Raw genomic sequence first — 55932 nt, forward strand, 5'->3', positions numbered from 1 at the left:
CCAGCCGCGAATTCATTCGCCTGGGCCGTGCCCGCGGGAGCGAGTGAACTCGCCGCTCGCCGCAACCACTGGTGAAGCCTCGCAAACTGCGCGAGGCTTCACCAGTACCCCGGAACATACGTACGGCGCAGATTCGTCGGCAAAGGCCGACATCGCGTTGTCCCAGCCGCGAATTCATTCGCCTGGGCCGAGCGGGGGAGGGCCCCTCCCCCTACCCCACCAAGGACGCCGCGGACGCTGACGCCACCGGCGACGCGTGCGCCCCCTGCCCCGCATCCATCGTCCCGCCGCGCATCCACGTGCGCGCGGCCATCGCGGCGACCACGGCCCACGCCAGCAGCGAACCCGCGGCGATGCCGTTCGCGGGCGCCAGTTCCAGCACGGAGCGGCCCTGCGCCGTCTGCCAGGCGACGGCCGCGCACGCCGCCAGCCACGCGAACCCCGCCGCGTGAATCCACGGCCGGGCGCGGTGCGCGGCCACGCCGGCCCAGGTCAGCAGAATGGCCACCAGCGGCAGCGCCTGCAGCCCGTGAAAGCCGATGGCGTGCAGGGGAAGGATGCTCCCCTCCGCGCCGGCGCGCGAGCCCTGCACCGCGCTCATCCACATCCCCGCCGCGAACGCGCCAAAGGTGGCCACGGCGCCGTAGCGCAACGCCAGCAGCAGCGGCCCGTCGGCGCCGTCCATCCGCCGGCTGAACACCTTCCACGCCACGATGGCGAAGGTGACGATCATCCCCATCGCCGCCAGGAAGAAGAACCCGCCAAGGATCTGGTCCGTCACCGTCCCCACCTTCGTAAAGCGGGGGTCGATGCCGCGGGCGATCTGCACCGTCTCCATCCCCAGCGCGTACAGCGTCAGCACCGTCATCGACACGCGCCACGCGGCCAGCCCGCCGCGCGAAAAGCGGCCCAGCGGCAACAGCAGGATCAGCGTGAGCAGGTAGATGCCCACGGCCACGTCGAACGCCATCGCCTTACGCAGGTGCCCCTCCGCGCCCACCAGCTCGCCGCCGCGCACGCCGATGGCGACCGCGCACCCCATCCCCAGCACGATCCCCAGCAGCGCCACCGCCGTCAGCATCCGCTCGCGGCGATAGACGGCCAGCGCGCCCGCCGCCGCCGTCCGCACCGCCGCCACGACGCCGCCCGCGACCGGGACGCGCCCCACCGCGGGCTCCGCCTCCGCCGGCTGCGCGTGCGCGGCGCGGCGGCCGCGGCTCCACGCGCGCAGGATGTAGTACAGAAGAAAGCCGACGGGCCCGAACATCAGCGTGCCGAACAGCAGCACCGACTGCACCGGCAGCGGCACGTAGCGGTGCTGCATGTTCTCGCGGTAGATCATCAGCCCCACCACCTGGTCGAAGGCCAGGATGTGGATCCACGCCACCAGCGCCAGGTCGCGGTTGGCCAGCAGCCGCGTTACGCCCTCGGCGTTGCCGAAGTCGGCCATCATCCCCGGCCCCGCCTGCATCAGCAGAGGGACGATGCCCAGCGCGTAGAGGATGGAGAGGATGACGGGGAACACCGCCGTCTCCCCCATCCACCGGGTCACCTTCCAGGTGGGGAGCAGGATGAGCAGCAGCCACGCGAAGATCGCGAAACCGGCCACGTTGAAGAGCACGAGGTACATCGGAACAGCTCCGGGCGCGGGAGGTGGGGGGATGCAGGGAAGGCGGAGCGGCGGAATGGAGGCACGATAGCGCGCGGGCGCCCGTCCATCCAGAACCGCGTTTCCGGCTGCACAGCACTGAACGCACGCAGCCCCGGCCAGGTTTCGGCCGGGGCTGCGCGGGTGCGCGGAACCGCCGCGGGTCAGGAGGAGGTGTCGAACACCAGCAGCTGGTACTCGCCGGCCTCGCGCTCGCCGAACGCGCTGGAGCGGATCAGGTAGGTGCCGTCCTCCGGCACCAGGAACTCGATGGAGCTGTCGGTGGTTCCCAGCGAGTCGTCGTTGTTGGTGATCTCCCGGAACTCGCTCCCCGTCCCGCGGCCCAGGGCCGCGTAGGTGTCGAAGACATCCGACCCCATGGAGATGATCAGCAGCTGCCCGGCACGGGCCTGAAAGCTCCAGGTCTCGTAGTACGAGCCGCTTTCCAGCACGCCGTCCGAGGCGTCCAGCTGACTGGTCGTCACCTGGCCGATGGAGATGGGACGCGGCTGCTGCGCGGCGGCCGGGACCGCCACCATCGACAGGAGCAGCGGGACAAGGCTCAGGATACGCTTCATGGCAGGACGTTGATCGGAAGTGAGAGCCGCGCCGGACGGCGCGGCGGTTGGGCAACCGGCGTGTTACTCGCCCGGCGCGGGGGGTGTTCCCGCCGGAGCTGGCAGCCGGTGGAGCGCGGGCGCCGCGCTCCGGCGATTGGCGTGCACATGATACTCGCCATCGTGCGGAAGCGTAAGGGTGACGCGGCTCTCCGGGCCCCCACCGTTGTCGTCAGTTGCGGCGGTAGATGCGGAACCGGTACGCGCCGCCTTCGCCCGGGTTCAGCGCGGCGGCGTGGATGAAGTAGGTGTCGTCCCACGCGAGCAGCATCGTAAGCTCGCTGTCGGTGCCCGAGCCGCCGTCGTCGTCGAACCCGATTTCCTCCCAGCCCCCGTCGTCGCGCTGGATCAGCACGCGCACGACGGTGTCGAAGTCTTCGGACTCCATCTGGATGGTGATGGTGTCGCCCGCAATGCCTTGGTACGTAAAGACGTCCATCAGCGCGCCGTTCTCCTGGCGCGTGTCGCCTTCCTCCAGCCGCCCCGTCTCGTCCATCGCCAGCGCCCGGGGCATGTTTTCGATGTCCGGGCCCGGCTCCGCGCTCACCACCGAATCCGCGCCCGGTCCCACGGCGACCGTCGTGTCCGCGTCGTAGCCGACGGTGGTTTCCGCCTTTTCCAGGTGCAGCGTATAGCGGCCGGTCTCACCGGGGGCGTACGTGCCGGCGTGGATGACGTACGAGGTCCCGACCTCGGCCCGCACCACCAGTCGCGCGTCGGTTCCACCCGCGCCTTCGTCATCCCAGTCGCAAGGCTCGCAGTTCGTGCCGTCGCGCAGGCCCGCGCGCAGAAAGGCGTCGAAGTCCTCCGACCGCAGGGTGATCACGTAGGTGACGCCTTCCTGCGCGGAAAACCGCCAGGCGTCGTAGTGGTTTCCGTCCGGCGTCGCCAGGTCGCCCGCCGCAAGCTCCCCCGTGACGGTCTCCCCGACGGCGATGGGCCGCTGGGCCGCGGCCGGCGCGGCGGCGAGAAGAAAGAGGACGAGAAGATGAAGGGTGCGGTGCATGGAGGTCCGCTCCGGACGGAGGGATAGAGGTGCGCGGCGGGTGGAATCTGCCAGCGCCGGGAAGTGCGGCACACTGCTACCATTCAGCGTACCACCACGTTCCACCGATCCGCAGACGAAAGCCGCGGCCCCGCAGGTGGGACGCGGCTTCACATGTCCAGATCCCCGCGACCAACAAAGGTTTGTTGGACGCCCCAATCCGACGTTCCTAGCTTGCGTCCCGGGAGGGTCCATTGGATGATGGAGGTGTTCCATGACGTACGTAGCGATCATCATCGCCGCAGTGCTCGGCATCATCGGCGTCGCACTCCCAACGCAGCCCCACGAAGCCAAACGCAGCGGCATCAGGAGAATTCGACCCGGCGGCTGGTTGGTGATCGTCCTGATGATTGGATCGTTGACCATCGGGGTGAAGTCCCAGACGGCCAAGGACCAGCAGGAGAAGAAGCAGCGCACGGAAGACTCCGTCCAGTACGCCACCACCATCAAGGAACTTACCGAACAGCGCTGGCGAGATTCGCTGAAGCTGCTGCAGGATTCCACATGGTCCGGCTTGATGCTGGCGAACCTGCAGCTTCAGCTCACAAACCAGGATTCACTGCTCTCCAGGACGGCCTCTCAGCTTCAGCGGCAAAGCGAGAACCTGCAGATGCTGCGCCGGTCGCTGACGCGCTTCGATCGGCTGGGGTTCAGGATGGTTTTTACGTATCCCCTCGCGGACCCCTTCTATGACAGGTATGTAGGCCAGGTGCGGCACCAGGCTCAACAGGCGCTCACCGACTACGTGATCGCGAACTCCCGCCGGCCCGTTCGCGCGGACGGCAGCGTGGCTTACGTGAACTACGACACCATCTGGTCCGTCTTCGGGCGATGGGACGCAGGGGGTGACTCGGCCATCGTCGATTCGGTGGACATCGGTCCGGAAGCTCCGCTCGCCCTTCACGCGGATCCGCTGAAGCGCGTGGAACTCCAGGATGTTCTGGGCCAAGCGCTGGTCCACCTCGCGTTCTATCGTAATGACCAGACACTGAAGACGCCGGACCTCCGGTTGCGGGTGGCCGCATGGAATCCTGTCACGCGCGAGAAGAGTGTGGGAACGCATTCGCTTGACAGGGCTGATCCGGCGGCGATCCGGCTCCAGATCAACTTCCGGCGAGGCCGGATCGAGCAAACGCTGTATTCGTCCGAGTATGAGCGCAGCGACGGAGGATTGGGAAACGAGATCGTCAGCATCGAGGATCTCGTCGGCAGTACGGTGGTGATCTCGCGTGAAGAGCTGCGGCTCAACGGCAGTCTGGTGGGAGAACACGCGCGGATGGCGGCATTCGAAATCCTGTGGGGACCGGACCGGTCCAATCGGATCATCCTCCACGCGTGCCGCCTTGGGTGGCAGCCGACCCGCGATGGATTCAGACGAGTGGTGTACCGCTTCGAAGGAAACGAGCCCGGCTTGCGCTCGTCTCCGTCTCCGTCCAGCCGGACAGCCTGCCCCGCGGCCTGATGTGACGCAACGGGAAAGCGGCCCCACCGCAAGACACCGCGGTGGGGCCGCTCTCGCAGTACCGCGGATCAGGCCACCATCATCATCGGCTCTTCCAGGTACTGCTTGAGGGTCTGCAGGAACTGCGCGCCGGTCGCGCCGTCGATCACGCGGTGGTCGCAGCTCAGCGTCACGCGCATCCGCTGGCGGATGGCCATGTTCCCCTCGTCGTCCACCACCACCTTGGGCCCCACGGCGCCCACGGCCAGGATGGCGGCTTCCGGCGGGTTGATGATGGCGGTGAACTCCTCGATGCCGAACATCCCCAGGTTGCTGATGCTGAAGGTGCTGCCCGTGAACTCCTCGGGCTTCAGCTTCTTCTCGCGCGCGCGGCCGGCCAGCTCCTTGACCTCCGCGGCGATCTCGGTGACGCCCTTGCGGTCGGCGTCGCGCACCACCGGCGTGATGAGCCCCTCTTCGATGGCCACCGCCACGCCGATGTGCACCTGCTCGTACAGGTGAATGCTGTCGCCCGTCCAGGCCGCGTTCACGAAGGGGTGCTTGCGCAGCGCCATGGCCACGGCCTTGATGACCATGTCGTTGGGGCTGGTCTTGATCCCCTGGTCCTTGAAGCGCTCGTTGATGCGTGCCCGCAGCGCCATCGCCTCGCCCATGTCCACCTCGACCGTGAGGTAGAAGGTGGGAACGGGGCCGATGGACTGGGCCAGCCGCCGCGCGATGGCCTTGCGCATCTGCGACAGCGGGTGCTCGCGGTAGCGCGCGTCCGTGGACGGCTGCACGGGAGCCGGCGCCTGCGCTGCGGGTGCGGCCGGAGCCTCGGCCGCGGGCTGCTGCGCCTGCGGAGCCGCGGCCGCGGGCTGTGCCCCGCCCTGCGCCACCGCCTGCTCGATGTCGCGCTTGACGATGCGGCCGCCAGGCCCGCTGCCCTGCACGCCGCCGATCTGCATCCCCGCCTCCTGCGCCAGCCGGCGCGCCAGCGGCGAGGCCTTCACCCGTCCGTTGTCCGCGCCGGTCGCCGCGCCCTGCTGCGCCTGGGGAGCAGGCTGGGCTTCGGCCGTCGGAGCCTGCGCGGGCTGGGCCGGGGCCGCCGCCGGAGGAGCGGCCGCCGCGGGGGCCTGGGCCGCGTCGCCGCCGCCGGCCGCCGCCTGCTGCGCGGGGGCCTCGGCCGCCGCGGGTGCCTGCGCGGGGGCCGCGTCCGCGCCGCCGGTGAGCGACGAGATGTCCTCGTCGGCCCCGGCGATGACGGCGATGATCGTTCCCACGTTGCTGGTGTCGCCCTCGCCGATCAGGCGCTTGCGCAGCACGCCGGAGCCGCGGGCCACCAGTTCCATGGTGGCCTTGTCGGTCTCCACCTCGGCCAGGACGTCGCCTTCCTTGACGTCGTCGCCCTCGTTCTTGAGCCAGGTGACCAGGCGCCCCTCTTCCATCGTGGGGGAGAGCGCCTCCATGTAGACTTTCGTCGCCATCGTCGTCTTCGTCAGAAGTGCGTGAGTGCGGAAGTGCGTGAGTGCGTGAGTGGGATGGACTCCCGCACTCACGCACTCACGCACTCACGCACTATCTGTAAAGAACCTGGTTCACCTTTTCCACCACCATCTCCACGCTGGGCTTGGCGGCCTTTTCCATGGCCTTGGCGTACGGCATGGGCACGTCGGCCTGCGTCACGCGCAGCACGGGCGCGTCCAGGTGGTCGAACGCCTCTTCCTGGATCATCGCCGCGATGGTCGCGGTGATGCCGCCGAACGCCCAGCCCTCTTCCAGCAGCACCACGCGGTTTGTCTTGGCGACGGTGGCCAGGATGGCGTCGGTGTCCAGCGGGCGCAGGCTGCGCAAGTCCAGCACGTCGGCCTGCACGCCGTTCTTTTCCAGCTGCGCGGCGGCCTGCAGGGCCACGTGGATCATCTTGCCGTGCGTGATGATGCTCACGTCGCCGCCCGCGCGCTTGAGGTCGGCCACGCCCAGCGGGATGATGAAGTCGTCGTCCTCGGGGACTTCGCCCTTCATGTTGTACAGCATCTCGCCCTCGAACACGCACACCGGGTCGTCGTCGCGGATGGCGGCCTTCAGCAGCCCCTTGGCATCCGCCGGGGTGCCGGGGACGACGACCTTGACGCCCGGATAGTGCGCCACCTGGCTTTCCAGCGCCTGCGAGTGCTGCGCGGCCAGCTGCAGCGCGGCGCCAGTGGGGCCGCGGAAGGTGATCGGCATCTTGAACTGCCCGCCGCTCATCGACCGCATCTTGGCCGCCGAGTTGAAGATCTGGTCGAACGCCAGGATGGCGAAGTTCCAGGTCATGAACTCGATCACCGGCCGCACCCCCGTCATCGCCGCGCCGACTCCGAGGCCCGCGAAGCCCAGCTCGGTGATGGGCGTATCGACCACGCGCATGTCGCCGAACTTCTCCAGCAACCCCTTCGACACCTTGTACGCGCCGTTGTAGACGCCCACTTCCTCGCCCATGAGGAAGACGTCCGGGTCGCGCTCCATCTCTTCGGCGAGCGCCTGCCCCAGCGCCTCGCGATACGTGATTACTGCCATCCGTTCATGCCCGGGTTCAGGTGCAGAGTACCTAGTACCGAGTACCTAGTGTTCATTCCAGCGCGCGCCTCACGCGCCCAGCGTCTTCCGCAGACCGATCAGCATGCTCGTGATCTCGTTGCAATCACGCAACACCGCCCGAGCCGTCGTGCTGTCTATGTAGCCAAGCTCCTGTGCCAGATACAGCTGGCTGCGCACTTCGCCCGCCGAGCCTCGCGCGATTGCGAGGAACCGCGCGAACTCCGCCCGGCTGTTGCGGTCGAAGCCTTCGGCGATGTTCGACATCACCGACACGGAAGCGCGCTGGATCTGCGATCGTAGCCCAAAATCCTTCGCGAACGGCCCCGAGTTCGTCACGCGATAAACACTGACGCAAAGCACCTTCGATTTCTGCCAGACGAGAAGTTCCTCGAATCGCGAGACGGGCTTTCGCCCACTAGGTACTCGGTACTCGGAACCAGGCACTTCCCTACCTGCTCCTCCCGTCGAAGTACAGACGTCCGTTGACGTCCTCGTTGGCGTAGATCTCGGTGTACAGCTCGCCCACCCCGGGCTCGGGAGACTTGTCGGCGAAGTCGGCGGACTCTTCCGAGACGCGCTTCACCTCCTCGTCCATCTTCTCCAGCTCTTCCTGGCTCAGGATGTTCTGCCGCGCCAGCAGGTCGGCGAAGATGCGGATGGGATCGTTGCCCTTCTCCTTTTCCACGTCTTCCTTGGACCGGTACACGCCGGAGACCGGGTCGGACATCGAGTGGCCCACGAAGCGGTACGTGCGCGCCTCGATCAGCGTGGGCCCCTCGCCGCGGCGGGCGCGCTCCACGGCTTCCTTGGTCACGCGGTACATGTCGAGCACGTCCATGCCGTCGGCGACGGCGGAGGGCATGGCGTAGGCGGTGGCCTTCTGGTAGATGTCGTACAGCGACGACGCGCGCTCCCAGGCGGTGCCCATCCCGAAGCGGTTGTTCTCCACGATCAGGATCATGGGCACCTTCCACAGCGCCGCCATGTTCAGCGACTCGTGGAACGCGCCCTGGTTGACCGCCGCCTCGCCGCAGTACACCTGGATAACGCGCTCTTCCTTGCGGTACTTGATCTTCCAGGCCACGCCCAGCGCCAGCGGAATCTGGCCGCCCACGATGCCGTGGCCGCCCAGGTAGTTCTTCTCGGCGTCGAACATGTGCATGCTGCCGCCCTTGCCCTTGCTGCACCCGTCGGCGCGGCCGTACAGCTCGGCCATCACCGCGCCGGGGGTAATGCCGCACTGCAGGGCGTGCACGTGCTCGCGGTACGCGGTCATCACGTAGTCGTCGGGCGTCTGCGCGTGGATGGCGCCGATGGCTACGGCCTCCTGGCCAATGTACAGGTGGCAGAAGCCGCCGATCTTGCCCAGCGCGTACGCCTCGGCCACCTTTTCCTCGAAGCGGCGCGCAAGCAGCATGTCGTACATCATCTTGCGCAGCTTCTCGGGCTCCAGCCCCTGCAGCCGCTCCTCGTCGCTCAGCCGCGGCTTGTGCTCGGTCTGGGCCTCGCGGTCCAGCTCGCCGCCCGCCTCGGCCGCCGCCTCGGGCGACCGGTCCTCGGCCTCCGCCACGGCGGCCGTGCCTTCCTGCGTCTTGGTATCAGCCATCACTCTTCTCTTTACCGTTGCCCTCGGGGGGTCCGGCTCGTCAGGCGGAGGGTTGGTCCGCCGTGAAAACTCCCTCGTAAATCTCGGCCATCGAAAGCGAGACGTTCAGCGATTCCAGGCGCACCTCACCAATCAGGCCCAGCGTCTCGTTGTAGTGCCAGAAGTGCTCGCCATGCCGGGTGTAGCGTTCCACTCGCGGCTGGTCCTGAGCGACGAGAAGATAGTCCTGCAGGGCTGGGATCTGGCGGTAGCTGAACCACTTTCGTCCATGGTCGTAATCCGCGGTCGAGCGGGACAGCACCTCCACGAGCACGACCGGGTTTCTCAGCAGGTCCGTCCCACGGATGCGCTCGCGTTGAGGCGCACCGCAGAACACCGCGACATCGGGAAGATACGAATCATCGCTCCCGGGAGCAGCCACAAGCGTTCCCTGCGAAACCACGGAGCAAGCCCTTCCCCGCAGCTGCAAGCCAAGGGAGAACGCAATTTTCTGGCTGATCAGCCCGTGCTCCAGCGACGCTCCCGCCATCGCGACGATCTGGCCGTCCACGAACTCGAGGCGCTCATGCGTCGCCTCGGCGGCGGCGATGAAATCCTCCAGCGAGATCGTCGCGGTCTGCGGATGCGTGGCCATGCGCGTGCCCTTTACAGGCTGCCCAGCTGCACCAGCTTTGGCGCGGGCGGGGTGACCATGGCGGCGCGGATGGCGGCCTCGTTCACGTCGATGGCCAGCTCGCCGTCCACGTCGGCGTCCATGATCTCGGTGATGCTGCCGGGGCCGCCGGCGTCGATGGTGCGCGCCTGCTCCTTTGCGTGGTACGACGAGCGCACCAGCGGCCCGCTTTCCACGTGCCCAAAGCCCAGCTCGCGCTCGCCGATCTCCTTCCAGCGGCGAAACTCGTCGGGGTGCACCCAGCGGTCCAGCGGCACGTGGTGCTCGCTGGGGCGCAGGTACTGGCCCAGGGTAAGGATGTCGACGGACGCCTGGCGCAGGTCATTCATGGACTGGTAGATCTCGTCCTCGGTCTCGCCCATTCCCAGGATGATGGCGCTCTTGGTGAGCTGCGCCGGGTTCATCCGCTTTACCGCGCCCAGGAACGAGATGCTGCGCCAGTACTTCGCCCCGGGGCGCAGCGCCCTGGCCAGCCGCTCCACCGTGTCGACGTTGTGCGCCAGGATCGCCGGGCGCGCCTCGACGACCGTGCGCAGCGCCTCCTCGTTCCCCTTGAAGTCGGGGATCAGCACCTCGACGGTGCAGCCGGGAACGCGCTCGTGGATCTGGCGGATGCACTCGGCGTAGATGGCCGCGCCGCCGTCCCGCAGCTCGTCGCGGTTCACACTGGTGATGACGGCGTGCTCCAGCCCCATCGTCGCGACCGAATCGGCCACGCGGCGCGGCTCGTCCCAGTCAAGCTCGGTGGGGAGGCCGTGGGCCACCGCGCAGTACTTGCAGGCGCGGGTGCACACGTCGCCCAGGATCATGAACGTGGCGGTGCCGCTTTCCCAGCACTCGCCGATGTTGGGGCAGTGCGCCTCTTCGCAGACGGTGTGCAGCCCCTGCGACCGCATCAGCTCCTTGAGCCGCAGGTAGTTGGGGCTGCCGGGGGCGCGCACCTTCAGCCACTCGGGCTTGCGCGCGCGGTGGCTCACCGGCTCGCTGCCGTCCGGACGCGGCAGGTTGACGGTGCCCTTGCTCTTGACGATCCCGTTGTCCTTGCCCGCGGGCGCGTAGCCGCGCTGCGGGGCCCCGGGCGCCTGGATGCTCATATTCCCTCAAGTCTGCGGGGCACGCCGGCCCCGCCGCTGGCTCGTTGTGCGGACGGCGGGGCGAAGCGCGCGTGCGGCTTCAGCCCCGCCTGTTTGCGCGAGCCCGGCCCGGAGCCCGCAATCCGTGGGCCGGGCCGGGGGTCATGCGAGCGCGCAAGTTAGCCCTGAGCACGGCGGACCGCAAACGCCCGCCCCTGCTTCTGAGCCGCACCCACGCCACTCGCGCCGCAACCATGACACCGCACGTCCAGGTTTGATCCCGCTTGGAACAACGAGGGTGAAAAACGAGAAAGCCGCGGCCCTTCCGGGCCGCGGCTTTCCTGTCCGTTCACCGCCGGCCGGTCACCAGCCGCAGTGCTTGTAGTCGTAGGTGCAGTTGACCCACTCGGTCTCGACCTGGCAGTTGCTCCCGTCGCCGCAGGTGTACCAGCCGCTGTTGGGGTTGCTGCCCCCGCACCCGTCGATGCAGGTGTAGTACGCGGAGCAGCCGTCGTCGCCCGCGGCGCTGGGCACGCAGCCGGTATCCGTGTCCCAGCCGTTGGCGCGCACGGTGCCGGCGCCCTTGGCGGTCGCGGCGGTGGAGAACGACTCCACCTGCAGTTCGTCCAGCTTGAGCATGAGCTTCTTCATGGTGCTATCCCTCATGTGCCTGATGGTTCGTGATGTGCCGCGGACGAATCGCATCCTCGTCCGGGCGTTCGGTGGCCGCCGGCGCCGCGCCGGTGACGGCATCCTTAAAATCACGTTTCAGGCCAATCGCCTCCACGCCCACTCCAGCACTGGAGACGTTTATCCAACTATTTCCAAGACAATAATTTAGGATTCCACTTCAGGATTCTGAAACTTTTTTGCGCCGCGCCGGTTCTGTGGCCGGGCAGGTACACGCTGAGGCATCGCCGCCGCGCCTCCGGACAAAGACCGCGGCCCGCGGAGAAGTTCCACGGGCCAGAGTTCGCGGCAACCGAGGAATCCGCCAGGATCCGCCACCCACTCCGACGACCATCAAACCAGTCTCCGGACCGGCCCGCAGTTCCAGGAAAGTAATCCCGACACGCACGACGTGCCGGACGCACGAAACCAGATCCTGAAAAAGAATAGTCGTACAGAGGAACAGAGTCAGACAGAGAAAGCGAGCTGATCCTCATCTTGGCTCCTCTGTCTGACTCTGTTCCTCTGTACCCTTGATGGTGTTGTTTTCCCGTATTCGGTATAACCGCGCCAGGGGCCCGGTTCGCATTTCTCGAATGCTCGCTCATTGATCCACGCGCAGCACGGCGGGGGTCAGCCCCTGCGCCTCCAGCGCGCGCACAGCCAGGCTCACGCGCGCCCACGGCACCGGCTCTGTGCGCGCGGCGACGGCGTCGCGGGTCCACGCCATCCGCTGGTTGTTGATGCCGGCGCGCTCCAGCGTGCGGCCCAGGGTGTCCTGCGCGCCGCGCGAGCGGTCCACACCCACGGCCCACCCGTGCGCGCGCCGGTCCGGGATGGCGGGCGCGGCGGAGGGCGCGGGGAGGCGCTGGCGTTTGGCGGAGCGCACCATGTCGCCCAGCAGCGCGCTTGCCGTCGGCCCGCCGCCCGCGCCGGGACCGCCCAGCGCGATGCGCCCGTTCCACCGGCTGTCGAGCACGACCAGGTTCAGCTCATCGCGCGTGCGGGCCAGGTCCGACGCGGCGGCCACCAGCACCGGCTCCACGCTGGCCGTCACCCCCTCCGCCGTCCGCGCCGCCTCGGCCACGATGCGCACCGCCCCGTCCAGCGCGCGGGCGGTGCGCACCAGGCGCTCCGCGTCGTCGCCCAGGCCGCGGCGGCGGATCTCCAGGCGCGCCGGCGGCACCCCGAACGCCAGCCACGCCAGAATGCGCAGCTTGTCCGCCGCGTCCTCGCCGCTCAGGTCGCGCGAGGGGTCCGCCTCCGCGAAGCCGCGCGCCTGCGCGTCCGCCAGCGCGTCGGGAAACGACCATCCGTCCTCGATGCGGCTCAGGACGTAGTTCGTCGTCCCGTTCAGGATCCCGCGCACGGAGTGGATGCCGGTGAGCGACAGCGGCTCCCGCAGCGCGCGGACGACGGGGATGCCGCCCGCCGCCGCGCTCTCGAAGTCCAGCCGCCCGCCGCTGCGCCGTGCGAGAGCGACGAGCTCCGGCCCGTGCGCCGCCACCAGCGCCTTGTTTGCGGTCACCAGCCGCCGCCCTGCCCCCAGCGCCGTCCGCGCGATGCGCAGCGCCGGGTCCAATCCCCCGATCGCCTCCACCACCACGTCGGCCTCCGCCGCCGCGGCCAGGAACGCGTCCACCTCCGTGGTCAGCAGCGCGCGGTCCAGCTCGTCCGGCCGCGGCCGGCCCGCGTGCGCCACCAGCACGCGCGCCAGCTCGAAGCGCAGGCCGTGGCGCTGGCGGATCTCGTCGCCCGCGTGGTGAAGAATGCGCACCAGCTCGCCGCCCACCGTGCCGCACCCCGCCAGCGCCACGCGCACCGTGCGCACGCCACGCGAAAGGGCGGGCACGTGGATGCGCCCCTCGCCGATCTTCAGTGCAGTGCTCATCGTCCAAATGCTCCCGCCCCGGCCGGCTCGGCGGCCCGGAGCGCATCTTCAAGGATTTCCGTCACCTGCGCGGATTCCAGCAGAAACGCGTCGTGGCCGTGGACGCTCCGGATCTCCCGGTACTCCGCACCCGCCGCCTCCGTCCATTCGCGCACGTCGTCCGCGCCGTACAGCAGGTCGCCGGGGATGCCGACGCCCGTCAGCCGCCCCTCGATCCGCCGGAGCGCCGCCGCCACCCCGCCGCGCCCCGCACCCACGTCGTGCGAATCCATCGCCGCCATCAGCGCCAGGTAGCTGCGCGCGCTGAACCGCGCGCGCAGCTTGCGCCCGTGGTGGTCCAGGTACGACCCCACCTGCCACTCTCCCTCCGCCGTCCGCGCCCGTCCGAACCGCCGCGCCTGCTCGTCCGCCGTGCGGTACGTCATCATCCCCACCATCCGCGCGATCTCCAGCCCCCGCTCCCCCGCGGCCTGGATGGCGCGGCGCTGGACGTGGTTCCACGCGATGGCGTGCGCCGTGTGCGCCGCCGGCGCCGCGAAGACGACGACCGACCGCGCCAGCGCCGGGTTCTGCGCCGCCCACTCCATCGCCACCATCCCCCCCAGCGACCCGCCCGTCACCAGCGCCACCGACGCAATCCCCAGCTCCTCGACCAGCGTCTGGATCAGCCGCGCCTGGTCCCACGTCGTAATCACCGGATGCGCACGATCCTCCTCATCATCCGAAGCGCTCTTCTTTTGCCCGCTATTCCCTATTCCCTGTTCCCTATTCCCTGCCCCTGCCGTTCCCGACCACCCCGTCCCGTAGCACCCGCCCAGCAAATTCGTACACAGCACCGCGTACCGCTCCGTGTCGATCGTCTTTCCCGCCCCGATGGCGTCCGCCCACCAGTCGCCGGCCGCGTCCGCGGAGCCGGTGAGCGCGTGGATGACGAGCACCAGGTTGTCGCGCGCCTCGTTCAGCGCGCCGTCCAGGTGGTACGCCTGCGTCACCCCCCGCAGCACCTCGCCGCTCTCCAGCCGGAAGTCGCCCACGTGCTGGTAGCGCGGCTCCCGCCCGCTCACGCCGCCTCCAGCGCGCGGGTGGTGCGCACCAGCGTTCCGCCGCCACCCGAGAGCGGCGCGCGGTGGTGGTAGACGCGCAGCGGAACCCCGCGCTCCAGCGCCAGCCGCGCGGCGGTGGGATGGACGACCTGCGCCCCGCCCTCCGCCAGCACGACGAGGGCGAGCGGGTCGATCTCGCGGATCGGCCGGGCGTCGGCGTGCAGGCGCGGGTCGCGGTCGTGCACGGCGGAGACGTCGGTGACGATGTGGCACTCCGCCGGCCCCAGCGCCGCCGCGATCGCCACCGCCGAGGTGTCCGATCCGCCGCGCCCCAGCGTGACCGTCTCGCCATCGTCGCGGACAGCCTGGAAGCCGGCGACCACGGGCACGGTGCCGGCGGCGAGAAGGCGGCGCAGCGGCGCTGGATCCACGTCCTCGATCTGCCCGCCGCAGAACCCGCCCTCCGCCCACACCCCCGCCTCGCCGCCGCGCAGGCTGCGGGCGTGGATGCCCAGCCCCGCGAGCGCCGCGGCCAGCAGCGCGGCGGACAATTCCTCGCCCGTGGCCAGCGCGCGGTCCGCCTCGCGCCCGTCCGGCCGCCCGCCGCTCACGGATGCCAGCAGCCGGACGATGCGGTCCGTGGCGCTCCCCATCGCGCTCACCACGACCACTGTCTGCCGGCCGCGGCGCAGGTGGGCGGCCACCCGCCGGGCCGCCCGCCGTATGCGCGCGGGCGAGCCCAGCGACGTGCCGCCGAACTTGATGACCAGCGGCCCGGTGCTCACAGGCCTACCGCCGCGCGCAGGGCCGCGTCCAAGTCGCGGACCAGGTCGTCCACGTCCTCGATCCCCACGGAGAGCCGGATCAGGTCCGCCGTCACCCCCGCCGCCGTGCGGTCCGCCTCTTCCAGCTGCTCGTGCGTGGTGCTCCAGGGGTGGATGATCAGGCTCTTCGCGTCCCCCACGTTGGCCACGAGGGAGAACAGCTTGGACTCGCTGATCACCCGCTTCGCCGCCTCTTCCCCGCCCAGCACGCCAAAGGTCAGCACACCGCCAAAGCCGCCCTCCAGGTATCGCTTGGCCGTCGCGTGGGTGGGATGCGACTCCAGCCCCGGGTAGCTCACCCAGGTCACGGAGGGATGACCCTCCAGGAACTCCGCGATGGCCAGGGCGTTCTCGGTGTGCCGCTGGATGCGCAGGTGCAGCGTCTCGAGCCCCTGCAGGAAGAGGAAGGAGTTGAAGGGGCTGAGCGCCGCGCCTACGTCGCGCAGCAGCAGCACCCGCAGGCGGATGGCGAAGGCGATGCTGCCGAACGTGGGCGCGAAGCTCAGCCCGTGGTACGCCGGCTCCGGGTCCACGTAGAAGTCCTTGAAGCGCGGCTCGTTGGCCCAGTCGAACGTCCCCCCGTCCACGACCACGCCGCCGATGGACGTCCCGTGCCCGCCGATCCACTTGGTCGCCGAGTGGACCACCACGTCCGCGCCGTGCTCGATGGGGCGGAAGAGGAAGGGCGTGGCGAAGGTGTTGTCGACGACCACGGGAACGCCCGCCGCGTGCGCCACGTCCGCGATGGCGCGGAAGTCCGGCACGTCCAGCCGCGGGTTGCCGATGGTCTCCACGTAGACCGCCTTCGTGGTCTCGTCGATGGCGTCGGCGAACGCCCGCGGATCGTTCCCATCCACGAAGCGCGTGGTGATGCCCAGCCGGCCCAGCGTGTACTTGAGCAGGGTGAAGGTGCCGCCGTAGAGGGAGGACGATGCCACGATGCTGTCGCCCGCCTGCGCCAGGTTCAGCAGCGCCAGCGTCTGCGCCGCCTGCCCGCTGGCCACCGCCACCGCCGCCGTGCCCCCCTCCAGCTCCGCGATCCGCCGCTCGAACACGTCCGTCGTCGGATTCATGATCCGCGTGTAGATGTTGCCGAACTCCTTGAGGCCAAACAGGCTGGCCGCGTGCTCCGGCCCGTTGAACACGTACGACGTGGTGGCGTAGATCGGCACCGCGCGGGCGTTGGTGGTGGGATCGGCCACCTCCTGCGCGCTGTGCACGGCGCGGGTGCCCAGGCCCAGCTTTACGGTCGTCTCTTCGATGATGCTCATCTTCCGCTTCTCCGTGTGTGTTTCGATACGAACGAAAAAAGCCCGGCCCTCTCCGTGTGGGAGAGGGCCGGGCGGGGGTCAGATCTGCCGAGTCTTTAGCTCTGGCTTATCTCGCGCTGCCGTGCCGTGTGGATGCACGCGCGCGCCCGTCCGTCTCTCCCGGGGGAGCGACGCACTGACACATGCAGCACATGCAGCACATGCACATGGTGAAGGCGGGGCGGATGTCCATCGTCGTCAGGTCTCGGTTGCTTCGGTTCAATCGGCGCGGCGGCGTGCCGCGCGTGCTCTGTCGTACGTTCGCTCTTCGCGAAAGGTCCGTCAAGCGCGTCGTGCGGACGCGCTCACATCTCCCAGGGCAGCTCCGGCTTGCCGAAGTGCCCGTAGTTGGTGGTCTGGCTGTAGATGGGGCGCAGCAGGTTCAGCCGGTCGATGATAGCGCGCGGGCGGAAGTCGAAGCCCGCCTTGACGAACTCCGCCGCCGCCGCCGCGTCGCCCGTGCCAAAGGTGTCCACCTTGACCGACACCGGCTGCGCCATGCCGATGGCGTACGCCACCTGCACCTCGGCGCGGCGGGCGAGGCCCGCCTTGACGATCTCGCGCGCCACGAAGCGGCAGAAGTACGCGCCGCTGCGGTCCACCTTGCTGGGGTCCTTGCCGCTGAACGCGCCGCCGCCGTGCCGCCCCGCGCCGCCGTACGTGTCGACGATGATCTTGCGCCCCGTCACGCCCGCGTCGGCCGACGGGCCGCCCTGCACGAAGCTGCCGGTGGGGTTGACGAGGATCTTCAGGTCGTCGTGGTACCAGCCGCCCAGCGCCTCGGGAATCACCGTGGTGGCGATGAAGTGGCGGATGGTGTCGCGGTCCACGTCGGCCGAGTGCTGGGTGCTCACCAGCACGTCGGTCACCGCCACCGGCTCGTTGCCCTGGTACGCCACCGACACCTGCGTCTTGCTGTCCGGGCGCAGCCAGCTCACCGTCCCCGCCTTGCGGTGCCCGGCCAGCACGCGTGCCAGGCGGTGCGCCAGCAGGATGGGCAGCGGCATCAGCTCCGGCGTCTCGTCCGTGGCGTAGCCGAACATGATCCCCTGGTCGCCCGCGCCCTGGTCGCCCGACAGGCTGGTGTCGGCGTCCACGCCCTGCGCGATCTCGGCGGCCTGGGCCGAGAGGAAGGAGATGATGTTGACGTCGTCGGCGCGGAAGGGCTGGTCCGCGTCGGTGTAGCCGATCTCGCGGATGGTCTGGCGCACCACCGCCTCGTGGTCGACCGTGGCGTTGCTGGTGATCTCGCCCGCCAGCACCACGTGGCGCTCCTTGACCAGGACCTCGCAGGCCACGCGGCTGGCGGGGTCCTGCGCCAGGTGCGCGTCCAGGATGGCGTCGGCGATGGCGTCGCACACCTTGTCCGGGTGCCCCTCGCTCACGGACTCGGAGGTGAACGTGTAGGTCACCGCCGGCGGCGCCTCGGTCTCGGTCAGGATGGTGCTCATCTGGCTCTCGTGCGGTAAAAGCGTTGGGACCGACAAAAAAGGCCCGCCGTCGGTCAGGACGGCAAGGCCGTGCGACGCTTTAGGCGATTCCCGTTGCTGGTGCGAGCCCGCCAAGCTGTCGGTCAAAGCGCTCGCGCCGCCCGGAGTTGCCCCCGGGCCGGGAAACAGTCATCTCAAAAACGAAAACGGGGCCTCCACAGCATTGTTCCGCTGCGGAGGCCCCGCGAGCGGTTTAGCACATTTATAACGCGGAGCAATCGCTGCAACTCGCCGCGGCACCCCTGCGGGTGCGGCCGAAACGATAACGAAGGATGCCGGAGGACGCAAGTGCGCCGCGGCTCACAACCCGCTCAGGCCGCGGACTTGTCCTTGCGATCGCGCGTACGCGGATCCCAGAGCCGCTCAGGGTGCTGCTTCTGCCTCTCCATGAGGTACTCGACGACCTTCACCGGATCGTTGTCGAACCGGGCCCAGAACTGCCGCCGGATCTCGCGCACTTCTTCGATGACCTCGTCCGCTTCGGTCCATTCTTCGTCGATAGGATCACACATCAGGTCCTCCTGAGCAGGTCCGGGGGCGCCGAAGAAATCTCAGCGACGACCACCCGTGTGCAGTTAATCAGGCGGCGGATTTCCCCTGCTTTCTGCGGATTCGCGGATCAGCCAGCCGGTCGGCGTACTGCTTCTGGACTTCCATGTAGTACTCGACCAGCCTGACCGGATCGTGATCGAACTGCTCGGAGATCTTCCGCCGAATCTCGCGCACCTCTTCGATTGCATCGTCGGCTGCGGTCCAGGGTTCATCTATCCGGTACGTCATCGCGTCCTCCGGAGCCGCTACGAGGTTGAGGTCAGGCGGCCGATTTCCCTTTCCGCCAAGTCTGCGGATCAACCAGCCGGTCACCGTGCCGCTTCTGTGACTCCATGTAGAAGTCGGCAAGCTTTCCCACGTCGTCATCAAACTGCGCGGAGATCCTTCTCCGGATCTCCCGCACTTCCTCGATCACGTCGTCGGCTTCCGTCCAGGGCTCATCCATCGCGTCCTTCATCGAGCCTCCTCAGCAACTTCTCTGGTGTCCCGAGTTCGGAGTGCAGGGATCGCGCATCAGGCAGCGGATTCTCCCTTCTTCCACGTCCGGGGATCGACCAGCCGGTCCGCATGCCGCTTCTGAAGCTCAATGTAGTGCTCTCCGAGCTTTACCGGATCGTTGTCGAACTGAGCCGAGATACGCCGACGGATCTCCCGAACCTCTTCGACAGCCTCGTCCGCCGCAGTCCACGGCGTATCCGCTAAATCCTTCATCGCGTCCTCCTCAGCAGTTCCAGCGGCGTCACGATCTCCGGAACAGACAACTCTAGCAGGCGGTTGATATGGCGGATGTGTGCACGCTTATTTGGGTTTGCCAGATGGTGGCAGTTCCATGTGACAATGAAATCGAATTCGTAGTACGATGCAAGCGCCAGATGATACGCATCGCCATTCGGTCCGGCCGGCATAAGCTTGTTGCGGATGTAAGTGCCTGCAATCTCTATAATCTCGGACGTGATCGGAAGTGCTGGTAGATTGCGGAGCAGTTGCAGCCTGAGTGGCACGAACCTGCTTGTGCCACGCTCGAGTTCCTCAACTACTGCTTCGCTCGTCAGCAACTTGTACCGATCCGCAGCCGATGCCCACCAGGCACGTGTCCAGGTGCGGCGTTCGATGATCGCCGGGTCTGGCCGGAAATCGTAGTAGAAGTTCGGTACCGTGGTCTCGATGTATACGAGTGGTTTCGTCATGCCCGCGAAGCTATCCACGCTTCGAAAAGCCTGGAAAGACCGCGTGCGAACACCGCCACCCGCGGTACAACCCGGCAACGTGGCTGGCGCGATTCGAGTGGAACAGCGATGAGCAGAAGCCGGTCTCCAGCGGTGGCGGCGCATTGCGAGCACACGAAGGTGACGCGTCCGGATCGGCGATTGGCAGGTGAACCGAAACACTCGCCGTCGAAAATGACTTTAGGACCAGCCACACGAGCGCGAGACAACCTTTAGCCGATCCAAAGGCGTCAGAGGCGTGCACCCCGGTGCGTTTGACTGCCGCACCGTCTTTTCAACCACCTCGACCAACGAGTGCCATCATGCGCCTGCTGAAATCCGCCGCCCTGCTCGCCATCCTGTGCATCGCCGCGCCCCCGGCTGTGCGCGCGCAGGAGGCGGCGCCCGCGCCGCTGCCTACGGCGACGCTGCCGCCGGAGATCGAACGGGTGCTGCGCGACTACGAGCGGGGCTGGGCGGCGGGGGACGAGGCGGCGCTGGCGGCGCTGTTCGCCGAAGACGGGTTCGTGCTGCAGAACGGGCGGCCGCCGGTGCGCGGGCGCACGGCCATCCAGCAGGCCTACGCCCAGGGCGGCGGACCGCTGCGGCTGCGGGCGCTGGGGTACGCGGCGGACGACTCCGTCGGCTACATCGTGGGGGCGTACGCCTACGGGGAGGGCGCGGAGATGGGCAAGTTCGTGCTGGCGCTGCGCCGCACGCCGGGCGGGCCGTGGATGATCGCGGCGGACATCGACAACGGGAACCAGATGCCGCGCCGGCCTCCCTCCACGCCGGCGCCCTCGCCGCGGTAGCGCGCGGGGGGCTTGCGGGATCGGGGCGCGGGGGATGGATTGATGCCCTCGCGAACCATGAATCGAGCACCCCGGCCGGGCTGGAGCGGATGGACAGGCAGCTGTTGTACGAAGTGATCGGATACGTGGCGTCGGCGCTGGTGGCCGTGTCGCTGATGATGAGCTCCATCCTGCGCCTGCGGCTCATCAACCTGGCAGGATCCGCGGTGTTCACGGTGTACGGGGTGCTGATCCACGCGTACCCGGTGGCGGCGATGAACGGCTTCATCGTCCTCATCAACATCTACTACCTGTACCAGATGCTGCGCACGCGGGAGTACTTTCACCTGCTGAGCGTGGAGCCGGACTCGCACTACCTGCGGCACTTCCTGGACTTCTACGCGCGCGAGATCCGGCGCTTCATCCCCGGCGCGCGCTTCGAGCCGGCGGCGGGCGACCTGACGGTCTTCGTGCTGCGCGACATGGTGCCGGCGGGGCTGTTCATCGGCCGCGTGGAGGGGGACGGGCGGCTGTGCGTGACGCTGGACTTCGTCATCCCCCAGTACCGCGACTTCAAGATCGGCCGGTACCTGTTCGCGCAGGAGCGCGAGTTCTTCCGGTCACGGGGCATCCAGCAGATCGTGAGCGAGCCGGGAACGCCGCAACACGCCGCGTACCTGCGCCGGATGGGCTTCACCCCCTCCGCCGCGGGGCCGGACGAGCGGTATTCGCTCACCGTCTGACCCATCGGCCCGCACCTTGCCCACGCGGCCACCGTTCCGGCCAGGACCCGCAATCAGGCGAACCTCCGTTGAGCACCGAACACAACCCGCGCCGCGAGTACATCCGCCACACCGCCGACGTGCCCATCCAGGTGCGGACGCTGGAGGGGGACGAGGCCGCGGCCACCGGGCGCAACGTGAGCCACGGCGGCCTGGCGTTCGTCTCGCCGATGTGCCCGGCGGAGGGCGCCACCATCGAGATCGCCATTCCCGACGTGGACCCGCCGTTCAACGCGCAGGCGCGGGTGGCGTGGTGCCGTCCGGAGGAGGGCGCCTTTCTCGTCGGCGTGCAGTTCCTGGACGCCACGGACGCCTTCCGGTCGCGGATGGTGGAGCAGGTGTGCACCATCGAGCGCTACCGCGACGAGGTGCGCGAGCGGGAGGGCCGGGAGTTGACGACGCACGAAGCCGCGGAGGAGTGGATCGGCAAGTACGCCGGCCGCTTTCCCGTGGCGTCGCCCTGAACGGACGGCCATGGCGGGAGAGATGAGACGGGCGGGATGGGCGGCGGCGCTGGTGCTGGCCGCCGGCTGCGGCGGCGGCGAAAAGGCGCCGGGACGCGTGGTGGGCGATGCGTTCATGGCGCAGAACATCGACCAGCAGATCAACCTGACGGCGATGCCCGTGCACCTGCTGCGCGAAGAGGAGACGCTGGATTCCCTGCTGGCGCCGCTGTGCCCCTCGCGCGGCCCGGGCGACACGCCGCCCCCGCCGGAGGCATGGGCGCGCGGCTGGCAGGCGCGCCGCGGCGTCCTTCGCCCGCTGGTGCTGCGCTCCACGATGACGGACGCGCAGGCGCAGTTCGCCATGGACAGCGTGCCGCCCGGCGAGTACCTGCTGTGGGCCGACACCACGCTGGGCGAGCGGCGCTGGACGTGGCTGGCGCCCCTGCGCGTGCGCTCCGGCGACACGCTGCGGCTGAACCTGACCAACGACAACTCCGACGAGAACCCCCTTCGCTGCGGCCGGCGCGAGGACAAGGACTGACGCGACGGATGAACGGCCGGGGTGTTCCAGACCCTGAGAGTCACGCGGGAATCTGACTTCCTGAGGGAGCGCACCACGCGTAACCAGAAGCCGCGCAACCACCTGCGCGCGGCCGAAGGACCTCCTCCCGGCTCGCGGGGGGCAAGCACCTGGCAGAAACCCAGCCCCCCGGTTCTGCCAGCGAGATCCTTCCGTCGGCGCCAAAGTCCATCGTAGGAACAGGTTGCGGAGCGGCGCCTCCCTCAGGAAGTCGGATGTCGATGGTTTGTAGTTGAAGCCCCGTCCGGCGAGCGCAGCGAGCCCGGGACGGGGCTTGTCGCTTTCCCAGCAGCGGGTTCACCCGCTCATCGCGGAGTATCGGACGACCCCGCAAGGGCGAATGAATTCGCTGCAACAACCACGCGAAGCCCGCCTTCGCGGGCTGGCGGGGCGCGGAGCCGGGGCAAGTGCCTGCCACGTGGCCATGTATCGCGGTTCAACCTCCCCCAGGGGTTTTGGGGGAGGTGGGCGAGTAATGCGAGCCCGGAGGGGGCGCCGCCCCTCGCGCCGATCCCATTCGAAGCACCGCGTACCTTCCGCCGCTCACTCTCGCACTCCCGCACTCCCGCACTTTCCTCACTTGTCCCCCGCTCTGGCACGCCCCTTCCAACCATTCCCGGCGGACCCATCATTTCAGAGAGGCGGCGCTTGATGTCGGAGAACGGGGAAACGGGCACGGCCGTGGCGGCCGTGCAGCCGCAGACGCCCACGCAGGACGCCAGCGCGGTGCGCGCGGCGGAGCTGGCGCGGCTGCTGGAATCGCGGCGCGGCGAGCGGCACATCGTGGCGCTGCAGGACTTTCCGGACCCCGACGCCATCTCGTGCGGCATGGCGTACCGCGAGATCGCGCGCCGCTTCGACATCGACGCGGAGCTGGTGTACGACGGGCAGATCAGCCACGCCGAGAACCGCGCGCTGGTGAACCTGCTGGAGATCCCCGTCCGCGAGTACGAGCCCGCCATGGACCTGGGCGGCTACGCCGCGGCCGTGTTCGTCGACAACCAGGGCGCCACCACGCACCTGACGGACCTGCTGAAGGCGGCGGGGGTGCCCACGCTGGCCGTGGTGGACCACCACGACCCCGACGACGTGCTGGACCCCATCTTTTCGGACGTCCGCCCCATGGGCGCCGCCGCCACCATCTTCGCCGAGTACCTGTCCAGCGGCGCGCTGATGACGCTGGAGCCGGGGAACGAGCACCACGAGCGGCTGGCGACGGCGCTGATGCACGGGCTGCACAGCGAGACGGACGGGTTCGTGCGGGCGCGGCCGCCGGAGTACCGCGCGGCGGCGTTCCTGAGCCGCTTCATCGACGCGGACCTGCTGGAAAAGGTGCTGTGCGTGCAGAAGTCGCGCGGCACCATGCGGGTCATCGAGAGCGCGCTGCACAGCCGCACCGTGCGCAACGGCTTTTCCATCGCCGGCGTGGGCTACGTGCGCTGGGCCGACCGCGACGCCATCCCCGTGGCCGCCGACTTCCTGCTGACGGAAGAGAACGTGCACACCTCCATCGTCTACGGCCTGCTGGGCGAGGAGGACGGGCGCGAGGTGGTGACGGGAAGCCTGCGGACGCTGAGCAGCACCATGCAGGTGGACGCGTTCCTGCGCGACGCGCTGGGCGACGACCTGCGCGGCCGCCCGTACGGCGGCGGGCGCAGCCGGGCGGGCGGGTTCGAGATCGAGCTGGGGTTCCTGAAGGGCGACGAGGACGACCCGCTGGGCGAGGAGCTGAAGTGGGCGCTCTACGACCGGCGGGTGCGGCGCAAGCTGTTTCGCGAGGCGGGGGTGGACAACCTGGACGAGGTCTGCGGGCCGGAAGGCGCCTGACGCGCCGTCAGCCGGCCACCAGCGCGGTCCACTCGCAGGCGTCGGCGCGGCGGGCGTGGCAGCGCGGGTGCTGCGCGGTGTGGGGGCGCCCCGTGTACTGCGTCATCAGCTCCGCCAGGACGCCGGTGTAGAAGGCGCACGCCGCCCCGCCCGGGTCGGCGGTGCTGGTCAGCGAGCCGCGCAGGCGCACCAGCAGCGGGCGCGCCTGCACCTCCAGCTGCGCGCTTCCCGCCATCTCGCCCATCACCTTGCGCGCGCCACGGGCGGCGGCGTGCAGCCGCATGCCGGACGGCAGCAGCTTCAGCCAGCGCCGCGACGCGCCCGACTTCTCCGCCCAGGCGTGGCGGGCCACCCGGCGGCCGGCCTCCTCGAAGATCTCGTCGGCGTCGGGGCGGCGGATGACCAGGCGGATGAGGTCCTCCACCACGGCCGGCGTCTGCAGGCTCTTCTTCTTGGTTTCTTCGCGAAACTTGTGGATCTGCAGGTACACCACGTCGCTCAGCCCCAGGCGGCGGGGCATGCTGGCGGCCAGGTTCTCCCCCTCGAGCACCTCGTCCGGCTTGTCCATGTCGCGCATGGTTTCCAGCAGGATGAGCGGAAATACGGGGGTTACGCTGGGCGTGTGGGGCCCGGCTGCGCTGCGCTTGCTCATTCCACCTGTTTCGGGGATGCCGGACGGATTTTTCGCTTCGAGAAAAGCCGCCCAATCTGTTTGCAGGACCGGTGCCGACGCAAGGGCGGCGGTGAAGGTGAACGGTTGGCGCGGTGAAGGGGTGAACGGGTGGCGGGGGGAACGGGGCGGCGGATTCCATCGGGCACGACGCGCCTGGGGCGGCAATCCAACATCTGGTGCGCGAAAGGCGTCTGATAGGGGAACGACCTGCATCGGGGGCGCCACGTATGCCCGGCGTCCTGTCACGCCCCATCCCAGGGAGAAGCGGCCATGAAGAAGATCCAGATGAAGCTCGATTCGCTCCAGGTGGAATCGTTCGAGACGGCGGAACGGTCCGAGGAGCGCGGAACGGTGGAAGGGCAGCAGATCGGCACCCGCATCGGCGGCTGCACGGAAACCACCTGCCCTCCGTACCACTGCTTCTGCACCGAAGAGTACTCCTGCCGCTGCAACTAAGCGGCTCTGGGCCGCCACGCCGATCGCGGCGCGCGGTGGCCACAGCGTGGACCCCTCTCCCGGGCTTGCCGGGGGAGGGGTTCATCTTTGCGGAGGGGGAAATCCGTGGTGCTCGGCCGGCCTTACAGGTGCGCGCGGAACGATTGGTGCCATGGGCGGCGCGAACCCGGGTGCACCGTTTCCGTTTCGATCACCGCGTAAACCAGGCAGAATGGCGTTTCCTCCCGCACACATGCTGATCGGCGCCGGGCTGGCGGAGGTGGCGCTCGCCGGAATGCGGCAGCCGCCGCCGCGCCGGTTCGCGTGGGCCGTGGCCGCGGTGCTGGCCGCCGCGCCCGACGGCGACATCATCCTGGGCATTCTGCTGGGCAGGGGCGGCAGCTACCACGGCACCTTCAGCCACAGCCTCTCGGCCACGACCGTGGTGGCGCTGCTGGCGTACGCGGCCGGCGGCGGGCGGTGGGCGGCCATCGCGGGGATCGGCTACGGCTCGCACCTGCTGGTGGACCTGCTGGACGAGAGCGGGCCCACCAACCTCATGCTGGGCTGGCCCTTCACCGGCGCGCGGCCGTACTCGCTGGGAAAGTTCTTTCCCAAGGTGCCGGTGGAGGGCGACGGGATGGTGGATACGGCGCTCAACGTGCTGCGCCCCGGCGCCATCCTGAACCTGGTGATCCAGACGGCGATGGGCGCCGCGATCTTCGGTGCGCTGCTGCTGGTGGCGCGCGCGATCCGGCGAAGGCGGGCGGGCGCGGTGGATCCGGTCGCCGCCGGCTGACGCGCGTCAGCGGCCGATGGCGCGCAGCAGGTCGTCCATGGCCAGCGAGCAGCCGCGTGCTTCGGCGCCGCGCGCGCGGCCCAGCACGCGAAAGCCCTCCGGCGAGGTGACGCCCAGGTCCGCGGTCTGGATGGCCATCACGGAGTCGAGGTTGGCCAGGTCGAAGTGGCGCAGCACGCCCGTCTCGCCGTGCGGAAGCGGGCGCAGCGTCTCGGGATCGGTGGCCTCGGTGCGCACCCACGGCGGCCCGGCGTGCAGCCGCTCCGCGGGCGCGAAGGCCGATCCCGCGACGCCGTCGTAGAACTGCGACGACATCTCCGTCATCCCGTACTCGTTCACGCACCACGCGGCGGGAATCCCCAGCCGCTCCTCCACCGCGCCGTACAGCTCCTCCCGCGTGACCTCGCGCGAGCGGCCCTTGAAGCCGCCGGTGTCCATCAGCCGCGATCCGTGCGGCAGGCGAACGCGCGTCCCCGCGTCGCGCAGCGCATCCAGCCAGTGCACCAGCGCGAAGGCGGTGCCCAGGATGCAGACGGGCTCGCCCGCCCCTTCCGCATCACGCACCGCATCCGCCAGCCGCGCGTGGTCGATGCCGCCCTCCGCCGACACGTACCATCCACTCTTCGCCGTCCCGAAATCCGCCACCACCGCGCCCGCCATGTGCGACAGCGACGAATCGCGCAGCTCTTCGGGAGGGGGGACCAGCGAGATCATCCGCATCCGCGCGCCCTCCGGCAGCAGGTGGGCGCGAAAGCCGGCCCGCAGCGCCGCGTCGTACAGCGCCAGGTCCGGCAGGTAGTGCGTGCCGCGGCGCTCCGGGCCCGCCGTGGTGCCGCTGGTGCGAAAGACCGCCACCGCGTCCGCCGGGTCTCCGCACACCAGCGCCGCCGCCTTGAACGCGTCCGTGGGCACCGCCGGGATCTCTCCCCGGTGCGCAACGGTGTGCGGCGAGACGCCGCGCCGCTTGCAGAACTGCCGGTACGGCGTGTTGCGGGCGAACTGGTGCGCGAACACCGCCCGCGCCAGGCGATCGAACTCCGCCTCCGCCATCGCCGCGCCCGTCCCGGCGGAAATGTGGCGCAGCAGGTCGTCACGCAGGGAGTCAGTCGGCATCTCGGACATCAGCGGCTTCGTCACACGAGTTTGGGACGGCACTACAGGTTCTTGAGAATCCGGATGATCCAGGGATCCACATCCCGGCGAGATACGGTTCACGCAGGTGAAGCCTCGCGCAGCTCAGGCGAATGAATTCGCGGCTGGGACAACGCGATGTCGGCCTTCGCCGACGGGTGTGCGCCGTACGGATGTTCCGGTGCGCTGGTGAAGCCCCGCGCGGTTTGCGGGGCTTTCCGCGGTTGTTGCGGCGAGTTTACTCGCTCCCGCGGGGCCCGGACCAGGCGAATGAATTCGCGGCTGGGACAACGCGACGTCGGCCTTGGCCGACGGGTTCGCGTCGTACGGATGTTTCAGTGTGCAGTTGAAGCCCCGCGCGGTTTGCGGGGCTTTCCGCGGTTGTTGCGGCGAGTTTACTCGCTCACGCGTCCTCCAGCCCCCGCGCGGTGCTCACCCAGCATCTCTTCCATGCGCGACAGGCAGCGCGAGAACTTCTTTCCGTACGACCCGCCCAGCCACTCGGCGGGAAAGATCCCCATCAGCCCCCCCTGGCCCGTGGCGGCGAAAGGGACCGCGTTGTCGTACAGCTTGTCGACGAAGTGCACCCAGCGCAGCCCTTCGTACAGGTTCTCCATGGGCCGCACCCCCTCCACCAGCAGCGCGTCCATCGCGCCGATCAGCGCGTGGTAGCGGATGGGGTGAATCTCCCCCAACCCGCGCAGCAGCTCCTCGAACGGCGCCGCCAGCGCCCGCCCGCCCGCCGCGGCGCGGGCGCGGTCCATCGCCCCGTCGTCCAGAAAGTACGCGCGGCCGGGGTCTGCCTCGAAGCGGCGGTGGCGGTAGTCCTCGCCCTCCACGCGCAGCACCTCGAACGCGGTGGCCAGCTCCTCGATCTCCGTCCGGAAATTCTTCTGGTCGAAGCGGCCGCGCCCCAGCTCGTCCGGGATGGTGTTGGAGGTGGTGGCCACGCGAATGCCGTCCGCCAGCGCCCCGCGCAAAAAGGCCAGCGCCAGCTTCAGGTTCCCCGGATCGTCCAGCTCCCACTCGTCCACCGCCACCAGCCGCATCCCCCGGAACGCCTGCCGCGCGCCCTCCACCCCCAGCAGCCCGATGGCGTACACCAGCTCGTCGAAGCTCAGGTACGCCCGCGGCCCCGGGGACGCGTGCCAGAGCGACGCCAGCAGGTGCGTCTTTCCCACCCCGAAGCCGCCATCCAGGTACACCCCGGCCCCGCGCTCCACCCCGCCGAACGCCGCGCGCAGCCGGCGCCATCCGCCTTCCGCGCGCTCCAGCTCACCCGCGATCTCGCGCAGGCGCCGCACCGCGTCCGCCTGCGAGGGGTGGCGCGGGTCGGGGCGGTAGTCGTCGAAGCGCTTGGCCTGGAAGCGCGGCGGGGGAACGAAGCCCGCCACCAGCCCGGCGGCGTCGGGGCGGGCGGGAATGCGCGAAAGCAGGTCGTCCAGGCGCAGCACGAAGGCGTGATTCCTTTCTACGGCAGCGAAAGAGCGGGCGCGGCCCGCCCGGCGCGCTCAGCGGTCCCAGACCGAGACGCTGGACATGCTGAGCTCGGCGTGCAGCCGCAGGTCCACCGTCTCGCCCGCGTGCACGCGCACCGCCGGGCTCAGGTAGCCGTACGCGCCGCCCACCGGGTCGGCCAGCAGGCGCAGGTCGCCCGCGTCGTGGGCCACGCGCGGCAGGGTGAACCGCTGGCGCGAGAGCCCCGTCACCATCCCCAGCCGCCAGCGCATCCCCGACTGCACCACGTACACGGTGACGTCCGAGAAATGGTCGTTCGCCACGTGCACCGACACCGGCGGGCCCGGCTTGCCCAGCGAGGGCGTTCCCCCGCCGCCGCACCCGGCCGTCCCCAGCGCCGCGAGCACCAGCGCAAGTCGCATCCAGCACCGCGTCCTCATCCTGCACCTCCGCGTCCGCGGAAAGGCATCCGGCGCCCGTCCGGGCACCGGGCCGGCATCGGTCAATCTACGTGCCGTCCCCGCCCGCCACACGCATCTTCGCTCGCGGCGACGCAAAGGCCCCCGCCCGTCGGCTGGACGGGCGGGGGCCTCGAGGGATGCGGACGGAGCCGGGCGCTACAGGCCGCTCCAGGGCGTCAGGAACACCACCATCAGGATGGGCACGCCGGGAATGGCCAGGATGCCCAGCAGCCAGAGGGCGATCTCCCAGTTCTCGTACTCCTCTTCAACCACCTCGGTGTGGGTGGTGGTCCGCTGGACGTTCAGGTCAGCCATGCTCGTTCCGCCATGCCACGCCCGACGCGCGGGCTCGTTCCGGTTCCGTCCGCCCGACGCTCGCGCGGGCAGGCGCACAACCTGGCATCCGCGCGCGCGGGTGTCAAGCTCACCCTCCCGCCACGATGCCCCGGTAGAACGCCGCGGCAAAGCGCGGCGCGATGGCCGCGAGCGGACGCGTGCGCTCGCCCAGCAGCCACTCCAGCTCGATCTCCTCCAGCGCGCCGATCAGCATGCGCCGCGCCAGCGGGATCTCGGTGTCGGCCCGCAGCTCGCCGCGCTCCACGCCGCCGGCCAGCAGGGTGTCGATGGCCTGCGCGTAGGTCCGCAGCACGTCGCGCACCGCGCCGCCGTAGAACTTGCTGGACTGCCGCGACTCCAGCAGCAGCACCATGGCCAGGGGCGGCTCGGCCTCGATGCTCTGGAACTGCAGCTCGGCGAAGCGCGCCAGCCGCTGCTCGAAGGGCAGCTCCGACGCCGTCACCTCGCGCACGGACGCCACGAACTCGTTCACCTTTTCGCGAAAGGCGGTGAGCAGCAGGTCGTCCTTGCCCTCGAAGTACAGGTAGATGGTGCCCTCGGCCACCCCCGCCCCCGCGGCGATGTCGCGGATGCGCGCCGCGAAGAAGCCATGCTCCGCGAACACCCGCACCGCCGAGTCCAGGATGGCGCGGCGGCGCTGCTCGCGGCTTTCGGTGAATGGGCGCTCAGTCATGCGGCGGAAGATAGTGCGGGAGTGCGAAAGTGCGAAAGTGCGGGAGTGCGGGAGTGCGGGAGTGCGGGAGTGCGGGAGTGCGGGAGTGCGGGAGTGCGGGAGTGCGGGAGTGCGGGAGTGCGTGCGGGAGTTATGGCCGGCGCCGCGACGGGGTTGGAGCTGCGGCGGCGGGCGCCCCCCCCGGCCCTCCCCGCAAACTGCGCGGGGGAGGGTGACGCGCTCGACGAGCTGTCTGGAACGCGATCGAATTCTCCCCTCTCCGTGAGGAACGAACGGGGAGGGGCCGGGGGAGGGGCCCCCGGCCGGCGCCAGTTCGATGCTCGTCGCCGAGCCTCCACCCCCAGCGGTTACCCAACCTCCCCCAGCCGTTTTGGGGGAGGTGGGCGAGTCATGCGAGCCCGGAGGGGGCGCCAGCGGACGGCACGGCACCCAGCCCCCCAACGCCAAAGTGCGGGAGCGCGAACTTTCGCACTCCCGCACTCCCGCACTCCCGCACTCCCGCACTCCCGCACTCCCGCACTCCCGTCCGTCCTAGAACCCGGGCTGCAGGGCGAACTGCCAGTGCCAGCCGCGCTCGCGCTCGAAGGCGTTCACGTACACCGCCTCGACCACGAAGTAGCCGAACAGGTTCACCCGCGCGCCCACGCCCGCGCTGGTCAGGATGCCGCGGTCTCCCGCGCCGGGCTGAATGCCGCGGCGAAAGGTGGGCGTCGACTCCACGATCTGGCCGGCGCCGTCCTGCACCTTGCCCCAGGCCGAGCCCGCGTCGGCGAACAGGAAGCCCTCGACCGGCGGAAGCCCCAGCGTGTTGCCCACCACCAGCTGGCGGATGATGGGAACCCGCAGCTCCACGTTGGCCAGGCCCACCCGGCTCCCCGTCAGCTCGTCGAAGTACAGGTCGCACTCCGGCCCGCCGTCCGGCAGCGTGGGCGCGCACGCCTCGGCCACGTTCTCACGCCCGTAGCCGCGAATCAGGAACGGCCAGCCCAGGTAGATGGCGCCCACCCGGTGCTCGTCGCGGCCGTAGCGGCCCACGTGCATGCCGCGAAACGCCAGCGTGAACGGGCGCAGGAAGACGTAGCGGCGGTAGTCGGCCGTCAGCGTGGTGAACTGCAGGCTTCCCACCGTGGGCGCCGCCTCGAAGCGGTACCGCTGCCCCGCGAAGGGCGACGTGTAGCCCATCAGCGAGGCGTCGTACACCAGCGCCGCCGAGGCCTCGGCCAGGTTGTACGCGTTGCCCTCCACCTCGCGCCGGCGCTGGTCGACGGGGCCGTTCAGCCCCACGATCTGCCCGTTCTGGATGATGGGCTCGTACACGTTCTCGGTGATCTGCTGGTCGTTGCTGATGCGCCGCACGCCGCCCGAGAACTCCACCCGCTGCACCTGCGAGAACGGGTACTGGGTCACGCCGCTGATGCTGGTGTCGAAGTACCGCAGCAGCACCTGCTGCACCACGTACTCGCCGTCCTCGTTCAGCCCCTCGGCGTAGCCGCCGTAGACGAAGGGGATGCGCTGCGCCGACACGCCCCAGTTCCAGCGGTGCTTCTGGTTCAGGTACAGGGTGCTGAACCCGATCTCGTCCACCTGCCCCTGCGCCTGCACCGTGGCGTAGACGTTGTGGTAGCCCAGGATGTCGCTGAAGATGCCCGAGATGCCGCCGTACAGCCCGCCCCGGCTGAAGCCGCCCGTGCTGACCGTGGCGCCCACGCTGGGCTGCCCCAGGTAGTCCAGCGAAATGCGCGGCCGGTACGGGATCACCGTCCAGGTGCCCTGGGTTTCCGGGTCCGGCAGCCCCGTCTGGTACTCGTTGATGGCCAGCAGCACGCGGTTGTACGGCGCCTCCTCGGGGCGCGGCACCGGCGGCAGCAGCGCCGCCAGCGGAATGCCCTGCACCCCCGCCGCGGCCGTCTGCAGCGGCGCCGGCTCCGTCCCCGCCAGCTCCACCGGGTTGCTGATGGAGTAGATGTTGAACCCGCTGCGCTCGTACGCCGTGAACACCATGCGGTCGGCGTTGTGCGACACCGAGAGCGCCGGGCTCAGGTCGGTGTAGCCGCTCACCCCGGTGAACAGGTCGGTCACCTGCGTAAGCGCGCCGCTGGCCAGCTCCACCCGGTACACGTTGGGAATGCCCGTGCGGTCCGAGATGAAGTACAGCGCCCGGCTGTCGCGCGTCCACTGCGGGTTGATGCTCTTGCCCACCACCCGGCGCGCGTTCTCGCCGTTGGGGTCGAGCGTGCGGATCTCGCCGCTGGCCACGTCCATCAGCCCCAGCCGGTACTCGCCGAAGGACAGGTTGTTGAAGTCCGTCTCGCCCCGGTCCGTGGCGAACGCGATGGTGCGCCCGTCCGGCGAGTACATGGGCTGCAGGTCGGCGAAGCGGTCGTCCGTCAGCTGCCGGGTGCGCCCCGTGGCCACGTCGATGGCGTACAGGTCGCTCAGCCCGCCCCGCAGCCCCGACACCACGATGGTGGCCCCGTCGGGCGACCAGGTGGGGTTGGTGATCTCGCTGACCCCCGGGATCTCGTACTCCTTGAGCCGGCTGCCGCGCTGGGCGTCCATCACCACCACCACGTCGCGCTCGTCGCGCAGCGCGCTGAAGGCAAAGCGCCGCGAGTCGGGCGCCCAGGTGCCCGCCGAGTTGATGTAGCGCAGGCTGCCGTAGTGGGGATCGAACGCGGTGCCCCGCACCAGCCGGCGGATGATCTCGCCCGTCTCGGCGCTGGCGATGTACATCTCCACGTCCAGGAACTCCAGCTCCGACAGGAACGCCACCAGCTTGCCGTCGGGCGAGACCACCGGCGCCACGTTGATCTGCCCGCCCTCGCCCTTCAGGGTGATGAGCGGAACGGCCTCTTCGCGCGCCTCGCGCCGCTCGGCCAGCAGCGGCAGGTAGGTGCGGCGGATGGAGGTGCCCCAGTCGTCCACGATCTCTTCGAGCGACGCGTTCAGGATGCGCTGAAAGGCGTCGGGGTAGGGCACGCCCTGCCCCACCTGCTTCAGGATCTGCCCGATGCTGGCGTCGCCCCAGCGCCCGCCCACGTACGCCCAGAACGCCTGGCCCCAGCGGTAGGGAAAGAAGCTGGGGTCGTAGGTCAGCTGCTCCACGGTGGGAATGCGGCCGGTGAGCGCCGCGTCGCGCAGCCACATGGCCGTGTGCGGGTCCACGGGGCCCACGCTCAGGTACTCGGCCATCCCCTCCACGAACCAGCCGGGGACGTTGAAGCGGCGGGCCGCCTCTTCCAGCCCGCCGCCCGCGCGCCCGAAGCCGCTGATGTCGTACTGAAAGGCGTGCACCAGCTCGTGCCCCAGCACGTGGTCCGTCTCTTCGTACGAGTTGGCCACGGGCATGATGATGCGCTGCTTGAACGCCTCGGTCACGCCGCCCGTGCCTTCGCCGATGTCACCGCCCAGGGCGACGGTCTGCTGAAAGTGCGGGTGGCTGGCGTACAGGATGAGCGGCTGGCGCTCCTCGAACTCGTGCTCCAGCACCCGGGTAAGGCGCGCGTACCAGCGCTCCGCCATGCGGGCGGCGTCGCGGGCGGCGACCTCTTCCTCGGGGTAGAAGTAGACGTCGAAGTGGGTGGTGCGCAGCACCCTGAAGTCGAACGTCTCGTACTGCACCTTGTTGCGCCCGAAGTACTGCGCGGGCGCGGGTGCGGCGTTCAGGGCAACCGCCCCGGCCGCCAGGGCCAGCGCGGCGGCCAGGCGAATCCTCGGGCGTGGGGGTGCGGACATGGTGGCTCCTCGTGCCGGCCGTGGAAATTGGAACGGACCGCTGGTGCGCACAGCGGTCCGGCCGGCGGACGCGGGAGGGGCGCCGGAAGGTGGATCGCTGCGGGACTTTTCGGGGAGGAAGGTTATGCACTTCCTGTACCCCTTCCCCATGCAGGCCGCAAGCACTCAGGGCAGGAACGTCCCGCGTGCCGTTCTTTATGACACGCCAGCGGCCCCGAACCCCTATTCGGCCGTCGCCGACACTCCGTCCAGCGCCCGGTCGTCGGCCCGTTCGTCCAGCAGCCACAGGCCCAGCGCGGCCAGCGCCGCCAGCATCAGAATGCCGAGAATCCAGGGGCGCGCCCCCGGCCCGCGGCGGCGCACGTTGATGTCTGCCATGGTACGTTCGATTCTCTCGCGGTGGATCCAGGAACCCGGATGATCGGGAAGGGCAGGGAGCGTGCCCGCCACGGCGCCGGTTTCCACCAGCCCCAGCCGACGTGCTGGTGAACGGTGCCTTACGGTGTGTATGAGAATTTTTTTGAGGAGGATGCCGGCGATCCCCTGCGCCGGCGCGCGTGGGTTCAGCAGCCTCGATTCACGCCAGCAGCCGCTGGGATGCGGAGGGAAGAGCCGTTCACCGTGCGGATCGGCGCTTTCGGCGGCATCGGTGTCCGCCGCAGCCGCACCGGAGCCGGACTGCACGACACCCGATGCGCGTCTTTTGCCGGACCCGGACTGCACCCCGGCAGCGAAAGGGCGGACCGGAATCCGCGAGTTCGCGTCATCCCCCGACTATGTACGCGGCGGAGAGTCAGCCAAAGGACGCGCATCGGGTGTCCGTGAGGCACGCTCCCGTGGCACTCCGGCCGGTACGTCTACCTTACGCACAATGACTTCCTGGGTCAGACGGCGCCCTGCGCACTCTGCTGGCTGAAACAGTCTGTCATTCCGAGGCCCGGCCACAGTGCCGTCAGACGACCGCGCCGCAGGTTGCAGGGCCGAGGAATTTATTGTCGGCCCAGGCGAGGCGGGACGCGGCAGCCCGCGCCATCGCTGCGGTGGCGAAACCGCCTGACAGGGCCAGTTCGGGGTGTCGCGGCACGCCACGAGGAAACGGAAAGTAGATTCCTCGGTCGCGCGCCAGGTGCGGAGTGGGCGGAAGGTTTCGTGCGGCGCTCCCTCGGAATGACAGCTCGGGGTGACATCCGGGGTTTCCATTCGGCGAGGCGCCGATCAGGACCTGCTGATACAATGCGCTCTGGCGCCGACCCGAGGGTCTCGCCGGCAGAATGGGCTGGATCACGACTCGGGATCTAGCCCGTCGTGACCGAGAGTAGGTCCTTCGGTCGCGCGCAGGCGGTTGTGTGGAATCGGGTTACACGTGGTGCGCTCCCTCAGGAAGTCATCACTTCTTCGTGAGTTTGGGGGTTTGGCAACACCCTCTCAGGAAGTCATCGCTTCTTTGTCAGCTTGGGGGTTGGCAACACCCTCTCAGGAAGTAAAGCGGCTCGTGAGAGTGGAGGCCGCTGAATCCTCCGATCTCAGGCCTGAGTGACCACCCAGCCGAGCGATTCGTACGCCCGGTCCAACCCTCCAGGAAGCCGAAGCGGCTCGTGGGAGGACCCCGCCGAATCCCCCGATCCCTCGTCAGGCCTGGGTGACCAGCCAGTCGAGCGCTTCGGACTCCTGGTCGAACACCTTGATGTTGCGCTTGGAAAAGAGGATGACGGCCTGGTAGGCGATGCGGTGCAGGCCCGACATCCCCACCACGGCGCTCGCCTTGACGTACGGGGCGTTGTGGGCGGCCAGCTCCTTCATTCCCTGCAGCACCGCGGCGTTGTACCGTGCTTCGCGCACCACCGTCATCACCAGCAGCGAGGCGGGCGGCTGCCGGGCGACCACCTCCATCGAGTGCCGGATGTCGCGCAGGGCTTCGGCGGGATCCTTTACCCCCGCATAGTCCAGCAGCAGGATGCGTTGGCCCCTGTGCTCCATGAACCGGGTGCGCTCCATTGTGTCTCCGCGGGGTGGGAATTGGGCGGTTGTGTGGCGGTGGGACGAATGGCAAGATAATCCCCCGCGCGCTCCCGTCCACGGTGCGCCACGAAGCGGTCAGCACGGTACCGGAAGTGGTCGCCGCCGGCGGGTACCGATGGACAGAGTGTCCGCGAATTCATCACGCCGCAACGCCGAGCATGCGATGTCGGAAACCGAAGAGCCCGCCCGCCCCGCGCGCCGCTGGGAGATGACCGTGCCGGAGGCGCGCGAGATCCAGCAGGCACTGCGCGGCCGGCTGATCACGGAGCCGCCGGCGGGGTTCGCGCCGCGGTTCGTGGCCGGGGCGGACGTGTCGATGGAGCGCTTCGTCCACTACGGCTACGCGGCCATCGTCGTCATCGACCTGCAGACCATGGAAACGGTGGACGAGGCGGCCGCCGCGATGGAGCTGCGCTTTCCCTACGTCCCCGGCTACCTCTCGTTTCGCGAGATCCCGCCCCTGCAGGCGTGCTGGGACGCCCTGCGCGTGCGCCCCGACCTGGTGGTGTTCGACGGCCACGGCTACGCGCATCCGCGCCGGTTCGGGCTGGCGTGTCATGGCGGGGTGGCCTGGGACGTTCCAAGCATCGGCTGCGCGAAGAACCCGTTCATCGGCACGCACGAGCCCCTGGGCGACGAGCGGGGGGACACGCAGCCGATCGTGCACGAGGGGGAGGTGGTGGGGCGCGTGGTGCGCACCCGCGCCAGGACCAAGCCGCTGTACGTGTCGGCCGGGCACCGCATGGACCTGCCCACCGCCGTGGAGATGGTGCTGCGCCTGTCGCCCCGGTACCGGCAGCCGGAAACCACCCGGCGGGCGCACGAGCGGGTGAACGAGATGCGGCGGGCGGACCGTCCCACTACGTGACGTAAACCGGGATTCATTTCCGGGGAAAGCCGCGCAATCCCCCTCCCGCACGGGCGTGTACGGCGTTAGGTTGATGCACGGGGCCCGCGGATTTGCGCGGCGCCCGCCCCCTCCGGGGCCCGTTTCAGCCCCTCCCGTCCCCACGCCGGTCAGAATACGGCCGGCCCACGCGTTCCACCCCGACCAGTGAGCGCACAGCTCTAAGGACGGCACCTCTTGTCCCCTGCTACGCCCTCACCGGAACCGCGCATCAACGTAACGCAGCTCTTCACGGAGCATTACGATGCGCTGTACCGATACCTCGTGCGCCTTACGGGCGACAGCGACCTGGCGGCGGATGCCGCCCAGGAAGCGTTCGTCCGGCTGGTCGAACGGCCGCCGCAGGACCGGCACCTGCGCGCGTGGCTGTTCGCGGTCGCCACCAACGTGGTCCGCGACACCGCCCGCGCGCGGGCACGGTGGATGAAGCTGCTGAGCGCGTCTCCGGACCGCGCGCCGGTGGGCGACGTTGCGCCGCTGCCCGACGCCAACGCCGAGAGCAGCGAGCGCCGCAAGGTAGTGCGCGCCGCGCTCGACCGGCTGTCGTGGAAGGAGCGCACCGTGTTGTTGATGAGGGAGGAGGGCTTTGCCCACCACGAGATAGCGGACGCGGTAGGGACCACGACCGGCTCGGTGGGCACCATGCTGGCGCGCGCGCTCAACAAGCTGTCGAACGAGCTCGCCACGACCTCGGAGAGCCTGAGATGAACCTGACCATCGGGTCCCGCCCCCAGCACCTGGAGGACGGCGACCTTGTTGCATACATGGACCACCAGATGGACCGCTCCCGGCTGCGCTGGGCCAGCGTCCACCTGGAAGCGTGCGCCGAGTGCGCGGCGCGGCTGCACGGAATGCAGTCGCGCGCGGGCTCGGTTGCGTCGTGGCTGGGCGCGCTGGACACGCCCGCGTCCGACGAGCGCAAGGCCCTGGCGATGGCGGCGGTGGAGCGTGCGCGCTTCCGCCGGCGCCCGTCCACCGTGTGGAGCCGCGGCACGCTGGCCGCCGCGGCCATGATCGCGCTGATGCTGACCGTGAGCTTTGGCACGGTGCCGGGGCGCGCGCTGATGGGGAACGTGGCCGAGCGGCTGGGCCTGGGGCGGCCCGACCCGCGGCCCGTGGAGTCGGCGCCGGTGCTGGTCCCCGACGCGGGACAGCGCGCCACCCGGCCGGCCGAAGCGGAGCCGGCCGCGGACGAGTCGGCGGCGCCCGCCGCGCCGGGACGCGCGCGCCGGCCGGGGCTGCCGCCGGGGATGTCGGCGCCGGTGCGCTTCAACCCCGCGGGCAACTACGTGCTGCTGGAGGTGGAGTCGCGGCAGCGGGTGGGCGCCATCACCATCTGGGTGCAGGAAAGCCCCCAGGCGGTGGCCCAGGTGGTGGCGGGCCGCACGGGCGAAACGCTGGAGCCCACGCCCGACGGGCTGCACCTGCGCAACACCCGCACGTCGCGCGCGGACTACACCATCACCGTGCCCACGCGCTACCGCTTCATCCGCCTGAAGATCGGTGATGAGCCGGAGACCACCATCGCGGTGTCGCGCGCCAACCGCGCATGGCTGTGGACGGTGAACCTGGCGGCCTCCGAAGGCTGATCCGCGCCTTCGGAAAAAGCCGCCTCACGCGGAGACGTGAAGGCGCGGAGGAGAGGTTTCCTCCGCGCCTCCGCGTCTTTCGTGTATCACGGGCGTGGATACATGATACCGAATCCCGCAGTCTGCCGTCTCACACGGAGGGCACGGAGAGAGTACGGAGGAGAAACCTATCCTCTTGTCTTCTCCATGTCCTCGGTGTAACGCCGAATCCGGGAAAACAACACCTTCATGCGTACAGAGGAACAGAGTCAGACAGAGGAGCGAAGATGATATCCTGGCTCGCTTTCTCTGTCTGACTCTGTTCCTCTGTACGATCATTCTTTTTCAGGATCTGGTCTGAGGATAGTCGGCTACGGCTGGTTCAGCGCGAGGGGCCCCCGTTCCCGAAGGAGATTCTTCGGTCGGCGCACAGGCCGTGGTGCGTGAAAGACAGGTTCGCGCGGCGCCTCCCTCAGAATGACAGGTGTTTTCCTGGATTGGCATCCAGAAGGCCCGGGAAAACCCACACGGACGAACGAAGGCCCCCGCCGCTGCCGCGGTCAGGGGCCTTCGTTCGTCCCTCGATCCGGATCACCGGTCGCGCGACGACTCCACGATCAGCGTGTAGGCGCCGGTCTGGTCGGCGCTGAAGGAGTTGGCGCGGATCACGTACTCGCCGTCCTCGGGAAGCGTGACCTCCAGCAGCGAGTTGGTTCCCTCGCCGCCGTCGTCCATGGTGGCGATCTCCTCGAAGTCGCCGCAGCCGCCTTCCATCCGCCCGATGGCCACGAAGGTGTCGAAGTCCTCGGACTGCATGCGGATGCGCACCTGCTCGCCCGCGCGCCCGCGGTAGCTCCACAGCTCGTAGAACGAGCCGTCGGTCTCGAGCATGGCATCGTCCTCGTCCAGCTGCCCTGAGGCCGGCTGCCCGGCGGTGAGCGGGCGCGGCGCGGCGGGGGCGCGGGCCACGCGCTCATCCACCCGCAGCGTGTACGCGCCGCCGTCCTCGCCGTACGAGCTGGCGCGGATCACGTACTGGCCATCCTGGTCCAGCACGTGGGACAGGCGCGAGTTGGTGCCCTCTTCGCCCCCGTCGTCGTCCGTCGTCAGCGAGGTGAAGACGCCGTTGTCCATCCGCCCCAGGTTCAGGTAGGTGTCGAAGTCCTCCGAATCCATCCGCGCGGTGATGCGCTGCCCGGAGCGCCCGGCGAAGGTGTAGACGTCGTAGATGCGCTCCTGATCCTCTTCCACGTTGTCGGTCTCGGTAAGCTCGCCGGTGGCGGTCTGGCCCATGGAGAGGGGGCGCGCCTGGCCGGTGGTGGGCTCCGGCGCCGTCTGCAGGTTCAGCGTAAAGGCGCCGGTCCCGTCCTCGCTGAACGACTGCGCCACCACCAGGTAGATGCCGCTCTCCGGCAGGGTGACGCGCAGGCGCGAGTCGGTGCCCTCGCCGCCGTCGTCGTTCGCGCGCACCTCGTCCATCAGCGGCCCCACCACCCGTCCCACGATGAGGTACGTGTCGAAGTCGGACGACTGCAGGGTCGCCTGCAGCCGCTGCCCGCGCGTGCCCTCGAAGCGGTACGCGCGAAAGCGTCCGCGGCCGAACACCGTGGGGTCGCCCGCCTCCAGCGCGCCCGTCACGCTCTGGCCAACCTGGATGGGCGCCGTGCCGGGCTGCGCGCGGAGGCCCACGGGAAACGCGGACAGCAGACAGGCCGCCGCCAGCGCGGCGCGGTGCAGGTGGTTCATGGGCCTCCGGGGGCGATGAAGGTGTGGATGAAAGCTCGTCGTCAGCTGCGGGGGTGCAGCCCGGGCCGCGTGCCGATAAGACGGTGCGTCGTCCAGCCGCGTGGCAGCGGCGGCCGGCGCGGGCGACTGCTACCGGTTCGCGATGCACAAAGTTCCGGCGGATCGGGAATCCGCGCGGGAACGAACCCGGCACGTGGCGATCAATCTAGGGCCCTCGTCCGGCGGCGCCAGAATGACGAGGCTGCGCGGGTTCACCTGGGGGTCTGGTGCTGATCCAGATCAGAACAGCCGCCTGACTTCCTGAGGGAGCGCGGCGTGGAGCCCTCCGTCGCCACAATGGCTGACGCGCGACCGAAGGATCTCGTCTCGGCTCGCGAGTGACAGGCTCCTCAGCAGAGACCCGGCCCCACGGTTCTGCCGGCGAGATCCTTCGGTCGGCGCCAGGGTGAATCGTACGGGCAAAGTGCGGAGCGGCGCCTTCCTCAGGAAGTCATGATACTGGATCCGGGAGAACAACACCTTTATGGATACAGAGGAACAGAGTCAGACAGAGGAACCAAGATGATATTCAGCTGGCTTTCTCTGTCTGACTCTGTTCCTCTGTACGATTATTCTTTTCAGGATCTGGCATGAGGCTCAGGAAAGCCGCGAGAGCGTCCGCTGATCCAGTATGACGGCCCGATGCACAAACCCCCCCGCGGCGCACTGCCGCGAGGGGTTCTCTGATTCCGGTGCCTGAAGCTTACCGCGCCGAGCGCGCCAGGCCGAGCGCGTAGTCGGCCCACCAGCCGCCAGCGGCGGGGCCGCCGTTGCAGGTGCCGTCGCTCTCGCCCGGGTGCTTTACCCACAGGAACGCATCCACCAGCGCGTGGCCGGTCTGCGTGGTGGGCGCCGCGCCCAGCGCCTGCCCGGCGGCGTTGCACCAGTTGTGGCCGTTGGCCGTGCCCGCGCCGTTGCGGCTGGTGTCGATGACGAAGTGCTTGCCGCCCACCCGCCGCGAAAGCTGCTCGCCCGCGGCGATGGCGCGAGGCGTGGCGATGAAGTTGGAGACGTTCAGCGCAAACCCGTCCGCGCGATCGATGCCCGAAGCGCGCAGGCGCTCCGCCATCTCGTCGTACCGGCCAAAGGTGGGGCTGCCGCCGTCCAGGTACACCGTGGCGCCGGCCGCCTTCAGCGCGTCCACCGCCTCGCCCAGCAGGCGGAACCGCTCGTCACGGCGGGCGGGGGTCAGGCAGTCCGTCACCATGGTGGCGTCGGGCTCAAGGATGACCACCGCGCGGCGGCCCTCGATCCCCGCCGCAAAGGCGCGGATCCAGCGGCGGTAGCCGTCGGCGCCGCGCGAGCCGCCCGCGGAGTACTGCCCGCAGTCGCGCTGGGGGATGTTGTACGCCACCAGGACGGGAATCGCGCCCTGCGCCGTGGCGGCGGAAACCAGCCCGTCGACGTCCGCGCGCACGTCGCGGTTCCACTCGCCGAACCAGGTGGCCTGCGGCTGCCGGGCGATGCGCTCGATGAGCGCGGCGTCCCGCGGGCGCGAGCGGCGCCAGTCGGCGGCCTGCCGCGCGGCGTGCGTGCCGGGATTTACGTAGAAGCGCGCGCGGGCGATCGGGTTGGGCAGATCGACCGCGTCGGTGGCGACGGCGGCGCGGGGAGTGGCGGCCAGGGTGCCCAGCGCGACCAGCAGCGCGGGGGCAAGGCGGCGAACGGACGAACGAAGGGCACCCGAAAGGGCGCCGGAGCGGATCTCTGCCATGTTGTCCACCTCTTCGGTAGCCCGGCTGGCTTGCGGCGCCTGCAAAAGGCGCCCACGGAAGCCCCGTGGCTTTGCGTCCCCGTATTTCTACGGGTTTGCCGTTGTCGGAAGGTGCCCGGCCGGGAGGCCGGGACGCCGTCTTCGCTGGAACCAGCAGAAGGCGGTGTTGTTTCAAGTGCATGTAATTTAACGACTTGCGCAGCTTCGGTCAATGAGTTGGGATCTGATCCCGTAGCAGAGACACAGGTGGACTCGACGACAGGGATCGACCTGGCGCCCGCCTGCGCCCCCCTCTCCCGGCCTCTCCCCCCTGAACTGCAGGGGGGAGAGGTGACGCGAGCCGAAACCCGCGGAGCGCGATCGAATTCTCCCCTCTCCGTGAGGAACGAGCGGGGTGGGGCCGGGGGAGGGGCACCCCGGCGGACGCAGCTTCGATCCCCGTCGCAACGCCCGCTTTCCATCCTCCACACCGCGCCTTTCCATCCACCCGGCCGCCATCCATCTTGTCCGCGCGTCCGTATCCACCTGACTCCCATCCCGATGAACCTGGATCCCGTGGTCCTGGAGGGCCGCCACGCGCGGCTGGTGCCCATGACGCCGGAGCACGTTCCCGCGCTCTGGCGGGCGGCGGGCGATCCGGAGCTGTGGCGCTGGACCTCGTCGCAGATCCATTCCGAGGACGACGTGCGGCGCTACGTCGAGGCCGCGCTGCGGGCACAGGCGCAGGGGACGGCGCTTCCCTTCGTCACCACCGTCGCGGCGACGGGAGAGGTGGCGGGGAGCACGCGCTTCGCCAACGCGGAGGAGCGGCGGGTGGAGATCGGGTGGACGTGGATCGCGCGGCCGTGGCAGCGAACGGCGCTGAACACCGAGGCCAAGTACCTGATGATGCGCCACGCGTTCGAGACCCTGGGCTGCCTGCGGGTGGAGCTCAAGACCGACGCGCTCAACGAGCGGTCGCGGCGCGCCATCCTGCGCATCGGCGCGCGGGAGGAAGGCATCTTGCGCAAGCACATGGTCACCGAGGGCGGGCGCGTGCGCGACACCGTCTACTTCTCCGTGACCGACGACGAATGGCCGGGGGTAAAGGCGCGCCTGGAGCAGATGCTCGCCGCGCCGCATCCACGGGACCGACGCAATCCCATCCACGCAGCAACCTGACGATGCACATCCGCCGATTCGCCCCCGCGCTCCTGCTGGCGCTGGCCGCCGCGTGCACGCCCGCGCGCCCCTCCGCCCTCCCCGCGCCCGCGCAGACGCCGGCGGCGGTATCGCTGTCGTCAGCCGCGCAGCCGGCGGTCGCGGCGGCGCTGGACAGCATCTTCAACGACACGGCGTTCGCCAGCGCGCACTGGGGGGTGCTGGTGCGCTCGCTGGAGAGCGGGCAGACGCTGTACGCGCGCAACGCGGGCAAGATGTTCGTCCCCGCCAGCAACATGAAGATCGTCACCGCGGCCGCGGCGCTGGAGGCGCTGGGGCCGGACTACCGCTACCTGACGCGCGTGGCCGCCAGCGGCCCGGTGCGCGACGGCGTGCTGCAGGGCGACCTGATCGTCCATGGCAGCGGCGACCCCACCATCTCCGAGCGCTTTCACGGCGACGTGCGGACGGTCTTTCGCGCCTGGGCCGACTCGCTGCGCGCGCACGGCGTCCGGCGCATCACCGGGGCGGTCATCGGCAACGACGACGTGTTCGACGACCTGCCGCTGGGCCGCGGCTGGGCCTGGGACGACGTGGCGGACTCGTACTCGGCCGAGGTGGGCGGGCTGCAGCTGAACGAGGGATTCGTCACCGTTCTGGTGACGCCGGTGCCGGGGCAGCGCGCCGCGGCGGTGACCACCCGCCCCGTCTCGGACGAGTGGGTCCCGGTCGCCGGCAACGTGTGGATGGCCCCGGCGGACAGCGCGCCGCGGATCACGGTGGACCGCGCCGACTCACTGGGCGCCGTGGCCGTCTCGGGCACCCTTCCCGCCGACACCACGTACCAGCAGGAGGTCTCGGTCCGCAACAACACGCGGTTCTTTGCCTCGGTGCTGCGGCAGGCGCTGCTGGAGGCGGGGATCGGCGTGCGCGGGCAGAGCCTGGACGCGGACGACGACCCCGCGCGTGGCAAGCCGGCGGCCACCACCCCGCTCTTCACCCACACCTCGGCGCCCATGCGCGAGATCCTGGCGGCGTTCATGAAGCCCAGCCAGAACCAGATCGGCGAGCTGCTGCTCAAGACGCTGGGGCGCGAGCTGCGCGGGCAGGGGACGGCGCGCGCCGGGGCCGCCGCCATCGACAGCATGGCGGCGGCGTGGGGGCTGCCGCGGCGGCTGCTGGCGCAGGCGGACGGCAGCGGGCTGTCGCGTTACAACCTGGTGGCGCCGGAGTTCCTGGTCGCCCTGCTGGAGCGCGAGGCGCGCAGTCCGCACTTCGGCGCGTTCCACGACGCGCTCCCCGTCGCGGGGCGCGACGGCACGCTGGCGGCGCGGATGCGCGGGACCCCGGCGGCGGGGAACGTGCACGCCAAGACGGGAACGCTCAGCGGCGTGCGCAGCCTGTCCGGCTACTTCACCACGGCGGCCGGGGAGCGGATGGTGTTCTCGATGATGGTGAACCACCACACCCTCGGCGCCCGCGACGCCGACCGCCTTGCCGAAGCCGCGCTGATGCGCCTGATCGCGCTGGACCGCCGCACGAGGCCGTGATCGATGGGCTCGTGCCGCTCCATTTTTCCGGCAGCTGACTCAAACCGTAGCAGGCTGGAGCCATGACCGAGGTGCAGACCTACGCTGATCTGCAGGAGGGCGAACAGGTCGAATTCAAGGTGAAGTTCAACGACAAGGCGCTGGAGGATGTCTGCGCGTTCGCGAACACGCGCGGAGGCATCCTCTTCATCGGGCTGGATGATGAAGGGGAGGCCGTCGGGCTCTCCAGGTCCGATTCGGTTCTGCGTTCCGTCGCCAGCACGATCTCCGACAGCCTGGGGATCGCGCCGCGAATCGAATGGAACGAGATGGACGGCAAGAACGTGCTGGTCGTCAGCGTGCCGGCCACGGATTGGCTGGTGGCCTGCAAGGGTCGCCATCTGGTGCGCGTGGGCAGCACGAACCGTGAGCTTTCCCGTGAAGACGTCGGCCGTCGGATGCTCCAGCAGATCGGAAGCTCATGGGATGCGCTCTCGACCAATCATGGGGCAGAAGCGATCGATCCTGACGCGGTGCTCGGTTTTGTGGCACTTGTAAAGAATCTCGACAAAGGCCGGCTTCCACACCTGAGCGCCGATCTGCCGGCCGAGGCGGTATTGGACAAGCTGGATTTGTTGAAGGGAAATCACCTTACCAATGCTGGGCTTCTCCTCTTCGGCATTGAGCCGCAGAGGATCGTCCGGACGGCTCGCGTGCGCATTGCCAAGGTGCGGGACGGGGAAATCCTCGCAGAGCACCTGCAGGACGGGACCATCTTCGAGCAGCTGGATGGGACAATGGATGCCCTGCGGATGCGGTTTCTGGACGTCCGCTTCGAGGTAGGCCAGGGCGGTGGCGGCATGGAGGGAATGCAGCGGCAGGAAATCTGGGAGTACCCGTACGTCGCGCTCCGCGAGGCGCTCAACAATGCGCTGGTGCACCGCGATTACATGACGTCGGGTGACATCCAGATCCGGGTCTATGATGATCGGCTGGAGATCTGGAACCCGGGGCCGCTCGTCAACGACCTCACTCCCGCGCTCCTTCGCATCGATCCGCACCCGTCGCGGCGCCGCAACGAGCTGCTGGCCGACGTCTTCTACAAGTCAGGCCTCATCGAGCGCTGGGGGACAGGGACGCTGCGGATGATCAAGGCGTGCCGGCAGCAGAGGCTGCCCGAACCCGAATTCATCAACAACGAAGGCGGCGGGTTCAAGGTGGTTTTCCGAAAGGATGCGTTTTCGGCGGACCAGTTGAGGCAGCTGGAACTGAACGAACGGCAGGTCCTGGCCGTGCTTCACGTAAAGACCAACGGCGCGATCACCAACTCCGAGTACCAGAAGCTAACGGGCACCGAAAAGCGTACCGCGTCGCGCGATCTGGCCGATCTAACCAACCGCGGTCTCCTGGAACGAGTGGGCGCTACAGGGCGCGGCACCCGCTACCGGCTGAACCGTGAGGCGTAAACGCTCACATGCACTACCCAGGGTAGTGCGCGCCGGGATGGAGAAGGGGTCACAAAGGGGCCAAAGGGGAAATCTCGCCTCCGCGCGATTGGGACCCGGCGTTTTCAGAACCTCCGGTCCATCACCCCGCTTGCCAGTATGACCCGATTGTCCCCAATCCGACCCCATTCGCCAGGCCTCGACGATGCAAGCTCACAGCCAGGACGGCCGGGACTCTCGCGAAGTCCCGGCCGTCTTATTCCGCCGAAGAGCACGCCAGCTACGCGCGCGGCGCCCGCGGGTCGCGGTCCCGGTCGCGCGGGGCGTGGGGCGGCGGCGGGGGCAGGGTGGGGCCGCGGCCCCCGGCGCCTACACCGGGGAGCGTGCCCGTGGCGATCTGCTCCAGCCGCTGCACCCGGTTGTTCAGCCGGCCCACCAGGATGCGCGTGGCGCGCAGGTCGTGGTTGCTCTCGATCAGCATGAGCCCCATGTCGGCCGCGCCCCACAGCAGGCCGGCGAACACCACCAGCCGCGTGGCCTCGACCAGCAGCTGCGGAATGGCCGACTGCCCCTGCTGCACCAGCCCCAGCACGATCTCGGCGATCAGCAGCAGGATGAGCAGGATCGACAGGATCTTGAACAGCCGCGCGATGTAGCGAAGCCCGGCGTGCGGCTCCAGGTCCTCGTCCCGCACGTCCATCTGGGGAGGAAGGGCGGCCGTGCGTCCCTCGCCGCGCTCCTCCTCGTCCCTGCGCTCCACGCGGATCCCCGCGTCACGTCCCTCGTCCGCCACCGTTCGCTCCTGGTTCCGCGGTTCGCGTCATCCCTCCCCCATCCCACAAATCCCTGCAGCGCCCGCCTGGCTACCAGCGGGCGCGGAACCCCCGCGTGTCGATGTGCACCATTCCCTGGTGCCCCCCGGTGGGCGGATAGTAGTGCATCCCCCCCACCATGGCGGGATACTTCTGCTCCACCCGGTCCACCGCCGCCCCGATGACCCGCGCGTCGGCCAGGTTGATGCGCCCGTCGCCGTTCAGGTCGTCCATGATGCCGTTGTTGTCGTTGTCGATGGCGATGTCCATGGCGTCGCCGTACATGTGCCTCGACAGCTTGCCGCGCCCCGCCGTGTTGCCGCCGCCCGCGTTGTACGCCGGCGTGCGAAAGCCGCTGACGGCAAAGATGTTCTCAACCGGGTGCCCCATGGCCTCGAGCTCCTGGACCACCAGCTCGATCTTGTCCAGGATGCGCGGCTGCACCACCACGTACTTGGGCCACACGTTCTCCTGGCCCTTGGTGATGAAGTCCTTGAGCTGGATGTGCTCCGAAAGCCAGGTGTCGCGGTTCCGCGGCGTCACCTCGATCATCCCCGCCGGCGGGCGGTAGATGGGGTTGGTGGCGCCCCCCTGCTCGTTGGGCCAGTTGCCGATGCGGTAGTTGCCGATACGCCCGCCGCGCTTCTGGGACAGCGGCACCAGCGTGATCACGCTGACGTCCGCGGCCGGGCGCACGGCGTCGCGCATCTGCAGCATCACGTTCCAGATGCCGGAGCGCCCCGGCGCGCCGCTGGCGGGCTGCGCGCCTCCCGCGGCGCTGTCCGTGGGGGTCAGCACGATCTGCGCGCCCTTGGGAAGCGACCCCGCCTGCCCGGGAAGGCCGATGCTGTCGCCCGGCTCGACGATGTCCACCTTTACGGCGCCGCTCAGCCCGCCCACCTGCTTTTCGAACTGCGCCTCGAAGCTGCGGACGAACTCGTCCACCAGGAAGGCGGGCTCGGGGGGGGCGTTGGGCGAAAGCGGGCTGCGCGTGAGCTGCGTGCTGATGCGCGCCACGGGCGGCCCGTTGGCCATCAGGTCCGCGCGCGGCGCAAAGCCGATGGTGTAGATCCACCCGACGAGGAACAGCCCCGCCAGCAGCGTGGCTACGCGGTTGAAGGCGCGCTCCTGCTTTGCCGAGAGTCCGGAGCGCTCCCACCGCGAGGCCGGCTCGCGCACCAGCGGAAATAGGAACGGGTCCTGTGTGTATTCCATAGGGCAGGCGGCTGCTTCATCATCCGTGCCGCCGCCGGGCCGTGCGGCGGGTCCGCGGATGCGGTTCCGTGCCTGGCCGGGCCCCTCCCGGCCGCTCGCCACGCGCAAAACGCAAAGTCCCGGCCAGTGTAAGGCATTGCGCACGCTCGCGTTGGTCCGGAACCCGGAGTGCGCGGAGTCCGGGAGAGTACGCAAAAAGCCTCGCGCAGAGACGCGGAGAGAACCGTTCTGCGAAATCCGTAGAACGAATCGTTCTCGCACAGAGGCCACGGAGGACACAGAGGGACAAAGCCCGTGCCCTCCGTGTGAAGCAATCGGCTGCTAATCACACCGATTGTTCAGTCGGTTCGGTATTCTTCCTTTTTCTCTGTGCGCCTCTGCGAGGAGCTTTGTCTTTGAGATGTTGATCTGGATTGGCGGGGGCGGAGAAACGACCGCGGGGCGCGGACGACCCGAAAGGGACATCCGCGCCCCGCGTCGGAGCGCTCTCCACACCGCGGCGGCTTACATGCCGGCCGCGCGAAGCTGGTCCAGGTCCAGCCGGGACGGAGGGGGAGAATGCTGCGGCCGCTTTTCACCTTCCGGCGCGGGCGCCTCTTCCTGGCGCTGCCGGGCGACGGTTAGGCTTGCCACGATGGCCGCGATGGCAATGAGACTGACACCCAAGGTGCGAATAAGCCCTCCCGTCATCGGAGGTGAGTGGCGCGCCGTCTGGTGCGACCTGCACCAGAAACCAGCGAATTCCGTGCCGAACGATCGTTCGTTACCAGACACGGTCCGAGGGGCGACCCTCGTGTGGCACAATCCGCCGTTCCTGCTCGCCGTATGCACCTACAACGCGCGAGACACCTGTTCCCTGACACCCCCTGCTTTCGTCCGTTTACCGGCCACCGCCCGGAACCCGGCCGGTCGCCTGTCCATCGTCGGGGACAGGGCGCCGGGAAACGTGCTGGCGCAAAGCGGCCGGGCGGTACCTGTCACAGGCGGTGAAAGGTGGTCGGCGCGGCTTGCCGGGCGCGGGAGCGGCGCGCACATTGGCCCGCCCAACGGAGGTGATACGAGATGAGCGACGCGCAGCGCGTGCGGGACCCCGAGGGGCGGTTCACCCTGGTGGCGCCGCCGGGATGGTCCGCCGCCGCGGACGAGGAGGACGGCGGGGTGGAGGTGTGGCCCGAGGAGGGCGCGGGCACGCTGCACCTGATCTCCTTCGACGCCGGCGACGACTTTGCCGACCCGGCCGAGGAGCTCTACGCCTTTCTGAGCGACCGCGACGTGGAGCTCGAGGAGGACGACGTGACCGACGTCGCCCTGGAGGACGGCGGCGAACTGGCCTTCGCCGAGTACGAGGCGGAGGACGAGGACGAAGGCGACGCCACCTTCTGGCTGGTGGGGGTGGCGTCCGGGCCGGGCGCGCTGGTGTTCGCCACCTACCTGTGCCCCGCCGGCGAGCACGAGGCCGAAGCGGAGCGGGTGCGCGCCGCGCTGGCCACGCTGCGCCTGTCCGCCGCCGACTGACGATCATCCATCGAACGAACCGACAGGAATCCCAAGATGGCACTGCAGCCGGGCGACGCCGCCCCCGACGTGACGCTCCCCTCCACCGACAGGACGCAGGTGTCCCTGGCCGGCCTGTGGGCCCAGCAGCCGCTGGTGCTGATGTTCTTTCCGCTGGCGTTCACCAGCACCTGCACCGAAGAGCTGTGCACCATGCGCGACGACATCGGCGCGTACACGGGGCTCAACGGGCGCGTGGTGGCGGTGAGCGTGGACTCGCCGTTCGTGCTGGACCGCTACCGCACGGAGATCGGGGCGGACTACCTGTTCCTCTCCGACTTCAACCGCGAGGCCAGCACCGCCTTCGGCGTGCTGCGCGAGGCGCCGGTGGGGCCCGGGCTGCGCAACGCGTCGGACCGCGCCGCGTTCGTCATCGGCACCGACGGGCGCATCCGGTACACGTGGCACAGCACCAACCCCAGCCTGCTGCCCCCGTTCGACGAGATCAAGCAGGCGCTGGCGTAGCGAAGTGCGGGAGTGCGTGGAGTGCGGGAGTGCGGGAGTGCGGGAGTGCGGTAGTAGGATGAGGGACGACAAACCGCGCGGCAGGCTCTGGTAGCGGACGCGCAGCTGCTTGGGACGCCGCAGATAGCCGGGCCGCCGAGTCCGCGAAGGCGGACTTTGCGATGTTCTAGCGGCGAATTATGCCCATTGCGGATGATTCGGTAATCGCCGGGTTGCGGACGCGCAGGTGCTTGGGACGCCGCATATAGCTTGGCCGCCGAGTCCGCGCAGGCGGACTTTGCGATCTTCCAGCGGCGAATTCATTCGCTCAAGTGGGCGGACGGCACGTTACCGGATTAGAATCGCAACGAGCATCATTCGCTCCAGCGGCGGACGGCACGTCACCGAACAAGGCTCCTCGATGGCCTTCATTCGCTTGTGTGGGCGGCGGCGCGATGTCCGGTCAGGATCGCGTGGCATCCGGCCGGGGGTTCCGGCGGCCCGCGCGGCGGCCGGGTTCGTGCTCCAAATCTGTCCCCCCGCGCCACGGCGCGTTAGATTGTCCGGCTCCACCACAGGGAACGCAGGACGATGGCAACGCTACCGCACAACAAGCTGATCGCCGTGCCCACGGGCGCCGCGCAGGCGTTCGACGCGCCGGAGCACGACGAGCACCGCAACCCCGGGACGGAGCTGGACCTGGACTGGGTAGAGGCGGTGCGCGTGAACCGCAGCGCCGTGGAGCGCCGCGCGGCCACCCTCTCCGGCCGGCGCACGGTCAAGAAGCAGTGGCAGGCGGCGTGGCTGCTGCGCGCCATCACCCTGATGGACCTGACCACCCTTTCCGGCGACGACACCCCCGGCACGGTGCGCCGCCTGTGCGCCAAGGCGCGCCAGCCGGTGCGGCCGGACCTGCTGGCGGCGCTGGGCGCGCAGGACCTGCCCATCCGCACCGCCGCCGTCTGCGTGTACCACTCGCTGGTGGCCACGGCGGTCGAGGCGCTGCGCGGATCGGGGATCCCGGTGGCGGCGGTGTCCACGGGCTTTCCCGCGGGCCTTTCGCCCTGGGAGCAGCGGGTGGAGGAGATCCACGCCTCGGTGGACGCGGGCGCGGAGGAGATCGACATCGTCATCACCCGCGCGCACGTGCTCACCGGCAACTGGCGGGCGCTGTACGACGAGGTGCGCGCCTTTCGCCAGGCGTGCGGGCCGGCGCACCTCAAGACCATCCTGGCCACGGGCGAGCTGGCCACGCTGCGCAACATCGGCAAGGCGTCGCTGGTGTGCATGATGGCGGGCGCCGACTTCATCAAGACCTCCACCGGCAAGGAGGCCGAGAACGCCACGCTGCCGGTGGGGCTCACCATGGTGCGCGCCATCCGCGAGTACCGTGAGCGCACGGGGCACGTGGTGGGGTTCAAGCCGGCGGGCGGCATCAAGACCGCCAAGCAGTCGCTGGACTGGCTGATGATGATGAAGGAAGAGCTGGGGACGGACTACCTGCGCCCCCACCTGTTCCGCTTTGGCGCCAGCTCGCTGCTGGGCGACATCGAGCGCCAGCTGGAGCACTACACCACCGGCCGCTACAGCGCCGCCCACCGCCACCCGATGGCGTAGGCGATCCGCTGCAGGTCCAGAAGAACTACGCGGCGCGGGGGATGCGAATCCTCCGCGCCGTGTCGTTTTCCGTACGCACTGGACAGTTCCGGATTTCCGACTAGATTTGACGGCAAGGAGGTGATCCCATGAGTCGACCTGTCGAGCTGTCGGACGAGCAATACGAACGGGTGGAGGAAGCGGCGGCCACCGAAGGCATTACGCCTGCCGAATGGATCGCGCGGCATCTGCCGACGTGCCCCGAAGTTCAGCCGGCCACGAACGGAAAGCCGGGGAAGACCCTGGCCGAGCGGTTCGCCGGGCGGGTGGGCTTAATCGACAGCGGTGGGGACGGCAGGCTGTCGGAAGACCACAGCAAACTGTTCGGAGAGTACCTCGAAGAGAAGCACCGGGCAGGCCGCCTGTGACATTGTGCGACACGGGTCCGCTGGTGGCGATCATTGATCGGCGTGACATCCATCACACGACGTGTGTGGCGGCGTTGCCCTCCATTCCCACGGGCGGACTGGTCACCACGTGGCCATGTCTGGCGGAAGCGATGCACTTGCTCTGGCGAGCAGGGGGTGCAGCTGCGCAGGAAATGTTGTGGAACTATGTGGCAGAGGGGTTGATCGAGCTTTACGAGCCCGCCGAAGGAGAATGGGAGCGCATGCGGATGCTGATGCGCCAGTACAACGATGCGCCCATGGATCTCGCCGACGCATCTCTCGTCGCGGCGGCGGAGCGGTTGGGAGTGGGGCAAATCTTTACCGTTGACCGGCACTTCCACGCGTACCGCATCCACGGCCGAGATGCGTTCGAAGTTGTGCCCTGACAACCTTGCGTTGATGAAACAGCGAAGCCCCGCATCCCGGCGGGGCTTCGCTGCATTGTAGCCGGCTTGGTAAATCAGCTGCCGACGCCCGCCATGGCGCCGGCCTTTCCCGCGCGGCCGGCGGGGTGGCGGCCAGCAATGCGCTCGGCGACCAACGTTGCCAGAGGCAAAAGGAGCAAATTCATGATGATAGTGGCGCCGCAGGTGTCTGATTCCGTACGCACTGAACGGACCACCCGGTTCCAATTAGCTTCCGGGTAAGGAGGTGATCCCATGAGCCGATCCATAGAACTGACCGACGAGGACTACGCTAAGCTCGAGCGCGCCGCCGAGATGGAGCGAGTCACGCCCGCGGAGTGGGTTGCACGCCGCATCCCGAACTGGCCCGAGCCGCTGACGTGTGCGGATGACACACCCGCGCGGACGATGGCTGACGTGCTGGCGGGGCGGATTGGCCGGTTCAGCAGCGGAAACGGGCCACGGCCGGGGACGATGGCGGAGCGTCTCGCTGGTCGCACAGGGCTGTTCAGCGGCAGCAACGGCTTGCCCAGCTCCGACGACGTGGCGCAGTCGTTCGCGGAGCATCTTGAAGCGAAGCAGCGCGAGGGACGCCTGTGACCCTTTGTGACACAGGTCCCATGGTTGCGCTGATCGACCGTGATGATCCCTACCATGAGCGTTGCACGGCCGCACTCTCGAAGCTTTCCTCGGAGGACTTCGTAACCACGTGGCCCTGCCTGACCGAAGCGATGTACCTGCTCGGCTCCAGATACGGATACGCGGCTCAGGCGGTGCTGTGGAAATACGTGGTCGACGGGGTCATCAAGTTGTACGACCCCGAGAAGGGCGAGTGGGAGCGGCTTCGGACGTTGATGCACACCTATGAGGATTCGCCGATGGACTTTGCCGACGCGTCGCTTGTGGCTGCCGGAGAGCGTCTGCGACTGGGCCGTGTGTTTACCACGGACAAGCATTTCTACGCGTATCGACTGTACGGCCGCGGCGCATTCGAAGTCATCGCCTGACATGACCCATCTGTCTCCGGAATGCAACGAAGCCCCGCCTGATCAGCGGGGCTCGTTGCATTCTGGATGAGTGGTTGATCAGCTGCTCACCGCCGCGCCGGCCATGGCGCCGGCGCTTCCCGCGCGGCCGGCGGGGTGGCGGACGGCGATGCGCTCGGCGATCACCGTCGCCAAGGCCATGATGGTTTCCTGCGGGTTCACGCCGGGGGCGGTGGGGACCAGCGATCCGTCGGCCACGTAGAGGCCGGGAACGCCGTGGCGCTCGCCGTCCGGCGTGCAGCCGCTGGTGGCGGGGTCGGTGCCCATACGGCAGGTGCCGTTGACGTGCGCCGAGAGCACGCCCAGCTGGTTGGGCCCGCTGGGACGCCGCGCCATCGCCCCCAGCTCCGCGGGGGAGCGCATGCGCACGGTGTGCGTGTGCAGCGTGCTCACCTCTTCCGCGCCCATGGCGAAGTGGATGCGCGCGGCGGCATCCATCCCCCGCAGCAGCCGCGAGCGGTCCGCCGCGCCCAGGCGGTAGCGCAGCCGCACGCGCCCGTTCCGATCCACCGACACGCTTCCGCTGGACCGCGCCCGGTCCGCCCCGTCGCGCACCAGCACGATCATCGACGCCATCCGCGGCGCGGCCTCCATCATCTCCCGGTGCGGCGCGCCAAAGCCGGGAAGGGTGGCCGCGCTGAGCGCGGGGTAGAAGGGCGGCGTCTCGATCCAGAAGCCGTAGCCGTCGCTGCCGCGCATGAACTCGTCGCAGACGGAGGAGAGCGGGACCCCCGCGCCGCCGTGCATCGGCTGCGCGTAGCGGCCGGCGACGGCGGTGGTGGGGTGCAGGCGCAGAAAGCTGCCCACCCCGCCGCCGCCCATCCCCGACCGCTGCAGCAGCGCGGGCGTCCCCACCGCGCCGCCGGCCAGGATCACCACCGGCGCCTCCACGGTCAGCCGGCCCCGCGCGGCGCCGGTCTCGCGGTCCAGGATGGCGGCGTGCACCCGCTTGAGCGGCGCCGCGCCGCCCTGCTCGGCCACCTCGATGCGCTCCGCCCGCACGTCGGCGAACAGGCGCGCGCCCGCGGCCAGGGCGGCGGGCACGTACACGTCCGCCGCCGCGCGACGGGCGCCGTAGCGGCACCCCAGCCCGCAGAAGCCGGAGCGCACGCAGCCGTGCGCGTTGATCTTCAGCGTCGACGCGCTCCACCCCAGCGCGCGGGCGCCGTCCAGGAGCAGGCGGTTGGCCGGCGAGTGCGCGTCGTCGGGCACCGGGCGGGTGTGCGTCTCGTCCTCGATGCGGTCGAACACGGGCGCCATGTCCGCCGGGCGCATTCCCACGATTCCGTGCGCGGCGGCCCACTCGTCCAGCACCCAGTCGGGGGTGCGCAGCATCGCCAGCCAGTTGACGGTGGTGCCGCCGCCCACGGCGCGCCCCTGCAGCATGGGGATGGAGAGGTCGTCCGTGGCCCGCGCGCCGCCGTCGGCGAACAGGCGCGGCGTCATCTCGGCCTCGCGCTCGGTGAACTGGTCGGGCCGCCAGAACGCGCCCTCCTCCAGCAGCACCACCTCGTGCCCCGCCTCCGCCAGGCGCGCGGCGGCCACGGCCCCGCCCGCGCCGCTGCCGATGACGCACACGTCCGCCCGCACGCGGGTGTCGCCGCGCAGGCGGGCGCCTTCGATGATGCTGCTGAGCGTGGGGTCGCCCGAGAGAAGGTCCAGCTGGGGGCGGATGGAGATGACGCGCACCTTTCGCGCGCCCTCGGTGCGCGCGATGGGCTCCGCGTCGGTCGAGGCGCCGGGGAGCGGGCCTTCCCACGGCACCTCGGGCGCGCGCGTGTGCAGCGGGCCCGCGTAGCCGATGGCCGGGTGTGCGGCGGGATCGGCGTAGTACGTGGAGAGCACCAGCCGGCGCAGCGCCTGGAACGCGGTGCGGAACAGGGGAACGCGGCTGGTCTCCCATCCGCGCAGCCACGCGTCCTGCCGCTGCGCCGAAAGGTCCGCGAAGCCCCCCGGGCGCCACGCGTTCAGCAGGCCGGCGGCGGGGGTGCCCATCATCCACAGCACCCCGGCCACGCTGCGGGTGTGCTCGGGGTCCATCGCCTGCAGCCGCACCTCCACGGCGCGCGCCAGGCGCACGGCGGAGGGGTCCGGCTCGCCGGGCAGGGGCACCATGCGCCTGCACAGCGCGATGAGCGTTGCGAGCTGCCGCGGAGAAAGCATTCGCTCAGGACTGGAGGGGGCGCGACACGGCGAGGCGGGTGCGCTGAAGGTTGCGTGTGCGGGGCCCGTTTGTCAACGCGTGCGGCGGGAGTGAGCGGGACGCCGCGGAGGGGGAGGATGAGCACCCAAACCACCCCGTGGCAACGGGATAGATGCATCCGGGGCGGCCCGTGTCTTGCAAAACTCCGGCGCTTCCCGCCCCGGCGCGAAGGGCGGGCTCCAAGAGCGGTGAACCCGAGGGGAAAGGGAGCGGACGATGAGCTACGGACGAGACTACGGGAACCGGAACTTTCTGGAGCGGGCGGCGCACACGGTGCGCGGCTGGAT

The 55932-nt window shown here is 69.4% G+C and carries 55 protein-coding genes, 1 pseudogene and 1 riboswitch (1 of these 57 only partly in view); of the genes and pseudogenes, 22 read left to right on the top strand and 34 right to left on the bottom strand.

Annotated features, from left to right (window positions below; all coding sequences use genetic code 11):
• Positions 1 to 211: 211 nt before the first annotated feature.
• The 3 genes from VGC13_RS26730 to VGC13_RS26740 all read right to left on the bottom strand — a co-directional run bounded on the left by VGC13_RS26730 (position 212) and on the right by VGC13_RS26740 (position 3271).
• Positions 212 to 1630 (bottom strand): ABA4-like family protein, encoded by a 1419-nt coding sequence (locus tag VGC13_RS26730; protein ID WP_331128381.1) that lies wholly within the window; start codon positions 1628 to 1630, stop codon positions 212 to 214.
• A gap of 182 nt (positions 1631 to 1812) precedes the next feature.
• Positions 1813 to 2226, bottom strand: coding sequence for a PPC domain-containing protein (locus VGC13_RS26735; RefSeq protein WP_331128382.1), 414 nt, complete (start codon positions 2224 to 2226; stop codon positions 1813 to 1815).
• A gap of 211 nt (positions 2227 to 2437) precedes the next feature.
• Positions 2438 to 3271 carry a hypothetical protein gene (locus VGC13_RS26740; RefSeq protein ID WP_331128383.1) on the bottom strand — a complete coding sequence of 278 codons (834 nt, stop codon included), beginning with the start codon at positions 3269 to 3271 and terminating at the stop codon, positions 2438 to 2440.
• Between the two features lie 253 nt (positions 3272 to 3524).
• On the opposite strand from VGC13_RS26740, the gene VGC13_RS26745 reads away from it, so the two are divergent.
• The gene (locus VGC13_RS26745) at positions 3525 to 4772 is read left to right on the top strand and encodes a hypothetical protein (RefSeq protein ID WP_331128384.1); all 1248 of its coding nucleotides are present in this window, start codon (positions 3525 to 3527) and stop codon (positions 4770 to 4772) included.
• A gap of 68 nt (positions 4773 to 4840) precedes the next feature.
• Here the strand turns inward: VGC13_RS26745 and VGC13_RS26750 are convergent, their stop codons facing one another.
• The 17 genes and pseudogenes from VGC13_RS26750 to VGC13_RS26830 all read right to left on the bottom strand — a co-directional run bounded on the left by VGC13_RS26750 (position 4841) and on the right by VGC13_RS26830 (position 19667).
• Positions 4841 to 6238, bottom strand: coding sequence for a pyruvate dehydrogenase complex dihydrolipoamide acetyltransferase (locus VGC13_RS26750; RefSeq protein ID WP_331128385.1), 1398 nt, complete (start codon positions 6236 to 6238; stop codon positions 4841 to 4843).
• A 91-nt stretch (positions 6239 to 6329) separates the two neighbouring features.
• A pseudogene (locus VGC13_RS26755) lies at positions 6330 to 7313 on the bottom strand (pyruvate dehydrogenase complex E1 component subunit beta); the annotation flags it as partial.
• Between the two features lie 66 nt (positions 7314 to 7379).
• On the bottom strand, positions 7380 to 7775 hold the full coding sequence (locus VGC13_RS26760) for a four helix bundle protein (protein ID WP_331128386.1): 396 nt from the start codon (positions 7773 to 7775) through the stop codon (positions 7380 to 7382).
• A 4-nt stretch (positions 7776 to 7779) separates the two neighbouring features.
• Entirely contained in the window at positions 7780 to 8937 is a 1158-nt protein-coding gene (gene pdhA, locus VGC13_RS26765; RefSeq protein ID WP_331128387.1) for a pyruvate dehydrogenase (acetyl-transferring) E1 component subunit alpha, read from the bottom strand.
• A gap of 40 nt (positions 8938 to 8977) precedes the next feature.
• Positions 8978 to 9571 carry a Uma2 family endonuclease gene (locus tag VGC13_RS26770; protein ID WP_331128388.1) on the bottom strand — a complete coding sequence of 198 codons (594 nt, stop codon included), beginning with the start codon at positions 9569 to 9571 and terminating at the stop codon, positions 8978 to 8980.
• Positions 9572 to 9582: 11 nt separating this feature from the next.
• Entirely contained in the window at positions 9583 to 10704 is a 1122-nt protein-coding gene (lipA, locus tag VGC13_RS26775) for a lipoyl synthase (protein WP_331128389.1), read from the bottom strand.
• Positions 10705 to 11046: 342 nt separating this feature from the next.
• The gene (locus tag VGC13_RS26780) at positions 11047 to 11334 is read right to left on the bottom strand and encodes a hypothetical protein (protein WP_331128390.1); all 288 of its coding nucleotides are present in this window, start codon (positions 11332 to 11334) and stop codon (positions 11047 to 11049) included.
• Between the two features lie 622 nt (positions 11335 to 11956).
• Positions 11957 to 13243 carry a homoserine dehydrogenase gene (locus VGC13_RS26785; protein WP_331128391.1) on the bottom strand — a complete coding sequence of 429 codons (1287 nt, stop codon included), beginning with the start codon at positions 13241 to 13243 and terminating at the stop codon, positions 11957 to 11959.
• Complete coding sequence (locus VGC13_RS26790; protein ID WP_331128392.1) at positions 13240 to 14307, bottom strand: alpha/beta fold hydrolase; 1068 nt, start codon at positions 14305 to 14307, stop codon at positions 13240 to 13242. The genes VGC13_RS26785 and VGC13_RS26790 overlap by 4 nt, the downstream gene beginning before the upstream one ends.
• Positions 14304 to 15071 carry a hypothetical protein gene (locus VGC13_RS26795; protein WP_331128393.1) on the bottom strand — a complete coding sequence of 256 codons (768 nt, stop codon included), beginning with the start codon at positions 15069 to 15071 and terminating at the stop codon, positions 14304 to 14306. Before VGC13_RS26795 ends, VGC13_RS26790 begins: the two co-directional genes overlap by 4 nt.
• Complete coding sequence (locus VGC13_RS26800; RefSeq protein ID WP_331128394.1) at positions 15068 to 16381, bottom strand: O-acetylhomoserine aminocarboxypropyltransferase/cysteine synthase family protein; 1314 nt, start codon at positions 16379 to 16381, stop codon at positions 15068 to 15070. The genes VGC13_RS26795 and VGC13_RS26800 overlap by 4 nt, the downstream gene beginning before the upstream one ends.
• A gap of 344 nt (positions 16382 to 16725) precedes the next feature.
• A complete protein-coding gene (gene metK / locus VGC13_RS26805; RefSeq protein WP_331128395.1) occupies positions 16726 to 17871 on the bottom strand; it encodes a methionine adenosyltransferase in 1146 nt (381 codons plus the stop codon).
• A 350-nt stretch (positions 17872 to 18221) separates the two neighbouring features.
• Positions 18222 to 18422: a hypothetical protein gene (locus tag VGC13_RS26810; protein WP_331128396.1), complete on the bottom strand. Its 201-nt coding sequence runs from the start codon at positions 18420 to 18422 to the stop codon at positions 18222 to 18224.
• A gap of 67 nt (positions 18423 to 18489) precedes the next feature.
• Positions 18490 to 18690, bottom strand: a complete 201-nt coding sequence (locus VGC13_RS26815; protein WP_331128397.1) for a hypothetical protein — start codon at positions 18688 to 18690, stop codon at positions 18490 to 18492.
• 31 nt (positions 18691 to 18721) lie between these two features.
• Complete coding sequence (locus VGC13_RS26820) at positions 18722 to 18919, bottom strand: hypothetical protein (protein ID WP_331128398.1); 198 nt, start codon at positions 18917 to 18919, stop codon at positions 18722 to 18724.
• Positions 18920 to 18975: 56 nt separating this feature from the next.
• Entirely contained in the window at positions 18976 to 19173 is a 198-nt protein-coding gene (locus VGC13_RS26825; protein ID WP_331128399.1) for a hypothetical protein, read from the bottom strand.
• Entirely contained in the window at positions 19170 to 19667 is a 498-nt protein-coding gene (locus VGC13_RS26830) for a type II toxin-antitoxin system VapC family toxin (protein WP_331128400.1), read from the bottom strand. Before VGC13_RS26830 ends, VGC13_RS26825 begins: the two co-directional genes overlap by 4 nt.
• A gap of 323 nt (positions 19668 to 19990) precedes the next feature.
• Between VGC13_RS26830 and VGC13_RS26835 the strand changes: the two genes are divergently transcribed.
• The 5 genes from VGC13_RS26835 to VGC13_RS26855 all read left to right on the top strand — a co-directional run bounded on the left by VGC13_RS26835 (position 19991) and on the right by VGC13_RS26855 (position 24093).
• Positions 19991 to 20479: a DUF4440 domain-containing protein gene (locus VGC13_RS26835; protein ID WP_331128401.1), complete on the top strand. Its 489-nt coding sequence runs from the start codon at positions 19991 to 19993 to the stop codon at positions 20477 to 20479.
• An 89-nt stretch (positions 20480 to 20568) separates the two neighbouring features.
• The gene (locus VGC13_RS26840; RefSeq protein WP_331128402.1) at positions 20569 to 21201 is read left to right on the top strand and encodes a hypothetical protein; all 633 of its coding nucleotides are present in this window, start codon (positions 20569 to 20571) and stop codon (positions 21199 to 21201) included.
• Positions 21202 to 21269: 68 nt separating this feature from the next.
• Positions 21270 to 21704 carry a PilZ domain-containing protein gene (locus VGC13_RS26845; RefSeq protein WP_331128403.1) on the top strand — a complete coding sequence of 145 codons (435 nt, stop codon included), beginning with the start codon at positions 21270 to 21272 and terminating at the stop codon, positions 21702 to 21704.
• A 22-nt stretch (positions 21705 to 21726) separates the two neighbouring features.
• Complete coding sequence (locus VGC13_RS26850; protein ID WP_331128404.1) at positions 21727 to 22227, top strand: carboxypeptidase-like regulatory domain-containing protein; 501 nt, start codon at positions 21727 to 21729, stop codon at positions 22225 to 22227.
• A 690-nt stretch (positions 22228 to 22917) separates the two neighbouring features.
• Entirely contained in the window at positions 22918 to 24093 is a 1176-nt protein-coding gene (locus tag VGC13_RS26855; protein ID WP_331128405.1) for a bifunctional oligoribonuclease/PAP phosphatase NrnA, read from the top strand.
• 7 nt (positions 24094 to 24100) lie between these two features.
• Here VGC13_RS26855 and VGC13_RS26860 read toward each other — a convergent pair whose 3' ends face one another.
• Positions 24101 to 24745, bottom strand: a complete 645-nt coding sequence (locus tag VGC13_RS26860; RefSeq protein ID WP_331128406.1) for a hypothetical protein — start codon at positions 24743 to 24745, stop codon at positions 24101 to 24103.
• Between the two features lie 291 nt (positions 24746 to 25036).
• On the opposite strand from VGC13_RS26860, the gene VGC13_RS26865 reads away from it, so the two are divergent.
• Both VGC13_RS26865 and VGC13_RS26870 read left to right on the top strand, forming a co-directional pair.
• On the top strand, positions 25037 to 25222 hold the full coding sequence (locus VGC13_RS26865; RefSeq protein ID WP_331128407.1) for a pinensin family lanthipeptide: 186 nt from the start codon (positions 25037 to 25039) through the stop codon (positions 25220 to 25222).
• 211 nt (positions 25223 to 25433) lie between these two features.
• Positions 25434 to 26000, top strand: a complete 567-nt coding sequence (locus tag VGC13_RS26870) for a metal-dependent hydrolase (protein ID WP_331128408.1) — start codon at positions 25434 to 25436, stop codon at positions 25998 to 26000.
• Between the two features lie 6 nt (positions 26001 to 26006).
• Here VGC13_RS26870 and VGC13_RS26875 read toward each other — a convergent pair whose 3' ends face one another.
• The 8 genes from VGC13_RS26875 to VGC13_RS26910 form a co-directional block, all read right to left on the bottom strand.
• Positions 26007 to 27113, bottom strand: a complete 1107-nt coding sequence (locus VGC13_RS26875) for a hypothetical protein (RefSeq protein WP_331128409.1) — start codon at positions 27111 to 27113, stop codon at positions 26007 to 26009.
• Positions 27114 to 27526: 413 nt separating this feature from the next.
• Positions 27527 to 28585, bottom strand: coding sequence for a cell division protein ZapE (gene zapE, locus VGC13_RS26880; protein ID WP_331128410.1), 1059 nt, complete (start codon positions 28583 to 28585; stop codon positions 27527 to 27529).
• Between the two features lie 57 nt (positions 28586 to 28642).
• A complete protein-coding gene (locus tag VGC13_RS26885; RefSeq protein ID WP_331128411.1) occupies positions 28643 to 29011 on the bottom strand; it encodes a hypothetical protein in 369 nt (122 codons plus the stop codon).
• A 195-nt stretch (positions 29012 to 29206) separates the two neighbouring features.
• Entirely contained in the window at positions 29207 to 29365 is a 159-nt protein-coding gene (locus VGC13_RS26890; RefSeq protein ID WP_331128412.1) for a hypothetical protein, read from the bottom strand.
• A 109-nt stretch (positions 29366 to 29474) separates the two neighbouring features.
• Positions 29475 to 30080 carry a TetR/AcrR family transcriptional regulator gene (locus VGC13_RS26895; protein ID WP_331128413.1) on the bottom strand — a complete coding sequence of 202 codons (606 nt, stop codon included), beginning with the start codon at positions 30078 to 30080 and terminating at the stop codon, positions 29475 to 29477.
• Positions 30081 to 30611: 531 nt separating this feature from the next.
• Positions 30612 to 33815 (bottom strand): BamA/TamA family outer membrane protein, encoded by a 3204-nt coding sequence (locus VGC13_RS26900; RefSeq protein ID WP_331128414.1) that lies wholly within the window; start codon positions 33813 to 33815, stop codon positions 30612 to 30614.
• Between the two features lie 222 nt (positions 33816 to 34037).
• The gene (locus VGC13_RS26905; RefSeq protein ID WP_331128415.1) at positions 34038 to 34193 is read right to left on the bottom strand and encodes a hypothetical protein; all 156 of its coding nucleotides are present in this window, start codon (positions 34191 to 34193) and stop codon (positions 34038 to 34040) included.
• 1251 nt (positions 34194 to 35444) lie between these two features.
• On the bottom strand, positions 35445 to 35810 hold the full coding sequence (locus tag VGC13_RS26910; protein WP_331128416.1) for a hypothetical protein: 366 nt from the start codon (positions 35808 to 35810) through the stop codon (positions 35445 to 35447).
• 187 nt (positions 35811 to 35997) lie between these two features.
• Here VGC13_RS26910 and nfi point away from each other — a divergent pair, with 187 nt between their 5' ends.
• From nfi to VGC13_RS26925, 3 genes are all read left to right on the top strand, one after another.
• On the top strand, positions 35998 to 36702 hold the full coding sequence (nfi, locus tag VGC13_RS26915; protein ID WP_331128417.1) for a deoxyribonuclease V: 705 nt from the start codon (positions 35998 to 36000) through the stop codon (positions 36700 to 36702).
• A gap of 216 nt (positions 36703 to 36918) precedes the next feature.
• On the top strand, positions 36919 to 37449 hold the full coding sequence (locus VGC13_RS26920; RefSeq protein ID WP_331128418.1) for an RNA polymerase sigma factor: 531 nt from the start codon (positions 36919 to 36921) through the stop codon (positions 37447 to 37449).
• Positions 37446 to 38330: a hypothetical protein gene (locus VGC13_RS26925; protein ID WP_331128419.1), complete on the top strand. Its 885-nt coding sequence runs from the start codon at positions 37446 to 37448 to the stop codon at positions 38328 to 38330. The genes VGC13_RS26920 and VGC13_RS26925 overlap by 4 nt, the downstream gene beginning before the upstream one ends.
• Before the next feature lie 570 nt (positions 38331 to 38900).
• On the opposite strand, the gene VGC13_RS26930 is transcribed toward VGC13_RS26925, so the two are convergent.
• Both VGC13_RS26930 and VGC13_RS26935 read right to left on the bottom strand, forming a co-directional pair.
• Positions 38901 to 40055 (bottom strand): hypothetical protein, encoded by a 1155-nt coding sequence (locus tag VGC13_RS26930; RefSeq protein WP_331128420.1) that lies wholly within the window; start codon positions 40053 to 40055, stop codon positions 38901 to 38903.
• Positions 40056 to 40797: 742 nt separating this feature from the next.
• Positions 40798 to 41808: a glycoside hydrolase family 6 protein gene (locus VGC13_RS26935; RefSeq protein WP_331128421.1), complete on the bottom strand. Its 1011-nt coding sequence runs from the start codon at positions 41806 to 41808 to the stop codon at positions 40798 to 40800.
• A 12-nt stretch (positions 41809 to 41820) separates the two neighbouring features.
• A riboswitch (cyclic di-GMP riboswitch) is annotated at positions 41821 to 41918 on the bottom strand.
• 430 nt (positions 41919 to 42348) lie between these two features.
• On the opposite strand from VGC13_RS26935, the gene VGC13_RS26940 reads away from it, so the two are divergent.
• The 3 genes from VGC13_RS26940 (at position 42349) to VGC13_RS26950 (ending at position 45943) form a co-directional block, all read left to right on the top strand.
• A complete protein-coding gene (locus tag VGC13_RS26940) occupies positions 42349 to 42969 on the top strand; it encodes a GNAT family protein (protein ID WP_331128422.1) in 621 nt (206 codons plus the stop codon).
• A gap of 2 nt (positions 42970 to 42971) precedes the next feature.
• Positions 42972 to 44498, top strand: coding sequence for a D-alanyl-D-alanine carboxypeptidase/D-alanyl-D-alanine endopeptidase (gene dacB, locus VGC13_RS26945; RefSeq protein ID WP_331128423.1), 1527 nt, complete (start codon positions 42972 to 42974; stop codon positions 44496 to 44498).
• 62 nt (positions 44499 to 44560) lie between these two features.
• Positions 44561 to 45943, top strand: a complete 1383-nt coding sequence (locus tag VGC13_RS26950; protein WP_331128424.1) for a helix-turn-helix domain-containing protein — start codon at positions 44561 to 44563, stop codon at positions 45941 to 45943.
• A 259-nt stretch (positions 45944 to 46202) separates the two neighbouring features.
• Here VGC13_RS26950 and VGC13_RS26955 read toward each other — a convergent pair whose 3' ends face one another.
• Positions 46203 to 46715, bottom strand: coding sequence for a hypothetical protein (locus VGC13_RS26955; RefSeq protein WP_331128425.1), 513 nt, complete (start codon positions 46713 to 46715; stop codon positions 46203 to 46205).
• A gap of 70 nt (positions 46716 to 46785) precedes the next feature.
• Positions 46786 to 47949 (bottom strand): hypothetical protein, encoded by a 1164-nt coding sequence (locus tag VGC13_RS26960; RefSeq protein WP_331128426.1) that lies wholly within the window; start codon positions 47947 to 47949, stop codon positions 46786 to 46788.
• Positions 47950 to 49011: 1062 nt separating this feature from the next.
• Between VGC13_RS26960 and VGC13_RS26965 the strand changes: the two genes are divergently transcribed.
• The 7 genes from VGC13_RS26965 to VGC13_RS26995 all read left to right on the top strand — a co-directional run bounded on the left by VGC13_RS26965 (position 49012) and on the right by VGC13_RS26995 (position 53403).
• Complete coding sequence (locus VGC13_RS26965) at positions 49012 to 49464, top strand: hypothetical protein (RefSeq protein ID WP_331128427.1); 453 nt, start codon at positions 49012 to 49014, stop codon at positions 49462 to 49464.
• 36 nt (positions 49465 to 49500) lie between these two features.
• Complete coding sequence (locus VGC13_RS26970) at positions 49501 to 49968, top strand: peroxiredoxin (RefSeq protein ID WP_331128428.1); 468 nt, start codon at positions 49501 to 49503, stop codon at positions 49966 to 49968.
• 570 nt (positions 49969 to 50538) lie between these two features.
• On the top strand, positions 50539 to 51564 hold the full coding sequence (gene deoC, locus VGC13_RS26975) for a deoxyribose-phosphate aldolase (RefSeq protein WP_331128429.1): 1026 nt from the start codon (positions 50539 to 50541) through the stop codon (positions 51562 to 51564).
• Between the two features lie 128 nt (positions 51565 to 51692).
• Positions 51693 to 51971 carry a hypothetical protein gene (locus VGC13_RS26980; RefSeq protein ID WP_331128430.1) on the top strand — a complete coding sequence of 93 codons (279 nt, stop codon included), beginning with the start codon at positions 51693 to 51695 and terminating at the stop codon, positions 51969 to 51971.
• On the top strand, positions 51968 to 52378 hold the full coding sequence (locus tag VGC13_RS26985) for a type II toxin-antitoxin system VapC family toxin (RefSeq protein ID WP_414683019.1): 411 nt from the start codon (positions 51968 to 51970) through the stop codon (positions 52376 to 52378). Before VGC13_RS26980 ends, VGC13_RS26985 begins: the two co-directional genes overlap by 4 nt.
• 273 nt (positions 52379 to 52651) lie before the next feature.
• A complete protein-coding gene (locus tag VGC13_RS26990; RefSeq protein WP_331128432.1) occupies positions 52652 to 52996 on the top strand; it encodes a hypothetical protein in 345 nt (114 codons plus the stop codon).
• 20 nt (positions 52997 to 53016) lie between these two features.
• A complete protein-coding gene (locus VGC13_RS26995; protein WP_331128433.1) occupies positions 53017 to 53403 on the top strand; it encodes a type II toxin-antitoxin system VapC family toxin in 387 nt (128 codons plus the stop codon).
• A gap of 78 nt (positions 53404 to 53481) precedes the next feature.
• On the opposite strand, the gene VGC13_RS27000 is transcribed toward VGC13_RS26995, so the two are convergent.
• Positions 53482 to 55605, bottom strand: a complete 2124-nt coding sequence (locus VGC13_RS27000; protein WP_331128434.1) for a GMC family oxidoreductase N-terminal domain-containing protein — start codon at positions 55603 to 55605, stop codon at positions 53482 to 53484.
• 256 nt (positions 55606 to 55861) lie between these two features.
• On the opposite strand from VGC13_RS27000, the gene VGC13_RS27005 reads away from it, so the two are divergent.
• Positions 55862 to 55932: the 5' end (the start) of a hypothetical protein gene (locus VGC13_RS27005; protein WP_331128435.1), read on the top strand. It continues 802 nt past the right edge of the window; 71 of the gene's 873 nt are visible here — the first part of the coding sequence; it begins with the start codon at positions 55862 to 55864; its stop codon lies beyond the right edge, outside the window.

The sequence above is a fragment of the Longimicrobium sp. genome, assembly GCF_036399255.1.
Classification (GTDB): Bacteria; Gemmatimonadota; Gemmatimonadetes; order Longimicrobiales; family Longimicrobiaceae; genus Longimicrobium.

Coding starts and splice junctions, on each gene's coding strand:
- VGC13_RS27000 (WP_331128434.1), bottom strand. CDS start 55,605: ATGCTTTCTCCGCGGCAGCTCGCAACGCTCATCGCGCTGTGCAGGCGC.
- VGC13_RS26965 (WP_331128427.1), top strand. CDS start 49,012: ATGAGCGACGCGCAGCGCGTGCGGGACCCCGAGGGGCGGTTCACCCTG.
- VGC13_RS26890 (WP_331128412.1), bottom strand. CDS start 29,365: ATGGCTGACCTGAACGTCCAGCGGACCACCACCCACACCGAGGTGGTT.
- VGC13_RS26740 (WP_331128383.1), bottom strand. CDS start 3,271: ATGCACCGCACCCTTCATCTTCTCGTCCTCTTTCTTCTCGCCGCCGCG.
- VGC13_RS26855 (WP_331128405.1), top strand. CDS start 22,918: ATGTCGGAGAACGGGGAAACGGGCACGGCCGTGGCGGCCGTGCAGCCG.
- VGC13_RS26950 (WP_331128424.1), top strand. CDS start 44,561: ATGACCGAGGTGCAGACCTACGCTGATCTGCAGGAGGGCGAACAGGTC.
- VGC13_RS26870 (WP_331128408.1), top strand. CDS start 25,434: ATGGCGTTTCCTCCCGCACACATGCTGATCGGCGCCGGGCTGGCGGAG.
- VGC13_RS26895 (WP_331128413.1), bottom strand. CDS start 30,080: ATGACTGAGCGCCCATTCACCGAAAGCCGCGAGCAGCGCCGCCGCGCC.
- VGC13_RS26875 (WP_331128409.1), bottom strand. CDS start 27,113: ATGCCGACTGACTCCCTGCGTGACGACCTGCTGCGCCACATTTCCGCC.
- VGC13_RS26930 (WP_331128420.1), bottom strand. CDS start 40,055: ATGAACCACCTGCACCGCGCCGCGCTGGCGGCGGCCTGTCTGCTGTCC.
- metK (WP_331128395.1), bottom strand. CDS start 17,871: ATGAGCACCATCCTGACCGAGACCGAGGCGCCGCCGGCGGTGACCTAC.
- lipA (WP_331128389.1), bottom strand. CDS start 10,704: ATGAGCATCCAGGCGCCCGGGGCCCCGCAGCGCGGCTACGCGCCCGCG.
- VGC13_RS26835 (WP_331128401.1), top strand. CDS start 19,991: ATGCGCCTGCTGAAATCCGCCGCCCTGCTCGCCATCCTGTGCATCGCC.
- VGC13_RS26960 (WP_331128426.1), bottom strand. CDS start 47,949: ATGGAATACACACAGGACCCGTTCCTATTTCCGCTGGTGCGCGAGCCG.
- VGC13_RS26990 (WP_331128432.1), top strand. CDS start 52,652: ATGAGCCGATCCATAGAACTGACCGACGAGGACTACGCTAAGCTCGAG.
- VGC13_RS26750 (WP_331128385.1), bottom strand. CDS start 6,238: ATGGCGACGAAAGTCTACATGGAGGCGCTCTCCCCCACGATGGAAGAG.
- VGC13_RS26735 (WP_331128382.1), bottom strand. CDS start 2,226: ATGAAGCGTATCCTGAGCCTTGTCCCGCTGCTCCTGTCGATGGTGGCG.
- VGC13_RS26905 (WP_331128415.1), bottom strand. CDS start 34,193: ATGGCAGACATCAACGTGCGCCGCCGCGGGCCGGGGGCGCGCCCCTGG.
- VGC13_RS26970 (WP_331128428.1), top strand. CDS start 49,501: ATGGCACTGCAGCCGGGCGACGCCGCCCCCGACGTGACGCTCCCCTCC.
- VGC13_RS26840 (WP_331128402.1), top strand. CDS start 20,569: ATGGACAGGCAGCTGTTGTACGAAGTGATCGGATACGTGGCGTCGGCG.
- VGC13_RS26940 (WP_331128422.1), top strand. CDS start 42,349: ATGAACCTGGATCCCGTGGTCCTGGAGGGCCGCCACGCGCGGCTGGTG.
- VGC13_RS26910 (WP_331128416.1), bottom strand. CDS start 35,810: ATGGAGCGCACCCGGTTCATGGAGCACAGGGGCCAACGCATCCTGCTG.
- dacB (WP_331128423.1), top strand. CDS start 42,972: ATGCACATCCGCCGATTCGCCCCCGCGCTCCTGCTGGCGCTGGCCGCC.
- VGC13_RS26780 (WP_331128390.1), bottom strand. CDS start 11,334: ATGAAGAAGCTCATGCTCAAGCTGGACGAACTGCAGGTGGAGTCGTTC.
- VGC13_RS26900 (WP_331128414.1), bottom strand. CDS start 33,815: ATGTCCGCACCCCCACGCCCGAGGATTCGCCTGGCCGCCGCGCTGGCC.
- nfi (WP_331128417.1), top strand. CDS start 35,998: ATGTCGGAAACCGAAGAGCCCGCCCGCCCCGCGCGCCGCTGGGAGATG.
- VGC13_RS26810 (WP_331128396.1), bottom strand. CDS start 18,422: ATGTGTGATCCTATCGACGAAGAATGGACCGAAGCGGACGAGGTCATC.
- VGC13_RS26860 (WP_331128406.1), bottom strand. CDS start 24,745: ATGAGCAAGCGCAGCGCAGCCGGGCCCCACACGCCCAGCGTAACCCCC.
- deoC (WP_331128429.1), top strand. CDS start 50,539: ATGGCAACGCTACCGCACAACAAGCTGATCGCCGTGCCCACGGGCGCC.
- VGC13_RS26800 (WP_331128394.1), bottom strand. CDS start 16,381: ATGAGCATCATCGAAGAGACGACCGTAAAGCTGGGCCTGGGCACCCGC.
- VGC13_RS26770 (WP_331128388.1), bottom strand. CDS start 9,571: ATGGCCACGCATCCGCAGACCGCGACGATCTCGCTGGAGGATTTCATC.
- VGC13_RS26745 (WP_331128384.1), top strand. CDS start 3,525: ATGACGTACGTAGCGATCATCATCGCCGCAGTGCTCGGCATCATCGGC.
- VGC13_RS26730 (WP_331128381.1), bottom strand. CDS start 1,630: ATGTACCTCGTGCTCTTCAACGTGGCCGGTTTCGCGATCTTCGCGTGG.
- VGC13_RS26995 (WP_331128433.1), top strand. CDS start 53,017: ATGGTTGCGCTGATCGACCGTGATGATCCCTACCATGAGCGTTGCACG.
- VGC13_RS26825 (WP_331128399.1), bottom strand. CDS start 19,173: ATGAAGGATTTAGCGGATACGCCGTGGACTGCGGCGGACGAGGCTGTC.
- VGC13_RS26865 (WP_331128407.1), top strand. CDS start 25,037: ATGAAGAAGATCCAGATGAAGCTCGATTCGCTCCAGGTGGAATCGTTC.
- VGC13_RS26850 (WP_331128404.1), top strand. CDS start 21,727: ATGAGACGGGCGGGATGGGCGGCGGCGCTGGTGCTGGCCGCCGGCTGC.
- VGC13_RS26935 (WP_331128421.1), bottom strand. CDS start 41,808: ATGGCAGAGATCCGCTCCGGCGCCCTTTCGGGTGCCCTTCGTTCGTCC.
- VGC13_RS26820 (WP_331128398.1), bottom strand. CDS start 18,919: ATGAAGGACGCGATGGATGAGCCCTGGACGGAAGCCGACGACGTGATC.
- VGC13_RS26815 (WP_331128397.1), bottom strand. CDS start 18,690: ATGACGTACCGGATAGATGAACCCTGGACCGCAGCCGACGATGCAATC.
- VGC13_RS26885 (WP_331128411.1), bottom strand. CDS start 29,011: ATGCGACTTGCGCTGGTGCTCGCGGCGCTGGGGACGGCCGGGTGCGGC.
- VGC13_RS26785 (WP_331128391.1), bottom strand. CDS start 13,243: ATGAGCACTGCACTGAAGATCGGCGAGGGGCGCATCCACGTGCCCGCC.
- pdhA (WP_331128387.1), bottom strand. CDS start 8,937: ATGGCTGATACCAAGACGCAGGAAGGCACGGCCGCCGTGGCGGAGGCC.
- VGC13_RS26980 (WP_331128430.1), top strand. CDS start 51,693: ATGAGTCGACCTGTCGAGCTGTCGGACGAGCAATACGAACGGGTGGAG.
- VGC13_RS26925 (WP_331128419.1), top strand. CDS start 37,446: ATGAACCTGACCATCGGGTCCCGCCCCCAGCACCTGGAGGACGGCGAC.